This is a genomic window from Streptomyces sp. NPDC008086 (assembly GCF_042957325.1).
GTDB lineage: Bacteria > Actinomycetota > Actinomycetes > Streptomycetales > Streptomycetaceae > Streptomyces.
The window spans coordinates 56,502-114,172 of record NZ_JBIBIA010000003.1 but is presented as its reverse complement, the minus strand read 5'-3'; the positions used below and the strand labels follow the sequence as shown (position 1 = coordinate 114,172).

The following is a 57,671-nucleotide window of genomic DNA, read 5'->3' as shown; positions in this document are numbered from 1 at the left end:
CGGCCAACTGTGACGCTCAAAGGGCCAACTCAGACGCTCAGTCACGGAGCTTGGGATGGACAGCGGATCGGTTGGGTCGAGCAGGTTGGATGACGGCGGGTGAGATGTCGTGCGACGTGGCAAGATCTGCGCTTTGCTCAATGGCCTCACCGCGGTGAACTGCGGTGGAACGACTGCGGTGAGCTGCGGCTTGCGCAAAGAAGGGGACGATCCGTCCGGCGGGGGTGGCCTCGCCACCGCCCTGCGACGAAGGAGTGGAAGGCCGTGACCAGGTCCAAGAATTCCCTGCTTCGCTCGATGTGCCTCACGGCCGGCGCGACGGGGCACGTGCGGTCGAAGTCCTCGCGGGCTTGCCGGTGTGGCGTTCGTTCTATGCATGGTTGACCTGGAAACGGGCGGTGTCCTCGCTCATCGCCTTGAACGCGGCGACCAGCCGCCGCAGCAGACTCGTCGCGGCCGCCGCCGCGACCGACTCGTCTCGCGTGAACTCCTCCACCGCCCGGACCTTGTTCTCCGTGGAGACTTTGGCCGCGACCGGCGGACGCCTGAGGAAGTCGGTGGTGAGCGTCGCCGCGACCTCCTCGTCCTGGGCCAGGTGGTGGATCGCGGTGATCTTCTCCTGCGGGGTCTCCGGGCTGTCGACCGTGCATCCCACCCGCCGCTTGGCGTCGTCCCTCATCCACCGCGTCTTCCGCTCGGGCGGGGTCGGGACCGCCTCGAACCTCTCGTTGTCGTCCTCGATCCGCGCGAGGATGCGGTGGATCGTGAACGACACGCCCGCCTGGGCGTGCTACTTCGGTCAGCGGGAGTGGTCCACCTGGCGTTCTTCACCGTGCTGACGCGGCTCTCCAGTTGGCCGCCTCGTTGCCACAAAGGACCAGGCGGCTCGACGCTCGTTCTCGGTCCAGGTGGTGACGGTGTGTGAGGTGCGTGGGGCAGCCGTGTCTGTCGGTCGTTGTGTTGTCTCGGTGATGGGCTTGAGCGTTCCGAGAGAGCCGGAGGCCGGTTTCGACCGTGTTGTGACTGATGTTGACCGTTGTACACGTGCGGAAGTGTCGGATACCGCAGCGATGTCATTTACGTACGGTAGCGGTAGGCGTTCGTTTCGGTGAGCATGTAGCTTCCCCTCAACGCACGAGTGAGCCCCGGCACGGCGGGATACCAGACCGGGGCCCAACTCAACTCTTCTTCTCGACCAAGGAGTTGGAATGCCCCCTGACCGAACTTCTGGCTTCGGCCGTTCACTGGATCTGGACCGGCCCAAGCGGTTCGACCGTAGCATCCCGCAGCAGACCGCAGTTGAAACCCGCGATCTGCATGACAGGGAAGTCAACATGCAGGTAGGGGCGTTCCTTGCCGCCCCCGTCCTTGGCATCGTGCTGGTCCTGCGGCCGGAGGCGCTGGAACTCGCCGCGACCGCGGTCTGCGTACTGCTGGCTGCAACACGGCGCTCGCATCTGCGCTACCGGCGGCTTCGCACCGCCTGACGAATACGTGTCCGCCGCTCGGTGTGGCCTCGGCTGCCGGGCGGCGGACACCGGGAGCGCGGCAGACGCAGCAGCCGGGTGCGCAGATGCGTGGAGAACGCAGAGACGAGTTCTGCGTATCTGCTCATTTCCGCACCCGCCCGCTCCCGGTAGGCACGTCCGCGGAAGGGATGTCCCTGTCATGACTCCGAAAGACTTTGGCCCGGCCTACTGCCTCAACCCCCACTGCGGCAAACCGATCGGCCGCAACGCCGGTTCGGGTCGGCCACGCACCTACTGCAGCGACGCCTGCGGACGCGCCTACCGCAGGGCCCGAGAGAAGTCGCCCACCCCCGACACGGTCGCCCACAACGACTTCACCGACCAGGTCGCGGCCGACCTCGGCCGGGTCGTCAACCATCTGCTGTATCGGGCCCTCGCACAACAGCCCCTGGCCGCCCTGAGTCTCATACGCACCGTCGAGGGCGACCTCGAGGACCTCAAGGCCGCCCTCGTCCAGCAGGCACGCGACCAGCGCCAGAAGAACCCCGACATCGCAGAGTGCCTGGGCCTGCCCCCCGAGCAACTCACCCGCAAACTCTCCGCGGACGCCGTACGCCGCCGTATGGAGAGCCGCCCCCTGCGCACCCGGACACGCGTCCGCCTCCCGCGCCAGGCCGCCCTGCCGACAGCCCCGTCGCCCCGGACCGCGCTGCCGCCCCGGACCGCGCCGGCTCCCCGCATCCCCGGCCAGCGAGGGCCGGCGGCCGGCGGAGGAGAGATGACACCGTCCCGGGCCCGGGACCCCGACCGCAACCCGGCCGGTCCGGCCGCCGTCCTCACCCGCGCCCTCTCCCACCTGCAGCGCCTCAGCGGCAGGAGCCTGCGCGAACTCGCGGATGACACCGACGTGTCAGCCTCCTACGTCTCCCGTGTCCTGAGCGGCGAACGCTGCCCGTCATGGAAGGTCACCCGGCTCTTCACCCTCGCCTGCGGGGGAGACCCGGCGGAGGTCCAGCCGCTGTGGGTGGCAGCCCGCGGACAGGCCCCCAGCCAGCGCCAGAGTCTGCCGGCCGCCTTGCGCGGACTGCACCTGGCCGCCGCCCGGCCCCACACGGAACAGATCGGCGCACACACCCGCCTGACCGCACACACCATCACCGGAATGCTCAACGGCACCGCCCTGCCCTCCTGGGAAGACGTGGAGGAACTCGCACACGCCCTCAACGCCGAGGCCCAGCCGCTTCGGCCCCTCTGGAACGCCGCATGTGCCGCTCTGGCCGCCCCGCTGCCACCCGCAGCCGGCCCCGTCGCCAAGGTGATCGGATAACCATGCACACCACACGCCTCCCGGTCCGTACTCCCACCGACCCGGCGCACCTGTCACACCCGCGGAGCAGTCATGCCCTGCCGCGTCGACCAACTCGACTGGACCTGACGCTGCCGCCTGCCTTCGAGGCATTCTGCGTCCTCAACCGCGACAGCTACCTCGACTACAGCCACGTCCACCTGCCGCCCCAACAAGCCCACCGGCTGGTCCGCCGCGTGCTCGGTGAACTTGCCGTCGGCTGGAGTGAGATCGTCAGTAACCCCAACCCGTCGGCCAAAGCGTGGACGGTGCTGCGCACCCGCGTGGAGGCCGCCGCTCCTGCGCCGCGCGGCCTCGACGCCTGTCCCGCGCAGCAGTACGACGCGCTGGTTCTGCACTGCAGGCTCGGCTACAGCAGTATGGCCGCCGCCTGTGTCATGGGTCTGGACGCCAGCAAGGTCCGTTACCTGGTCCTGTCGGCAACCGCAGCCCACCGCCACGTCGTACGACAACTCCGCCCTCGGGCCGCAGCCGCTCACGCAGCCTGACCGAACAAACCTCCTGCCCCGCAGGCGACTGTTCCGGGGCAGGACCGGGCCACGGCGGCCGCCGCCCCCCGGCCTCCGCCACGCTGCTCCGGAGGCTGAGCTGTTGCTGACTGGCAGCGGCGCCAAAGGGGGAGCGGCTGGGCAGCCGGGTGGTGATCGCGGAGTATCACCCTTCGCAGTCCAGGCGACCTACCTGGTGGTGATCAAAGGGAGGCTGACGGAATGCGAGCGCACCCTGCGCATCGTGGAACCGCTCTCGGACTCCAGGGACCCGGCCGCGGCCAAGCGGGTGGGCACTGATGGACGGCGGCGCGGCAGAGGTGCCTGACGCGCCGCAGGACCGGATCCGCCAGGCGACTGAGCCTGCGGCCTTGACGTAGGGCGCGCACGGCATACATGCGCCCGGGCGCGGCGGCGACTTCGCGTATCTCATCGAGTAGCACGTGTACCGCGGTCCGGATGGCCTGCCATCCCTTACGTCTCCTCCGCCGATGAGCTGACGATGACGGACGGGACGCGCCGACCAGCGGCGAGGCGTGATCGCGGGCGACCCGGCGATGCCCTCGTTTCCCGGGAGTTCCGGAGCGGGACACGCGCGAACCTCACCCCGGAAGGACCCTCACACCGTCGACGGCGACCGCTGGTCCGGCCCCCGAGAAGATGACGCCGGGGTCGGACGGGGTCTGGTTGAGGACCCACAGGCCGATCAATGTGGCCAAGGTGAACACGACGGCGATCAGGACGGTGAGGACGAGTCGGCGACGGCGTTCGCGGCGCAGCCATTCGCCGCGGGCGGTGCGGTAGGCGTCGGGCGCGGCCTGTACGCCCTGGGCCAGTGCCTCCAGGGCCTCGCGCAGTTCCCGCTCCGTCCGTGCCTCCGCCGCGGTGCCGTCGCCGTCGGCCACACCGTCAGGTGGCCCGCCGCGGTCGGCTTCGACGCGTTCCGTCTCAGGGCGTTCGTTCTCGGTGCGGCCGCGACCGGTGTTGTTCATCGCCGGGCCTCCATTGCCTGGCTCAGGGCGGCGATGCCGCGCGCGGTGTGTGTCTTGACCGAACCGCAGGAGATGCCCATGGCGGCGGCGATCTCGCTCTCCTTCAGCCCGAGCCAGTGCCGCAGCACGAGCGCCTCGCGCTGCCGGGCGGGCAGCTGCTGCAGCGCGTCGATCAGTACACGCTGGTCGTCGTGGAGAAGGGCGGTGTTCTCGGCGGAGGTGACCAGTTCCTCGGGTGGGGTCTCCGCATGTCTGCGGGCCACTTGGAGGTGACGTATGCGCATCCGGGTCAGATTGCAGACGGTGGAGCGCAGATACGCCTCCGCCGCCTCGGTCTCCCGCAGCCGTCGCCACTTGCGGTAGATCTGGTAGTACGCCTCGGCCACCACGTTCTCGGGATCGTCCGCGCCGAGCAGCGCGGCCAGGCGCAGCATGGAGGCGTAGTGCTGCTCGAACAGGCGGGCCAGGGCGGCTTCGCGTTCCCGTTCGGCGGGGTCGCTCACCGCGGGGGTGAGGGGATCGGCCGGGGAGGCGGGCGGCGGCACGGGCGGCAGCGTGAGGGGGATGTCCGGTCTGCGTCTCACGGGTTGTTCGCTCCCGTCTCGCGGTGCCGCCTGACGGCCAGGCGGGTCGGTAGGTCGGTGAGGTCGGCGCCGCGGGGGATGCCGAGGCGTTCCAGGGCCAGGGTCCCGAACAGGGCGACGGCCAGATTGAGCAGGAGGGCGACGAGACCGGCGTAGATCTCCAGCGGCGGGCCGCCGAGGCCGACCGGCACGATGGACGAGAAGCCCTCCCGCACCACCAGGACGGTTCCCGCCGTCATGCCGACCGCCCATCCGGCCAGCAGCGCCCGCGGGTGCAGCCGTCCGGTGTACAGCCCGACGGCCACGGCGGGGAAGATCTGCAGGATCCAGACGCCGCCGAGCAGTTGGAGGTTGATCGCGTCCTGGTCGCGCAGTCCGAACACGAACGCGACCGCCCCCACCTTCGCGGTCAGCGACACCGCCTTGGCGATGCGCACCTGCCGTTTGGGTGTGGCGGTGGGGTGGACGTACTCGACGTACACGTTCCGTACGAAACTGGTGGCGGCGGCGATGGACATCACGGCGGCCGGGACCAGCGCCCCCACGGTGATCGCGGCGAACACCAACCCGGCCAGCGGGGCCGGCATCAGCCGGTCGACCAGCATCGGTACGGCGGCCTCGGCGCCGCCCTCGGGTGCCTTCACGCCCACCGCGAGCGCGGCGACACCGAGGAAGCCGAAGAGCGCGAGCAGCCCCGTCCAGGCGGGCAGTGCCACGGAGACCTTGCGCAGGGTGCGCGGCCCGTCGGCGGCGAACCCGGCGGTGAGGACATGGGGGTACATCAGCAGGGCCAGCGCGGAGCCGAGGGCGAGTGTGGCGTAGGCGGGCTGCTGGGCGGGGGACAGCTGCGCCGAGTGCGCCGCGTCCGCCCCGCCGAGCCGCCGGGCGGCGCCGTCGAAGACCGGCCCCGGCCCGCCGAGCCGGTCGAGGACCAGCCAGCACACGGCCGTGAGCGAGACGAACACGGCCACCGCCTTGAGTACGGCGATGACGGTGGGCGCCCGCAGACCGTGCCGGTACGTCGCCATCGCGAGCCCCGCGAAGAGCCCCACCATCATCAGGTCACCGCCCGCGCCGCGCGGATACATGCCCCCCGCCGTCAGCACGGCGCGGATGCCGAGCAGCTGCAGCGCCAGGTACGGCATCGTCGCGAGGATCCCGGTCAGCGCGACCACCAGAGCCAGCGGCGGCGAGCCGTAGCGCCCGCGCACGAAGTCGGCGGCGGTGATGTAGCCGTGCCGACGGGCCACCGTCCACAGCCGGCTCAGCAGCACGAACGCCAGCGGGCAGACGATCACCGTGTAGGGCACCGCGAAGAAGGCGGGCGCGCCGTTGCCGTAGGCCAGTCCCGGGACCGCGGTGAAGGTGTACGCGGTGAAGATCGTGCCGCCGAGCAGGAACCAGGTCCACACGGGGCCCAGGCTCCGGTCGGCCAGCGCCCAGCCCTCCAGGGAGGGCAGCCGGTCGCTGGGGCGCAGACGGCGTGCGGTGACGGCGAGCAGCGACGCTCCGCCGATCACGGCGAGGAACGTCGCGGTCATGGCGCTGTCGGCCATGCGTCACCGTCCTTGGTGTTCCTGGATCTCACCGGTTGGTTGCGCGGACGGCCGGTTCGGTTGACGCGACTCCGGCGGAAATCTTCTGGAAATCGGCTGTCAACCACTTCCGGCGGGCGGGCAACTCTTGCACAGACCCAGCGAGCGGGAGAGGAGCACAGGTCATGGCACGGACCGGTCATCACCGGCTACGGCGCGTCGCCGCGGCCGTACTGCTCCTCGCGCCCGCGGCGGGCCTGCTGTGGGTCCCCTGGTACGCCGGGGCGAGCCCACGACTCGCCGGTACGCCGTTCTTCTACTGGTACCAGCTCGCCTGGGTGCCGGGCTCCGGCCTGTGCCTGCTCGCCGCGTACGCGCTGACCAGGCACGAACACCGTGATCCCTGATCCCTGATCCCTGATCCGGTCGACCGGGAGCCCCACGCCCGTCGCGGTCGCTGATCCTTCCTGCACGTCCCGTCACCATCACCCCAGAGGTGAGGAGCCGCCATGCCTTCGTCAGCCATGCCCGAATCCGGTCTCCCCGCGCCACAGGAACCGCCCTCCACGCGATCCTCCACACCCCGGCGCTCCCCGCGTTCGATCCTGCTGTGGACCTGCGTGGCACTGCTGGGCGCCGTCGCCTGGGGCGTCGTCGCACTGGCCCGTGGGGAGAAGATCTCCGCGGTCTGGCTGGTGATGGCCGCGCTCGGCTCGTACGCCATCGCCTACCGCTTCTACTCCCGCTTCATAGCCCGCCGCGTGCTCCAGCCGGACGACCGCAGGGCCACCCCCGCCGAACGTCTCGAGGACGGCGTCGACTTCCAGCCGACCGACCGACGGGTACTGCTCGGCCACCACTTCGCCGCGATCGCCGGCGCCGGGCCCCTGGTCGGACCGGTGCTGGCGGCCCAGATGGGATACCTGCCCGGCACCCTGTGGATCGTCGCCGGGGTGATCTTCGCCGGAGCGGTACAGGACATGGTCGTGCTGTTCCTGTCGATGCGGCGCGACGGCAAGTCGCTGGGACAGATGGCCCGCGACGAGATCGGCCGGGCCGGCGGGGCCGCGGCCCTGATCGCCGTCTTCGCCATCATGATCATCCTGCTGGGCGTGCTGGCACTGGTCGTCGTCAACGCGCTCGCCCACTCCCCGTGGGGCACCTTCTCGGTCGCGATGACCATCCCCATCGCCCTGTTCATGGGTCTGTGGATGCACCGCGTCCGGCCGGGCCGGGTCGTCGAGACCAGCCTGATCGGAGTGGCGCTGCTGCTGCTCGCGATCGCCGGCGGCAGCTGGGTCCAGAACTCCTCACTGGCCGACACCTTCACCCTCAGCCCGGCGACCCTGGTCTTCTGCCTGATCGGATACGGCTTCGTAGCCTCCGTCCTGCCGGTGTGGATGCTGCTCGCACCGCGCGACTACCTGTCCACCTTCATGAAGATCGGCACCATCGCGCTGCTCGCCGTCGGCGTCGTGTTCGCCGCCCCCACGCTGCAGGCGGACGCGGTCAGCAAGTTCGCGGCTTCGGGCGCCGGCCCCGTCTTCGCCGGCTCCCTCTTCCCGTTCCTGTTCATCACCATCGCCTGCGGCGCGCTGTCCGGGTTCCACGCCCTGGTCGCCTCCGGAACCACCCCGAAGCTGATCCAGAAGGAGTCCCAGGTCCGGATGATCGGCTACGGCGCCATGCTCATGGAGTCGTTCGTCGCGATCATGGCGCTGATCGCGGCGGCCACCCTCGAGCCCGGCCTGTACTACGCCATGAACGCCCCGGCGGGACTTCTCGGTACGACGGCCGAGTCGGCGTCCCACGCGGTGGCGGGCCTCGGCTTCACCATCACGCCCGACCAGCTCACGCAGGCTGCGAAGGCCGTGGAGGAGCAGACCCTGATCGCCCGCTCCGGCGGTGCGCCCACCCTGGCGGTCGGCATGTCGGAGATCTTCTCCGGGATCTTCGGCGGCGCCGCGATGAAGGCCTTCTGGTACCACTTCGCGATCATGTTCGAGGCGCTGTTTATCCTGACGACGGTCGACGCGGGGACGCGGGTCGGACGGTTCATGCTGCAGGACATGCTCGGCAACGTCTGGAAGCCCCTCGGCCGGGTCAACTGGAAGCCCGGCATCTGGCTGTGCAGCGGCCTCGTCGTCGCCGCCTGGGGCTACTTCCTCCACACCGGCGCCACCGACCCGCTCGGCGGGATCAACCAGCTCTTCCCGCTCTTCGGCATCGCCAACCAACTGCTCGCCGCCATCGCCCTCACCGTCTGCACCACCGTCCTCATCAAGTCCGGGCGGCTGCGCTGGGCCTGGGTCACCGGCGTCCCCCTGGCCTGGGTCACCGCGATCACCTTCACCGCCGGCTGGCAGAAGATCTTCTCCACCGACCCGAAGATCGGCTTCTTCGCCCAACGGGCCCACTACGCCGACGCCCTGGACGCCGGCCAGATCCTCGCCCCCGCCAAGACCACCGCCGACATGCACACCGTGATCACCAACTCCACCGTCGACGGCGTCCTCATCGCCCTCTTCCTGCTGCTGGTCGCCGTCGTCATCGGCAACGCGGCCGTGGTCTGCGTACGGGCCGTACGGTCCCCCACCCCACTGCCCCACACGGAGTCCCCGTACGTCGAGTCCCGTATCGACGTACCCGGCCGACCCGCCGAACCTCTGGTCGGGGCCCGCCCATGAGCCCCTGGCGCTGGATGCGCGCCGTGCGCTGGTACCTGCGCGAGCTGACCGGCGAGGCCGAATACGACCGCTACTGCGAGCGGCACCGACGCCACCACCCGCTCGCCCCGGTACCGACCCGCCGCGAATACCAGGTACTGCGCACCCTGCACCAGGAGACCCGCTCGCACAGCCGCTGCTGTTGAGCACAGCCGGGCACCCGGGGATCGCGTGACTCCCCGGGTGTCGAGAGAATTTCCGGCTGGACATCCCGGAGAACCGTCGTCACCGCGACGGCCGCCGCGGAGCTGACGGTCACGGCGGCTGAGGCCGCACGGGCCGCCACCACGGATGCCGGTACGGTCCGGTCGTCGTGTCCCCGTGCCGCCGCACAGCAGGCCGACGGCGCCATGCCGGCCCAGCGACGAGGCGGTCGCGGCCGGTGGTGCCGAAAGGCGTTCGTCCGCGCGAGCCCTGCGCGCTGCCGCACCCACGCATCAACTGTCGGTCGAATGGCCCGACTCGAGCCTCGCTGGCTGCCACTCCCGCCTGATCAGCCCGTAGACCCACGAGTCGGAGACCTCCCCGTTGACGACGCAGTTCTCTCGCAAGGTCCCTTCCCTCAGGAAGCCGAGCTTCTCCAGCACGCGGGCGGATGCCACGTTGCGCGTATCGGCCTCAGCCTGGACGCGATTGAGGTCCAGCGTGTCGAATGCCCACCGCAGCAATGCGCGCGCGGCCTCGGTCGCGTAGCCGTGGCCCCACGCGGCATCGTCGAAGCAGTAGCCCAGCGAGGCGCTGCGGAAGTCCGGGTTCCACGAGTCCAGGGTGCACCAGCCGATGAACGCCCCGTCGGAGACACGATCCACGGCCAGCCGAGTCCCGGTGCCGTGCTTCTCCATCTCTCGGCAACGGGCGATGAACCTCTCGGCACGCTCGCGTTCGGTCCACGGTGGACTGTCCCAGTAGCGCAGCACGTGGGCGCTGCTGTGCAGTGCGAAGAGGTCGTTGGTGTCCGCGTCTTCGAAGGCGCGCAGTCGAAGGCGGGAGGTGTGCAACGAGGGGGCGGGCAGCGGCGTCCTCATGTTCCTTCCCCTGATCGGTGGCCGAAATATCAGACCTCCGATGGGGGGCACTCGCAACGGGTTTTCCCGGCGGTCTGGCAGAACGGCGTGTCCGCTGGGCTGAGCAGGCTGGTTGTTGCGGCCCGCCGGAGGTGCTGCGGCCGTAACAGGGGGAACAGCCCCCGCTCTCGTTGTACCGGTCGCCAAGTCGCCACCCGACGTGCGTCCCGGTGCTCGCCACTCGGCCGTGGTCCTCAACCCGCTGTTGTACGCGGGGGCGAGCGACGAAGGTCGTTGCGTTCATGCCACGGTCCCCTGCTACATTGCGCCCTCAAGATCATGAAAACGGGGGCCGGAAATGACCGTGCAAGGGCACGCCGGGGGCTATCGCCTCCAGACGAGCGCGATGGACAGCGAGGCGCAGACACTCGACACGGCGGGGGACGACGTCGGTGTCATAGCCAGGGCGGTCAAGGACACCGCCTGCTACACCTCGGACGTCCTCGGCGGCTCCGACGCTGGCCCCGCCTACAACAACTTCGCCGGTGACTGGCAGGCCGAGGCCAAGGTCCTGGAGAGCGCCCTGCACGAACTGGCCGACAAGGTGCGGGTGTCCAAGGCGAACTACCAAGGCGCCGAGCACGCCACCATCCGGGGCATGAGCGCGGCCGGCGGCGACGGCGTGACGACGATGCCCGCGCCCGCGGAAGCTGGTCCCACGCCGGGCCACCGCACCATGCCCGCGCCCGGCACACCGCCGCGCGGCCTGTCCGACTTCGACTGAGCGCCCCTCGCACCGCGTACGAGTCCGCACATACCGCGTGCGGGTCGTTACGTACCGCGTCCGAGTCCACACTCCTGCCCTCACCACGACAGAAGGCCGCACCGTCATGCCCGACGCAGGCGAATCCACCACCGACCGCCGCCAGAAACTCGCCGAGTACCACGACTCCATCTCCTCGGCCGACAGCAAGAACGACCTCATCGGGGCCATCAACAACGCCCTGGGCGTCTCGGTGCCGGTCGGTGAACCCGGGATCCTCGAGGGTCTCGCCAAGACCTACCGCAAACAGATCGACGACGTCGCCGACGTGCACCGGCGGGTGCGGAAGGTCGCGAGCGAGGGCCTGCCCGACGCCTGGGTGGGCAGCACCGGGGCGCGGGCGTCCGAGGTGGTGATGGCGGCGGCGCGCTCCGCCGAGCAGATGGAGCAGGCGTTCAGCGGCGCGGCCAACGCCCTGTTCCGCCTGGCCGACGCGCTGACCAACGCCAAGGCCCAGGACAAGGGCGGCCGCGAACAGCTGCGCGAGGCACTCGGCATGCTCGGCGGTGAGGACGGCTTCTTCGACGACATGGTGGAGAAGGACGCCGAGGAGGCGGAGCGGCTGCGGGCCCGCAGCATCGCGGCCGCGGGCGCCAAGACGATGCACACCGCCGCGGAGGTGGCTGACGACGCGGCGCGGGCCGCGGCGCGCGACCTCAACAAGCTGGCGTCCGAGGCCCGGGCGGGCCAGATGCAGACCGACAACATCTCCGCGGCCGACCGCCTCGTGCTCGCCGACATCGCGAGCCCCGGCGGCCCGGCGGAGATGAACGAGCTGCTGACCGCGAACGACCTGGAGCGCTCGGGCCGCGCGATGGAACGCCTCAACGCCCGCGAGGAGGCCGAGTTCGAGCGGATGCTCGCCGAGGCGAAGACCCCGCAGGAACGGGCGTACCTCGTGAAGGCACTGGCCGCCGGGTACGACGTCAAGGAGGTCGGCGAGTTCCGCGACAAGATCCACGGCAAGGACCCGGCCTGGCTGCAGCGGCACCTGACGCCGGTCACCACGGCCGAGGACAGCATGAAGGACGAGGGAATCAACACCAGCGGTCCCAACGAGGGTTCCAACCACAACACGGACCAGCAGACGTTCAACGGCGAGAGGTGGTCGCAGGAAGGCAACACCTGCGTACCGTCGACCGTCGTCACCGGGCGCGCCATGGTCGATCCGGTGTACGCCCTCGAACTCACCGGCGGCCCGTCCGGGCAGGAGGACGACCCCGGCGCCTTCCGGGAGCGGCTGCGCGACGAGCAGCTGCGGATGCACGACGAGGGCGACGGCAACGACGCGTACGACTTCCCCTTCGGTTCGACACCCGACGGCATGGACAACGACGGCAAGACCGAGATCTCCAACAAGGAGATCAGCCCGCACACGGGCGGCGAGTACGAGTTCCAGGAGGTCAGGAGCGCGGACGACCGCCGGGACGCGCTGCCCGACATCGAGCGGGCCGTCGCCGAGGGCAGACCGGTGCCGATCGGCGTCGAGGGCGAGGACGAGAACGGCGACCGGGTCGGCCACTCCATGATGATCATCGGTCAGGAGGGCGACATGCTGCAGGTCTACAACCCCTGGGGAACGACGACATGGGTCAGCGAGGACGACTTCGTCAACGGCAACATGGGCAAGGCCTCCGACAAGGACCTGCCCGACGCCTACGGCGTCCACCTGCCCGCCCAGTGACCGGAAGGCCGATCCCCGTGAAGCCCAGCCACCGCCTCTCCACCGCCCTGGCCCTGCCGCTGACGGCCGTGATGCTGTCCGGGTGCGGCCTCTTCGGCCCCGAGACGTTCGAGGCCGACGAGCACTCCATCGAAGTGGACGCGGGCGACACCTTCGAGCTGACGCTCCCGGCCAACCCCTCGATGGGCCAGGACTGGAGCATCGTGGACCCCGGTCCCGACCGTGCCACGGTGCGTCAGGAGGGCCGCCGGGAGGATGACTTCGGCGGCGACAGCGGCGCGGACGGGGGTGGTGACGGTACGCAGACCTTCACCTTCGAGGCCGTTGCCGCGGGCACCGCGAAGATCAAAATGAGCTACTGCGTCCTGGGCGTCTGCCCCGACGGCGACGCCCGCACCGCGACGGGCAGCCCCGGCAACGACCCGGCGTACTTCATCTACACGGTCACCGTGCGATGACCGGACCGGAGGCAGCGATGAACCCCAGCAGGACCGACGAGGAGTCAGCGCAGACCGATGTCGCCATGCTCCTGCGCTACGGCATCGGCGCCCAGGGCCCCCGCCGCACCGCTCTCTTCGGCGACGGAGCCGTGGGCGCCGCGGTCACACTCGACCGTCTCGGAGTCCAGCCCCGCTCGGTGGCGTTCCTCGGCAGAACCGTCCGCAGCGGCGGCACCGCCTACACCGCCCGGCTGCCGGAGCTACTGCCCGAGCCGACCGCCTCGGACCTGGTGCGCGGCTGGCTGGACGCGGTCGCGCCCGTGGCCGGGCCCGTGGAGGGCGACGAGATCGTGGCCCGCTGGCTGGAGGCGGTCGCCGAACTCATCGGGCTGCGCCGCACGACCCGAGAGCGTGCCGCCCGCTGAGCTCAGTTCCCGAGAACAGCTGGCCAAAAGAGGGCTTGGGAGTGAAGGGGACAGTGACCCCGGGCCTCACCTATTGCCTGCGAGGATGATCGTCCGGCTGAAGCCCCGCAGAGCCTTCCGCAGCGTAGGCGACCGTCCTCCGCCGGTGACTGTCGGCATCCGGGCCTCAGGCACCGGACACCTGCGATCTCGTCCCGATCTGAGTTCTAGTCCCCCAGATTTTCTGGCGGCACGGTCGCTGTCACCGCTGCGGGCAGCCGGCCGTTCAGGATGTCCTGCCGTGGCAGTGACAGACCGAAGTGCTGCTGCAGGGCGGTCAGGGTCGCATGCAACGAGTCGAACTCCTCGCTCACGTCATCACTGAGGAGTCCGGCTTGTTCGAACGCCGGGAGCAGGAAGGCCAAGCGCTCGTCTGGGCTGTCGCCGATGTCGAAGCGGCCGACGGTTTGGCCGTCGTGGTAGTACCAGCACTCCCTGGGCGGGTCGTCCGGCTTCGGGGTGAGGTGCAGGACCGTCAAGGACCAATGGCGGAAGGGGAGGTGAGGTCTCTCGGGGCAGCCCTGGCCGAGGCACTCCAAGCTGTCCACGCCTGCGGGCTCGTACACCGGGATCTGAAACCGGGCAACATCATCATGGCCGACGACGGCCCACGCGTCCTCGACTTCGGCATCGCGCGGGCCGTGGAGTCCACCCGGCTGACCGCCACCGGGGCGGCCTTCGGTACTCCCGGATACCTCGCGCCCGAGCAGGCGCAGGGCGCCGAAGTCGGCGGTGCCGCCGATGTGTTCGCGCTCGGGGCCGTGCTCGTCGCGGCGGCCGGAGGCAGCGCGTTCGGTACGGGCACGCCCTTTGGGCTGATGTACCGGTCGGTGCACGAGCCCGCGGATGTCTCGGCGGTGCCGGGGAAGTTGCGGGCGCTGGTCGCCGCCTGCTTGGCCATGGATCCGGCCGACCGCCCCACGCCCGAGGCGCTCCTGGGCTCGTTCGTGCCGGCACCGGCACCGGCACCGGCACCGGCACCGGCACCGGCCCCGAACCCCGCCCCGGACTCGGCTCCGAACCCTGCCCCGGACTCGGCCCCGAACCCCGCCCCGGACTCGGCCCCGAACCCCGCCCCGCACACACTCGTGCTCACCACCCCAGACCGGCCGCGCGTCGCGCCCCCGGGCGCTGTCGTGCCTCCTGCCGATCCCGGCCGCGTCGACGAGCTTCTCCGACCCGCCCCGGCCGGACCCGCGCGCACGCCCCGCGTGATCACCCTGCTGATCGTCGCGGCGGCCGTGACGAGCGCGCTCGTGGGCGGCGTCCTCGCCCTCACGCGACAAGGGGACGACAACAATAGAAGCGGGCCCTCCGCCACCGCCTCGGATTCCCGGCGGCCCACTTCGCAAGCTTCCGCTCCGCCGTCCACGCCCGCGTCGTCCCGGGTGGGCGCAGTCCCCAAGGACCGGGTCACCGTCGCGGTGACCGCCAAGAGCGGGCAGAGCTGGATCTCGGCGACGGACCACGACGGCCAACTGCTGTACGACGGACTGCTGGGCAACGGCGAGACCAAGAACTTCACGGACGAGATCCAGATCACCCTCGTCCTCGGTGATGCCTCCTCCGTCCAACTCGTCGTCAACGGCAAAAGGGTCCTCAACGACTTCCGGCCCGGCCAGGTCGAACGGCTCACCTACAGCAGAAGCGACTAGATGTATTGACCCGCAGCGTCGTTGACGCGGCTGATGGCGGGTGGCTGCCGAGCGCGGTGTGGCAGTGGTGGTGGTTGCAGGTGTGGAGGAGGTCCGCCAGGGACTCGGGCCGCTCGGTGTTCGAGGAGCGGGTCCGCTGGTAGGCGCCCTTCGCGTCAGGCACCCGGCTGCCGCAGGCCTGCAGGGGCATGACAGGCCGGAGGAGGAGTCATCCGCGGGCCCGGTTGACCGCGGAGGCCACTGCCCTCAACCGGGCCAGTTCCGCGTCGTCGGCGATGCCGGTGCCGTGGTGGACCGTTCCGCGGCACGCTGGACACGGCGGCCGAACTCCACCCGCATCGTGCGCGGCAGGTCCGGTCCGTACGCGGTGTTGAGCACATGCGCCACCCCGCCCTTCCCGGACCGGCTGTTGACCCGCACGACGGACTCGTACGTCCGGCCCACGTCCTTCGGATCGATGGGCAGGTAAGGGACGTCCCAGGGCACCGCGCTGGCAGGCGTACCCGCTTCGGTGGCACGGCGCCCGATCGCGGCCAGGCCCTTGGCTATGGCGTCCTGGTGCGTGCCGGAAAAGGCCGTGTGGACGAGGTCGCCGACGTACGGGTGACGGGGCGGCACCGGAAGCTGGTCGGCGAACTCAACCGTGCGGCGGATCCCAGCGATGTCCGAGAGAGGGGCGACGGCGTTGAGGTCATGTCATGTCTCCCTGGAATCCAGGTCTCGGCCGGCCGGCCTCGTCGAGTGCGGTCCGGCCGCGAAAGCGGTGCGGTCCACCTTGCCGTTGGCATTGAGCGGCAGTTTCTGCAGATGCGTGAACCGCCGCGGAATCATGTAGACGGGCAGCCGGGCGCGCAGGAACGCGGTGAGATCGCTCTGCGAGATCGCCTCCCCCGTGTAATACGCCACCAACTCGGCGTCGCTCTCGTGCTCCTGCACCACCGCGACCGCGTCACGCACCGCGGGGTGCCGGGCCAGGGCCGCGTCGACCTCGCCCAGCTCGATGCGGTGGCCGCGCAGTTTGACCTGGTGGTCGAGACGGCCCAGGTGGACCAGGGCGCCGTTCTCCCGCCGCACCCGGTCGCCGGTTCGGTACCAGAGGTCCCGGGTCAGCGGCGCCGTGCCGTCGTGGACCACCGCCGCCCGCCCCGGGCTCCACTCCACGAAACGGCCCACGTCGTCGGCCGGGTCGAGGTAGCCGTCGAAGCGCTGGACGCCCCGGACGCACAACTCGCCCGTCTCGGCGGGCTCACCCTCGTCGTCGAGGATCACATGGTCCAGGTGCGGCGGCACCTCGCCGATCGGCAGGGTCCCGTTGGTGCCCGCCGCGAGCAGCGCCCCCTTCCCGCCGAGGTCCTGCCCGGAGCAGACGATCGCCACTTCGGTCGGCCCGTACAGGTTCCACAACCGTGCCCCCGGCGCCGCCGCGGCCCACTGTTCGGCCTGTTCGGCGAGCAGCCGCTCGCCACCGAACAGGACGGCCTCCAGCGACGGCATCGAGTCCGGCGCCAGCCCTCCGGTGCGGGCGGCGATGCCGCCCACCGACGGAACGCAGAACCAGTGCGTGACCCGCTTGGCGTTCACGTACGGCGCCGGCCGTACGACGTCGTTGGGCCGGGGCACCACCAGGGCGCCGCCCCCGGCCCAGGCGGCGAAGAGTTCGAAGACCGCGACGTCGAAGGAGATCTCCACGTTCTGCGAGACCCGGGACTCGGGTGTGAAGGCGTTGTACTCGACCAGCCAACGCAGCGTCGGCACCACGCGCCCATGCCGGATCGGCACCCCTCGGGGACGCCCCGTGGAACCGGAGGTGAAGAGGATGTACGCGACGTCCTCCGGCGACACCCGCACGACGGGGGCCGGCTGCACGTCGTCCGCCACTGCGCCGGCGGCCTCGGCGTCGGCGAAGGCGACCAGGGGAGGCAGCTTCCGGCCGTCCGTCCCGTCCGCGCCCTCCGCAGCGGATAGTTCACCGGCCCTTGCCGTGGCGTACTCGTCGACCACGATCAGGTCCAGATCCGTCATGTCCGCGATGGCGCGGAGCCGGGCGGCCGGGAAGGATGGGTTGAGCGGAACGACGGCCGCGCCGAGGCGGAGCGCGGCCAGATAGCCGGTGTAGGTGGTGAGGCTGCGGGCCGCGAGCAGTCCGATCCTGGCCGGGCGGTGCGGCAACTGCCGGACCATGACGGCGGCCATCCGGGCTGCCGCGGTGTCCAGTTGCCGGTAGGTGAGCGCGGTGTCCCGCACATCCAGCGCGATGCGCTCGGGATGGCGTTCGGCGCTGGCGGCGAAAAGGTCGACGAGAGTGGCGGGTTCCATCGGACACGTCCTGTTCTTCGCGGCTTCCGGGCCGGTACGGCGAGGGACGGAGGGCAGTGGCAGCAGGATTCGGGGCGAGCTCGCACCTCGAGCACGGGGCGTCGGCTGAGTCACGGGGAGTGGGCGCGCCTCGGGCGACGGGTGTGCGCACAGGTCGCTCTCGGGGAGCTCACACCAGGTGCTCCAGCGTCTTCCACACCTCCGGCCACCGGTCCGTCACGTACATGTGGCCCCCGGCGAACTCGACGGCGTCGAAGCCCGCGGAGGTGAAGGCCTCCCAGTCCAGCCACTCCTCCTCGGGCACCAGGTGGTCCTGGTCGCCGCGGATCGCGGTGATCGGGACGGGCAGCGGATCGCGGGCGGGCGGCGTGTAATCGGCCAGCAGGTTCACGTCCGCCCTCATGACCGGCAGCAGGAAGTCCCGCAGCCGGGGGTCGGCGTACTCCGGTATGTCCCGGCACGCGATGGCCCTGGCCCGCGCCACAACCTCTTCGTCGTCACCGTCGAGCCGTTCGGCCTGCCGGTGGGAGGGGCTGACGGACCCGCTGACCACCAGGTGCCGCGGCAGCGGGCCGCCGTTGTCCACCAGGTGCCGGACGGCCTCGTAGGCGAGCAGCGCGCCGAAGCTGTGCCCGAAGACGATGAACGGCCGTCCGTCCGCGGCGGCTTCCCGGATGCGCCGCGCGGTTCCGGCGGCGGCCTCGGAGAAGTCACGGTAGAACGGCCGGCCGAACTCCCGCTCCCGGCCGGGGACCTGGATGGGCACGGCGCACAGCGTGGCGGACTCCTGAAGCTGCCAGGGGCGGTAGACGCCCGCACCCGCGCCCGCATAGGGCAGGCACATCACCGAGGTGGTCATACCGTGTTCTCCTGGCCGAGGGATTGGGCGACTGCGTCGGCGCACAGGAGGCCGAGCTGGTCGTCGAAGGCGCGCAGCAGGGCGGCCGACCGGCCCTGCCAAGGGCTGCTGAGCGGGGTCTGGGCGACACAGTGCAGGGTGCCGGCCGGCAGCTCGGTCACCTGCAGCTGGATCTCCGCGTGCCCGCCGACGGGTGGGACGGGGAGGGCGCGGATCCGCACCGGGCCAGCGGCGTGTTCCGCCCGCTCCCAGTTCTCGAAGGCGAACAGTGCCTGATAGACGGGCATCCGCCGGCCAGGCGTCGTCCGGGCGGCACGGATGATCTCGTCGCACGACAGCGTGGAACCGATGATGCTCTCGCGCAGGGACCCCCAGACCCGTTCGACGACTCCGGGCCCGGACAGTTCGGGCATGCGCACGGGCAGTGTGTTCGTCAGATAGCCGATCTCGTCGCTCTGCCCGGGCGTACGTGCGGCCACCGGCGTTCCGACGCAGAAGTCGGCGCCGCCGGTGAGTTCGGCCAGTGCCCGGCCGAGGGCCGCCAGCAGCACCGCGTACGGCGAGCAGCCGCTGTGCCGGGCGCGGGTACGCACCGCCCGCCAAGTGCCGGCCGGTAACTCGAGGCTGTCCTCCGCCAGTTCGGCCTGGGCCAGCTGCCGCTGGCTGGGGCCGGAGCCGACGGCGGAACCCGGGAGGGGCAGGTCGGCCACCCCGTCGAGCGTCGTCCGCCAGTGGGAGGCCAGTTCGGCGCGCCGGGCGGGAGCCAGGGCCGCGGGCTCCGCCCGTTCGTGGACGGGTAGCACGGGTTCCCCGCCCGTGACGGTCAGGGCGTAGGCGCGGGCCAGGTCGGCGGCGAAGATCTCCTGGGACATTCCGTCGAAGGCGATGTGATGCACCAACAGATAGACCGTGGCCCCCATGCCGTCCGGTGCCACGGCGGCCCGGAACAGCCGTCCCGCGGCAAGGTCCAGGGAGTCGTCGGCCAGCAGGGCGGCGGTCGCGTCGTGGCTGCCGGTTCCCGCGGGGAGGTACAGCGGGGGCGGGAGGTCCCGGGGAGGGAGCACCTTGCGCACCAACTCGCCCCGCTCGACGACGAAGGCGGTGCGCAACGCCTCGTGGCGGGCGGCGACCGCGCTCAGCGCCGCCCCGAGCGCACCGTGCTCGACCGGACCGTCGGCGCGGATCCGGGACAGGGCCCGGTTGGCCCGGGTCGACGGCGCGATCTGCTCGCCGACCCAGAACTGCCGTTCCAGCGCGGAGGCCCGCTGCACCCGGACCGGTGCGTCGTCACTCACGAACCATCTCCTTGTCGGTGTCCGAGGACTCCCCGGCCGGTGCCGACGGGACGTCCATGTCGCGCAGCGCGCGGCTGCGCAGCGAGACGAGCACCAGGACGATGTACGTGGCGCCGAAGCACAGGAGGGTTCCGCGCAGCCCGATGCCGTCGATCGACCAGCCGGCCACGAGGATGCCGATCGGGGCGGCGCTCATCCCGACGGCGGAGGTGAGGGCGAAGACCCGGCCGAAGACCGCTGCTGGGACCTTCTCCATCATCACCGTGGACAGCGCCGGGTTGAGCGGCCCGGCCGCGAGGCCGAGCAGGAAGGAGATCACGATGCTCAGCACCGCGCCCGGCATGCCCGTGAGGCTCAGGCGCAGGGCGCCGATGACCAGGAAGCAGCCGAGCAGGGTCCAGCGGTGGCTGGTGAGCCACCGGGCACTGGCGGGGCTGTAGCCGAACGTACCGACGACGGCGCCGCAACCGGAGGCGGCCACCAGCCAGCCCAGGTACTGGCCGCTGCCGAGCACCTGATCCGAGTAGACCGGCAGAATGACCGGGGTGAAGGCGTCGTCGAGGAAGTTGGTGACGAAGACGAACGCCGTCATGGCGCCGACCACGGGTATTCCGCGGACCACTTTGGCGCCCTCGGTGAGCTGCCGCAGGAATCCCTCCCGGCGCTGCGCTGCGGAGGCGGGAGAAGGACTGTTGGGCACCCCGACCGCGACCAGCAGGGCGGAGAGCAGGAAGGACGCGGAGTCGATGTACATGCCGGTCACGGGTCCGGACACGGCGATCAGCAGGCCGGCCAGCGGTGCGCCGACCAGCAGGCCGAGCCTGGGAGCGCCCTGCATCCAGGAGTTGGCGCTCGCCAGCCGGATCCCGCCCCGCTCCGCGAGCGGCTTGATGAGGCTCTGCCGTGCGGCACCGGTCGGCGTGGAGCCCAGGCTGCGGCCGAAGAGCAGTCCCATCAGGACGGGCAGCGGCAGGCCCACCGTGTTGTCGAGGAGCGGGACCAGTCCGATGGAGACGCCTGCGACGACATCGCTCAGCACGCTCATTCGTCTGCCGCCGATGCGGTCGATCCAGACCCCGCCGACGGCTCCCGCGAAGATCAGCGGAAGGGTGTTGGCGAAGCCGGCCAGTCCGGTGGACACGGAGCTGCCGGTGGTGTGGAGGACGTACAGCGGGACGGTGATCACCGTGATGGCGTTGCCGAACGACGACAGGTAGTGCGCCAGGAGCAGTACGAACAGCGGCCGACGCTGTGGCGCCACTTGCTCGGGTTCCGCGGCTGTGGTCATGGGGTGTCTTCCTGACTGGTGGGGGGCAGGACGTCGCGGACCGGGGCGCCGCTCACGTCGGCGAAGAGGCGCTCCAGGTGATCCTCCGAGACCCCGACCGCACCGGGGACCGCGGTGTCCGGCGGAGTGCCCGGGCGCAGCGGGTTCCCGCGAGCCAGGAGCCGTGCGGTCAGTTCGGCGAGCGTGGTGCCGGGCGCGATGTCCCGGGGGCCCGCGTCGAAACCCGCGCCGCGCAGCAGCCGGGCCAGCCGCGCGGACAGCAGCGGCGTGCCTCCGCTCGCGGCGAAGCCGTCGTCAGGTCCGGCAAGGTCCCGGTCGAGCGCCTCGCGCCAGGCGGCGGCGACGGTGTCACGGGCCCGGGCGGCGGGGCTCACGAGCGGGGTGTCCGGAGAGGTGGCGAAGAGCTCGACCAGTTGCAGCAGCCGCCGGGCGAGGCGGTCGACGGTCTCCGGCTCGAACAGAGCGGTGCGGTACTCGAACCGGCCGTAGACCAGGTCGCCGAGGTGCCACCACGCGACGGTCACGTCCATCGAGGAGATGCCCTCGGGCACGGCGTTGGCGTAGACGGTGGCGCCGGGCACCTCGTAGGAGACCGTCTCGGCCAGGTCCAGGTGGACCAGCATGGTCCGCAGCAGCGGATAGCCGTGAGCGGTCCGCTCGGGAGCGGCGGCCCGGACGATCTCACCGAACGGCGTCTCGTGATGGGCCGCGACGGCCGCGCCCGCCGCCTGGGCCGCGGCCAGGAAGTCGTTCGGGGTGGGGTTCTCGGGCAACCGGATCCGCAGCGGCACATTGGTGAGCAGGAAGCCGACCAGATCCTGCACCGCGGCCTGGCCGCGGGTCACGCTGGGCACCCCGATCAGGATGTCGCGCTCGCCGCTCTCCTCGTACAGCAGGGCCGCGTACGCCGCCGCCATGGCGTTGGCGACCGTGCTGCGGGCGGCCTTGGCGCGGCTGATGAACGCGGCGGCGGTGCCCTTGTCCAGCACGAAGTTGTGCTGACGCCCGAGCCGGTCCTCGGTCTCGACCGGGTGGTCGTACGGCAGCAGGGGAACGTCCGGTACGTCCGCGAGGTACTCGCGCCAGAACGCGCGGTGGCGTTCGCCGTGCTCGGTCTCGAAGTACGCGCGCTGCCACTGCGCGTAGTCGCCGAACTGCACGGGGAGATCCGGCAGTTGGGGCTCCCGTCCCTCCAGGCGGGCCTGGTAAATCTCCAGCAGTTCGCGGTTGAGCCGCACGTACGACCACTGGTCGGTGAAGGAGTGCGGCATGGTCTGGACGATCTGGTGGTCGCCGCCGCCGAGGTCGGCCACGCCGATGCGCAACACCGGATCCCGGGACAGGTCGAACGGGCGCCGCACCTGTTGCCGTACGAACTCCCTGCGGCGCAGCTCCTTCTCCTCGGCCGGACCTCCCGACAGGTCGGCGTAGGTGAGGTCCGCGCCGCGGTCCGGGTGCAGGCGCAGCCGTGGCTGCGCGCCGTCCACCTCGACGGTGCTGCGCAGCAGTTCGTGCCGGCGCACCACGGTGGACACGGCCTCGTCGAACGCGGCGCGGTGGAACTCCCCGACGAAGCGCAGTCCGAAGCCGAGGGTGTAGGTGACGGTGCCGGGGTAGAGCTGGTCGAGGATCCACAGGCGTTCCTGGTCCATGCCCAGCGGCGCCGTGTCGCGCTGCCCGGTCCGCGGCACGAGTGGCGGCGGCCCCTGGCGCTTGCGGGACAACCGTGCCGCCAGCGCGGCCCGTTGCTGCGGGGTGAGTCCCGCGAGCCGGGCCGTGAGGGCGGCCTTGTCGGCGGCTGCGGTCATCGGTCACGCTCCGCGGGGACACAGGAGAACAGGGCGGGCAGGGCGGCCAGCACCTCGGCGGTGGGCAGGCCGAAGTCGACCAGGAAGCCGACCTCGTCGGCGCCGGCCTCCCGCAGCTGTCCGAGGACGGCGGCCGCCTTGGCGGCCGGTCCCAGCAGGGAGGGACCGGCGAGGTAGTTGAGGTAGGCGCTCTCCAGCAGCAGCGTCTCGTCCTCGCCGGGCGCGGTGGTCTGGCTCCGGTAGGCCCTCAGATAGCCGTGCATCGCGGGGCGCAGGAAGTCCTCCAGATCGGCGCGTTGGCTGACGTAGGCGTGCACCATGACCACCACGTCGCCGTCCCCCGGGTGGCCGGCGCGGCGCCACTCCTCGCGGTAGTGGGCGATGTTCTCCCGCAGTTGCGGCATCGTCTGGCCGAGCAGCGCGGTCATCACGCCGAGCCCGGCACGGGCGGCCGAGACGAAGGTGGCGGAGTTGCCCGCCGAGGTGAGCCAGACGGGCATGTCGCGCCGTACGGGCGCGGGGCCGGTGCGGACGGCCGCGGCGCCGCCCGCGGTCGTGGGGTGGCTCACCTTCTCGCCCCGCCAGTGGGCCCGGACCTGGTCGATGATCCCCAGGGTGGTCTCGCGCCGCCGCGCGTAGTCGGTGCGGGCGAGGACGAAGTCGTCGGGATGCCAGCCGCTGGCGAAGGAGATACCGGCCCGGCCGCCGCTGAGGTTGTCGACGACGGACCAGTCCTCGGCGATGCGTGCGGGGTGGTGCAGGGGGGCGGCGACGCTGCCGGCCCGGATCTGTACCTGTTCGGTCTGCACCGCGACGGCCGCGGCGAGGACGGCCGGGTTGGGCGAGTGCCCGCCGAAGTCCACGAAGTGGCGCTCCGGCAGCCAGACGGCGTGCAGTCCCGCGGTGTCGGCCTGGCGTGCCGCGTCGAGGACGAAGCGGTAGTACTCCGGTGCGGAGACGGCGTCGGCGCTCGCGAAGAAGTACAGGCTCTGCCGCTCGGGAGCGCCGGCGGCCGCGGCCTCGGCGGGTTCGCGGGCCGTGCGGTGCTGGAGCCGGCGCCCGAGGAGCCTGCGCTGTTCGGGGGTGAGGGCGGCCAGGCGGCGGGACAGGTCGGTCACGGCACTTCCTCGATCTCGTTCAACAGCCGTATGAGTTCCTCGTCGTCGCGTTCGCCGGCCAGTTCCTCGGCCCGGCGGATGAACGCGGCCAGGTCGGAGTGCTCGTACAGGTCCCCGAGCACCAGGGCGAGGAGCAGCGCGTCGTTGATGACGTTGATGAGCTGAGCGGCCTGGAGCGAGGTGCCGCCGAGGGTGAAGAAGTTGTCCTCGGGGACGAGGGGCGCACCGCCGAAGGTGTCCTGCCAGATCTCGGTGATCACGGTGGCGATCTCGCTCGCCTCGGGGGCGGGTTGTGCGGCAGTGGCGGCCGGCCCGTCGTCTCCGGTGGGAGGGTCGGTCTCCTGGACGCCGTGCGGGGCGTCGCCCATGTCGGCGGCCGGTGTGTCGGGCGCGTCGATCCAGTGCCGGGTGTCCGCGAACGGGTAGCGCGGCAGCGGCGCGGGCCGGTCCGGGCGGGGCGGCGCGAGGTCGACGGCGCAGCCGGCCGTCCACAGCCGGGCCAGGGCGGTGTGGCGGGCGAGCGTCACGTCCTGGCCGGAGCCGCCGAGCAGTTCGACGATCCGGGGTGGTCGTGCCGTGCCCAGGGCACGGGCCGCGTGACGCACCGGGTTGGTCAGCGACCGGCTGCCGCCCACACCGACGACCACGTCGCAGGGTCCGGCGAGCAGCGTACGGACTCCGTCGGCCAGCCGTACCGTTCCGCGGAGCTGGGCCGCCCAGTAGCCGGGGTCGGTGGCTTGTTCGGGCGTCAGCTCCGTACCGGAGACGTTGGAGATCACCCTGGTGCGCGGCGCGGACAGCCGCAGCGTGCGCAGGAACTCCTCGAAACGGGCGGCGGCCTGATCCATCGAGCGGGTGTGGAAGGCGTGGGAGGTGGCCAGCCGGGTGGTGGCGAGCCCACGCTCGGCGCACCGCCGTTCGATCTCGGCGACAGTGGCGGGGTCGCCGCCGAGGACGACGGCGTCGGGGCCGTTGACACCGCACAGGTCGGCGGGGAGCCCGTCGACGATCCCGTGTGCGGCCGCCTCGTCGAGCGGCACGGCGAGCATCGCGCCGGGCGGGGCCTCACCCATCAGGGCCCCGCGCCGGACCACGGCCGCCGCTGCCTCCTCGACGTCGAACACCCCGGCGTACGCGGCGGCGGTCAGCTCGCCGATGCTGTGTCCGAGGAGAACGCCGGGTCGTACGCCCCGGCGCTCCAGCCACCACAGGTGGGCCAGGCCGACGGTGAACAGCAGCGGCTGTACGACCGCGGTGTCCAGCAGCCGGGGGTCGTCGCCGTCCCAGGTCCTGAAGTCCCGCAGGTCGGGTCCGCCCGCGCGCAGCACGGCGTCCTGCAACCGGGCGAGGTCGGCCGCGAACGCCGGGTCCAGGTCTGCCGGTGCGTCGGCCGCCGACAGCCGTACGCCCTGCCCGGGGAGCAGGACGGCCACGGTGGGCTCGGGCCGGGCGGGTGGCACGTCCGCGCCCTCCGCCACCTCCTCCAGGCTCTTTCTCACTGCCGCGTGGGCCTGCTCGGGGTCCGGGGGCAGGGCGATCGCGGCCCGGTGCGCCAGGTGGCGCCGCCCGTGCCAGAGGGTGCCGACAACGTCGCCGAGGCCGATGTCCGCTCCGGGCCCGTCCAGCCAGGTGGCGAGGTCCCGGGCGCGGTCGCGCAGGGCTTGGGGCGTCGCGGCCGTCAACACGGCCACCCGCGGCTCGTCGGAGGCTTCCGGCCCATCGGCCGCCAAGGGGCCGTCGGCGGCGGGTCCGGCGCCACCGGGGGCGAGGATCACATGCGCGTTGGTGCCGCCGAGCCCGAAGGAGCTGACGGCGGCGCGGGACGGCACCGTCCCGTTCCACGGCCGGGCCTGGCGGGGGATGAAGAACCTGGCCGCGCCCAGTTCGGCGTCCGGGCCGTCGCCGGGCTGGGCGGGGACCGGCGGCACGGTGTCGTGCTGGAGGGCCAGCACCGTCTTGATCAGCCCCACCACTCCGGCGGCGGTGTCCGTGTGGCCGACGTTCGGCTTGACCGCGCCGATCGCACAGCCTGGCGTCGCGGCGCCGTACACCTCGGCGAGCGCGGCGAGTTCGACCTGGTCGCCCAGGACCGTGCCGGTGCCGTGCGCCTCCACGTAACCGATGTCCTCGGCGGCGAGTCCGGCGACCTCCAGGGCCTCGCGGATCACCTCGGCCTGCCCGCGCGGGCTCGGCGCGGACATGGCCATCCGGTCGGCGCCGTCGTTGTTGACGGCGCTGCCCACGATGTGCGCCCGCGCGGCACGGCCGGGCTCCGGCAGATCGGCGGAGCGCCGCAGCACCACCACGCCGGCCCCGCCGGACGGAACGGTTCCGCTGCTGCCCCGGGTGAAGGCGCGACAGCGGCCGTCCGGTGCGTAGATGCCGCCCTCGGACCACCGGTACGCGGGCCGCCCGACGGGAAAGACGGTCACGCCACCCGCGATGGCGATGTCGCACTCGTAGGTCAGCAGGCTGCGCACGGCCTGGTGGACGGCGACCAGGGAGGTGGAGCACGCCGTCTGCACCGTCATGCTGGGGCCGGTGAGGCCGAGCCGGTACGACAGCGCCGTGGCCAGGTAGTCGCGGGAATTGCCGAACAGGATCTGCTCGGTGCCCTGGGCGCGCACCACGCGGTCGTCGCGCAGCACGTGCTGGTGCAGATAGTCGTCGGGTCCGCAGCCGACGAAGACACCGACCCGGCCGTCGTCCCGCTCGGTGTCGATCCCGGCGTCCTCCAGGGCCTCCCAGGTCAGTTCGGTGAGCACGCGGTGCTGGGGGTCGGTGGTCGCCGCCTGGGCGTGCGTCATGCCGAACAGTTCGGCGTCGAACCGCTCGTAGCGGTCGATCTGGCCCGCGACGAGCGGTCCGTCGGCCGCGTACGCGCGGTCCTCCCGGGCGGCGGGCAGGCAGACCCGGCCCGCGACGATGTTCGCCCAGAAGGTGCCCGGGTCCGACGCCCCGGGGACCCGCAGCGCCAGTCCGACGACGGCCACGGCGTTGTCCGGACGGTCCGACTCAGTCATGCCGGTGCTCCTTCGGGTGCGTGCGACCAGGCCGCGAACCAATGACCTGTCGAGGACGGTCCGTTCCCCCGGACCGGACTCGTGGGGTCATGACCGCGCCGGGCGCTCGTCGAGCGCGGCGGCCAGCCGCCTGGGGGTGGAGTTGCGGAAGACGTCCCGCAGACGGACGTCGGGGAAGTTCGCCTCGCGCAGCGCGCTGATGAGCAGGACCGCCTGCACCGATGTGCCGCCGAGGTCGAAGAAGTTGTCGTCCGCGCCGACGGGCACACCGAGGACCTCCTGCCAGGTCGCGGCCATGGCCGCCCAGGGGCCGTCGGCTTCAGCCGGCCGCGTGTCCCGGTCGACGGTGGGCACGGTCGGCGCGGGATCGGGCAGCCGGGCGGCGTCCAGCTTGCCGTTCGGGGTCAGCGGCAGTTCGGGCACCGAGGTGAGGGTGGCGGGCAGGGCATGGCCGGGAAGCCGGTCGGCAAGCCGGTGCCGGATGTCGTCGAGCGCCTCCGGACTGTCGGTGACGACATACGCGTCCACGCGTGCGGTGTCCGGTCCGCCGGGGGTGCGCACCACACAGGCGGCGGCCCGCACGCGCGCATCCTCCAGCAGGGAGTGCCGGATCTCGCCGGGCTCGATGCGGTGTCCGCGGATCTTGACCTGTTCGTCGAGCCGGCCCAGGTACTCCAGCCGTCCGTCGGGCAGGAAGCGGCCCAGGTCGCCGCTGCGGTAGAGGCGCCGGCCGGGCAGGACCGGCAGTCCGTCCAGGAACCGCTCGGCGTTCAGCTCCGGCCGGTCCAGGTACCCCTGGGCGACACCGGCACCGCCGACGTAGATCTCCCCGGGCACACCCGGGGGGACCGGGCGTCCGCGACCGTCCAGGACGTGGATGTCCCAGCCGGGGACGGGCCGTCCGATGGAGCGGCTGCCGCGCAGTGCCTCGGCGCGGTCGACGGTGTGCCAGGTGCAGAAGACGGTGGTCTCCGTGATCCCGTACATGTTCACGGCGCGACAGACGTCCTCGGGATAGCGGTCCATCCAGGGCAGCAGGATGCCGCGGTCCAGGGCCTCGCCGCCGAAGATGAGCAGCCGTACCGCGAGGTCGCCGTCCTGGAAGGCGCGGGTGTTCACCAGTTGGGCGAACGCGGACGGCGTCTGGTTGAGGACGGTCACGCCCTCGGCGCACAGCAGGGCGTGGAAGGCCTCGGCGTCACGGGAGACGTCGTAGGGGACGACGACGAGCCGGCCGCCGCTCAGCAGGCAGCCCCAGATCTCCCAGACGGAGAAGTCGAAGGCCAGGGAATGGAAGTACGACCAGACGTCGTCCGGCCCGGGTGCGTACTCCTGCCGCGTGGCGGCGAGCAGCGCGACCACGTTGCGGTGGCTGACCAGGACGCCCTTGGGCCGGCCGGTGGACCCGGAGGTGTGGATCACGTAGGCCGTGGCGTCGGGGGGTACGGACGGCAGTGTCCGGTTCGGATTCTCGGGCTCGGCGTCCACCGGGACCACGCGCGGCCCCTGCGTCCCGGACAGCAGTCCCTCCTGGGTGACCACGGTGCGCAGGCCGGTGTCCTCGACGACGAAGGCGAGACGCTGCGGCGGATAGTCCGGGTCGAGGGGCACGTAGGCCGCTCCGGCGCGCAGCACGGCGAGGACGGCTGTCACCTGGCCGCTGCCGCGGTCCAGGCAGACGCCGACCCGGTCGCCGGGCCGTACCCCGGCCTCGCCGAGCGCGAGGGCCAGGGCCCTGGAGCGCGCATCGAGTTCGCGGTAGGTGAGGCGGTCCGTGCCGCAGACGACGGCGATGCGGTCGGCGACGGCGGCGGCCTGCTGTTCGAACAGCTCGGTGAGGGTACGGGCGGGTACGTCGAGCTGCGCGCCGCGCCCGGTGTCGAGCCCTGCGAGCACCTCCGGACCGGGCAGCGTGTCCACGCCACCGAGCAGCCGCTCCGGCGTCTGCGTGAACTCGCCGAGCACGTGGAGCAGTTGCCGGAAGAAGAGGGCGGCGGCCGAGTCGTCGACCAGGGCGCGCTGGTGCCGCAGCAGCATCCGGATCCCGCCCTGCCGGTCGGGCTGCTGGTAGAGACCGACCGTGAGCGGGAAGTGGGCCGTGCCGAGTCCCTGGTCCTGCTGCGGTACGGCGGTCAGCTCGCCGTCGGACAGGTGCGGCAGGGCGTCGATGGCTGCCAGCACCACCTGTGGCGTGGTGCCGGCGGACGAGGGCCAGACGGCGGACAGGGGCACGTCCGCCTCGCGGTACGCCCGTATACCGCGCCGGTGCACGGCGCGCAGGAAGTCCGGCACGGTGGTCGCGTCGTCGAGGCGGACGGGCACCGGGGTGGTGGTGTTGAAGTACCCGACCGTGGTGGCGTGGGCGGCGGGGCGGCGGGAGACGGTGGTACCGACGACCGGCCGGGAGCAGCCGGAGTTGCGGCCGATGACGAACCCCGCGGCGGCCAGCACCACCGAGTGGGCCGTGATGCCGAGGCCGGCGCTCAGCCGCCGGATGCCCTCGTGCAGAGCGGCGGGAATGACGGCCTCGGCGACTCCGCCGGCCGGCTCGTCCTGGGGCGGGGGGCCGTCCGGGGCGGCCCAGTCCAGGGAGGGCGCGCTGTCCGCGGCGGCGAGTTCGGCGCGGATCGCGGCCGCGTCGGCGGTGCGGGCGCTCTGCCGGTCGCGGGCGGTCGCGGCCCAGTCGGAGAAGGCGGGACCGGACGCGCCGGGCTCGTCGGTCAGCAGCCCGCGGGCGATCAGCGCCAAGGAGTGCCCGTCGACGACCAAGTGGTGCGCCACGAGCAGGAGGTCGGCGGTGTCCGGCCGGTACTGGAGCAGGACGACGCGCAGCAGCGGGCCATCGGTCAGGTCCAGCGGGACCCGCAGTTCGTCGCGCACCCGTTGCCGGGCCGCCGTACCGTCCGGGTCGGTGTCGAGCGTGACGCACAGCAGCTGCGGGCGGTCCGGCACCTCCTCGAGTAACCAGGAGGCTCCGTCCTGGACCACCCTGACGGCGAGCACGGGGTGGGCGGCGGAGAGTCGCTCCAGTCTCCGGGCGATGCGTTCGCCGTCGACGGGACCGGCGATCCGGTAGACCGCGTTCACGAGATACGTGGCGGGATCGTCGGTGGCGTGGTCGGCGGTGTAGAGGTCGATCTGGTTGGGTGCCAGTTCCCAGCCCATGGGTCAGCTCCCCGGGGTGTCGGTGGTGAGCAGACGGGCTATCGCCGCGGCCCCGTTCGCCTCGAGCACGTCGAGGTACTCGACCTCACGCCCCGTCAGTTCGTACAGACGGGTGGTCAGCAGGACCGCGCGGAACGAGTCGCCACCGTTCTCCAGAAATCCGGTGCCGGTATCGGCATCGGGGCCCAGGATCTCGCTCCAAAGCCTCTCCGCCAGGTCCGCGGCCTCACCGGCGGAGGCTCCAGGCGGGTGTAAATTCGATTCCACTGAAGAAGTCCCCCGAATTCCATTGGTCCGAATTCTTCGCCACGCGCGTACGGTGACGGATAATTTCCCGGGCCGGCCAGGCGCCTGTCGCTGGGTCGCCGCCTCAACTGCCCATAATCTCAAGGACCTACAGATTGAATGCCCGGGCCACGCTACAGTGCCACCCATCAGTGATCAATGTGACGCGCGTCACATAGTCAATGTCCCATTGCATGCAGAAATCAGCCCATGTGCCCCAGGGGAAGTCAATCGATCTTCTTCCTTGACACCGGAAAACGGACCTTCCTAGGGTGGCTCCGTTAATTCGGCACACGGATTTGAGGCGGGGGCTATCCGAATGTCTGGCGACGTGGATTTAGAGAATGCGATCGGTCCGGCCAGTGCTGAACAGACGCGATTCTTCCTGCTCGACCAACAGGGCGGCCGGGCGACCCTTCTCCATCACATCCGCGTCGACGGACCGGTCGACCCCGACCGTCTGACGGCGGCCGTCCGGTCGGTCGTCGTCGCGCAGCCCGCGCTGCGGACGTCCCTGCACCCCACCGCCGACGGACTGTTGCGGCGCCTGCACACCGCCGCAGAGGTCGACATCGCGACCGACCGGACCGCGGACGACACGGCGCTGGCGGCGCGCCTCGCCGAGACCGGTGCCCCGTTCGTCCACGGACAGGGTCCGCTGTGCCGGATCCGTGTCGTCGTCACCGGGGACGGCGCCCACTGCCTGGTGGGGATCCATCACGCGGTCTTCGACGAGGAGTCGGCCGCCGTCCTGCTGCGGCTGCTCGCCGACGCCTACGCCGGCACACCGCCACGCAAGGCCGACGACCGCAGACCGGCACCGGCCGCCCACCGCGTCGCGGCGCTGGAGGCCTTCTGGTCCAGGGAACTCGACAACTGCCCCGCGCACACCGCACTGCCCCGGATCGCGTCCGCCGAACCGCCCGGCCATGCCACGGTGACCCTGCCCATCCCGGCGACGCTCAGCGCGGCGCTGCACCGGCGCGCCCGGGCGACGGGAGCGACCGTGTTCGCCCAACTCCTCGCCGCCGTAGGAGTGGTGGCCGGGTGGTACGGCGGCAGCGACGACATCGTGCTCGCCACCGTCGCCACCACCCGCACCAAGGCCGACCAGGACGTCATCGGCTGTCTCCAGAACACCCTGCCGGTCCGCCTCCGGCTGGCCGGGGCCGACACCTCGTCCGTGTGCGACCTCGCCGCCGACGCCCTCTTCGACGCGCTGGACCACGCAGAGCTGCCCGTGGAGGACATCCTGCGGGTGAGCCGCGCCGAGCGCACCCCGGGACACAAACCCCTGACCGGCATCATCTGCACCCAGGCGTCCGCGCCCGCCGAGGTCACCGCGAGCGGCCTGGTCTGGCAGCTCACCCCACCTTCCATGGCGGCGGGGGAGTACCCGCTCGCGGTGACCCTGCACCGGGCCCCCGACGGCGGCGACCGTCTGAGCGTCGAGTACGACCGCTCCCAACTCCCCACGAGCGCCGCCGCGTCATTCGCCGAGCACCTGTTACGCGCCCTGCGCGCCCTCACCACCGAACCGGCCGTCCCACTCACCCGGCTGCGGCTGACCGGCGAGGACCACCCCAGGATCGGCACAGGCGCCGACGAGGGCCACCCGGGGACCGGCACCGGCGCGGGGGCGAGCGACCCCGCAGCCGTCACGAAGGTCCGCGCGGAACCGCATCCGAAGACCCCCCGGGCCGTGGTCGACCACGTCGCCGAGCACGCCCGGCACACCCCCGAGGCAACCGCGCTCCTGGCCGGCGCCACGCAGTTCGGCTACGCCGAACTGGACCACCGGGTCGGGCAGCTGGCCGCCGCCCTGATCGAGGCGGGGGTACGGCCCGGTGACCGGGTGGCCGTGCGGCTGGCGCGCACCCCCGATCTGCTGGTGGCACTGCTCGCGGTCTGGCGGGCGGGCGCCGCCTATGTGCCGCTCGACCCCGACTACCCCACCGGCCGGCTCCGGCTGATGATCGAGGACGCCCAGCCGTCCGCGCTCATCGGTACACCGATACCCGGCACCGAGCCCGGGGCCGCGGCACCGGTCGTCCTCGCACCGGACGCGGCGGCCCCGATACCCGAGCGATGGCCGCGGATCCGCCCCGAGGACCCCGCCTACGTCATCTACACGTCAGGGTCGACCGGCAGGCCCAAGGGCGTGATCGTCCGCCACGAGAACCTGTCCGCGCTCTTCGCCGCCTTCGACCGGGAGTTGAACGGCCCGCCCGCGGTCACCGTCGCGGCCACCAGCGTCTCCTTCGACATCAGCGCACTGGAGCTGTACTGGCCGCTCACCGCAGGCCGCGCCGTCCTTCTCACCGGGCACCGCGAGGTCGCCGGGCAGGACATACCCACCGGTGCCCTCTACCAGTGCACGCCCACCGTGGCGCGGATCCTGGCCGACGACCCGAACGGGCGCCGTCTGCTGGGCCGGCTCGGCACCCTGCTGGTGGGCGGTGAACAACTCCCGCGCGACCTGGCCGACCGGCTGGACGCACTGGTCCCCGGCGAGGTGCTCAACTGCTACGGCCCGACCGAGACCACGGTGTGGTCGACCGTCTGGCGCGTACGGCCGGGCGTACCCGTGCACATCGGCCGCCCCCTGACGGGTGAGGAGTGCCTGGTGGTCGATCCCCACGATCGGCCGCTGCCACCCGGCGTGCCGGGCCGACTGCTGGTCCTCGGAGCGGGCGTCGGCTCCGGCTACTGGCGGCGGCCCGACCTGACCGCCGACCGGTTCCGGGAGTACGACGGCCGCGCCGGGTACGACACCGGCGATCTCGCGGTTCTCGACCCCGAGCACGGCCTGCGATTCCTCGGCCGTGCCGACGGCCAGGTGAAGATCCTCGGGCAACGGATCGAACTCGCTGAGATCGAGAGCGTGCTGCGCACCCATCCGGCCGTCCGCGACGCCCTCGTCATCGTCGCCTCCGACGGCGCCACGGTCACCGCGTGTCTCGTCCCCGCGAGCGGCGCCCCCGACCCGGGCGCCCCCGTGCCGGTGCCACCGGAGCAGGCGGAGGAGATACGGCGGTACGCGGCCGCCTCCCTCGTGCCGGCGATGGTGCCCGCCGGGTGGCTCCTCGTCGGGGAACTGCCCCAGCTGCCCAACGGCAAGCTGGACCGGGCCACCGCGGGCCGCTGGGTCGCGCACGCGATGTCCTCCCGGCCCGGCCCGCCGGACGCGGAGCCCGCCGGGCGGGCCCTCGACGCCGTGCGCCGGGCCTGGGAACGCGTCCTCGGTGCTCCCGTCGCCGACCTGGACACCACCTTCTTCGATCTCGGCGGCACCTCCGCCGGACTCCTGCGGGTGCTCGTCCTGCTGGCAGACCGGTATCCGGACCTGACCGCCGCCGAACTCTTCCGTCACACCACCGTCCGCGGCCTGGCCCGGCGGCTCGACGCCCCACCGGGCGGCACGAACACCCCGGACGCCCGCCCGGCCCGGCCACCCGCCCGGGGCGCCTCCCGGGCCAGGGCCCTGGGCGAATGGCGCCGACGGACCGAACGATCCCAGCAGCGGCATCCGTGACGACGAAGGGGCGATGATTCAGTGAGCACCCATCAGGCGGGCCATGCGCAGGCACCGATGGCCGACCTGCCGCCGACCGCCGTCGCGGCCACACCGCACCAGCAGCGGCTCTACGTCGCCCATGAGCTGACACCGGATCACACAGCCCACGAGCTGCGGTTGACCGTCATCTTCGAGGGCACCACCGACACCGCGCGGCTGCGGTCCGCCGTGGCCGAGTGCGTCCGGCGCCACGACGCGCTGCGCACCCGCTTCACCTTCGAGGGCACCACTCTGGTGCAGTCGGCGCCCAGCGAACCGCCGTCGTCGTGGGCGCGGCCGGACGCCGCCTTCGACCCGGAGCGGGGACCGCTGCTGCGGGCCGCCGTGGAACCCGCCGGCCGCACCGGCCTCCGGCTGACGCTGACCCTGCATCGCCTGGTCGCCGACGAACGCTCCTTGGACCTTCTCCTCGACGACCTCCTGGCCGCCTGGCAGGCCCAGCACGGTCCGCGCGCGACACACCTGCCCGCCTCGCCCGCACCGCAGTTCACCGAGTACGCCGCGGCCGCGGTGGACGGCCCCGCCGCCGCGGCCACCGACGCCGATAACCTCTCATCGCCGCGGCTTCCGAGCGTCCTTCACGGCCGGGCCGCCACCCACCGGTTGCGCTTTCCGGAGGCGGCCCTCACGGGCCTGCGTGACCTTTGTGCCGCGGCCGGCGCCCGCCTCGACGACGGGCTGACCGCCCTGTTGGCCCTGCTGGTCGCCCGGTACGCGGACACCGACGACGTCCTTCTCGCCACGGTCCGCGACGAGCGCGGGACCGCGTTCGCCTCCGCCGTCGGCCCGTTCACCACTCCCTCGACCGTCCACGCGGACCTGACCGGGAACCCGGACTTCCCCACCGTACTCGGACGGCTCAGGCACCTTGCCCCTCGCGGTGCCGGGGCCGACTGGTGGGACGAACAGCCCCCGCTCCCTGTCGCGTTCGAGTCGCGCGCGAGGCACACCGGCGTGCGGGAGCTGCCGGACGGGGTCGTCGTCACCCGCCAGGAAACTCCCGCCCCGCACCCCCACGCGCTGCGGCTGACCGTCACGCCGGACGGAGAGGCACGCTTCGACGCCGCCTGGCCCCACTGGCTGACCGAGCAGTTCGCCCGGCACTACGCCCAGCTCCTCACCGAGGTCGTTCGGAGCCCGGGCGACCCGGTGCACACCCTCGCGGTGCCCGCCGCCGGGCAGGCGGCCCACGCGGCACCGGAGGCGAGCGAGGAGACCGTCCTCGACCGGTTCGCCCGTCACGCCGCCGACCGGCCCGACGCCGTCGCGGTCCGCCACGGCAGGGAACAGCTCACCTACGCCGAGCTCGACCGGCGCTCCAACCGGCTCGCCCGGCACCTGCGGCAGCTCGGCGTGGGCCCCGAGGTCCTGGTCGGCCTGAGCGCCGAACGCTCGCCGGACCTGGTCGTGGCGATCCTCGGCATCCACAAGGCCGGCGGTGCCTACGTCCCGCTGGACCCGACGTACCCGGACGCCCGGCTGTCCTTCATCGTGCGGGACACTGCGCTGACCCATGTACTGGTCGACGGGCGGCCGGGCGCCTGGCTCGACGACTTCACCGGCACCGTGGTCTCGCTCCGGGACGACGCGGCCGTCATCGCCGCGCACCCGGCCGAGACCCCGGACCACCGGGTCCACCCGGACGACCTGGCGTACGTCATCCACACCTCCGGTTCCACGGGAGAACCCAAGGGCACTCTCGTCCCGCACCGCAATGTCGCCCGGCTGTTCACCTCGACCGGGCACTGGTTCGGGTTCGGCCCCGACGACGTCTGGACGCTGTTCCACTCCTACGCCTTCGACTTCTCGGTGTGGGAGCTGTGGGGTGCCCTGGCTCACGGCGGCCGGCTCGTCGTCGTCCCGTACGAGACCAGCCGGGACCCAGGTGCGTTTCTGCGGCTGCTGGCCGCCGAAGGTGTCACCGTCCTCAACCAGACCCCGTCGGCGTTCGCCCTGCTGATGCGCGAGGAGGACCGCGCGGACGTCGCCGTACCGGACCTCAGATACGTGGTGTTCGGCGGCGAGGCGCTGGAGCCGAGAACGCTGCGCCCGTGGTTCGCACGGCATCCCGACGGACCGCGCCTGGTGAACATGTACGGCATCACCGAGACGACCGTCCATGTCACCTACCGGCCGATCTCGCCGCAGGACGCCGAGGAGGGCACCGGCAGCGTCATCGGCGTCGCCATCCCGGACCTCGCGCTGGACGTCCTCGACCACCGGGGCCGCCCCGTGCCCGACGGGGTCACCGGCGAGCTGTACGTGCGCGGTGCCGGACTCGCCCGTGGCTACCTCGGGCGCCCGGAGCTGACCGCGGCCCGCTTCGTCACACTGCCCGGCGGCCGCGCCTATCGCACCGGCGACCTGGTACGGCGGGCGCCCGGCGGGGAGTTGGAGTACTGCGGCCGGGCCGACGACCAGATGAAGATCCGGGGCTTCCGGATCGAGCCCGGGGAGGTGGAGGCGGCACTCGTCGGGCATCCGGACGTACGGGAGGCCCTGGTGTCCGCCGTCGACGACGGCCGGGACGGCGGCCCGCGGCTCGTCGCCCACGTCGTCTCCGAGCGGGCCGGCCTGGCCGCGGCAGAGCTGCGGGACCACCTCCTCGACGCGCTGCCTCCCCACATGGTCCCGGCCGCCTTCGTGGTGCTCGACCGCTTCCCGCTGACCGTCAACGGCAAGGTCGACAGGCGCCGACTGCCCGCTCCGTCCCGCGCGGCGGACACGCCGGTCACCGCGTCGGCCAACCGGCCGGAAGAAATCCTCGTCCAGGTCTGGAGCGAGGTCCTCGGCCATGAGCGGGTGGGCACCGACGAGAACTACTTCCTGCTGGGCGGCGACTCGATCCGCACCATCGCCCTGCTCAGCCGGGCCCGGGAGAGAGGGCTGGACTTCCGGCTCCAGGACCTCCTGAAGTACCAGACCATCCGGGACCTGGCCCCGCACACCTCCCTCGTCGCCCCCGGCAGCGGGGGCACCCGGTACCGCCCGCTGTCACTGCTGACCGCCGAGGACCGGGCCGCGCTGCCCGCCGACGTCGAGGACGCCTTCCCGCTCTCCCAGCTGCAGGCCGGCATGCTCTACCACAGCGGGCTTGACGCGGCCGAGCGGATCTACCACAACGTCTGCGGGTACCACATCCGGGCCGCCTGGTCCGAGGACGCCTGGCGCACCGCCGTGGACTCGATGGTGGCCGACCACCAGATCCTGCGGGCCTCCTTCCACCTGGAGGATTTCGGCGAACCGCTCCAGCTGGTGCACCACCGCGTCACGGCCCCGGTCTCCTTCGAGGATCTGCGCCATCTGGACGAGGCCGGCCGACGTGCCGTCCTGGACGAGCGGTTCGCAGCCGAGAAGCGGACCCCGTTCTCCTGGGAGCAGGCCCCGCTGATCCGGTTCCACGTGCAGCGGCTGACCGACCACACCTTCCAGCTGTGGGTCACCGAACACCACGCGATCCTCGACGGCTGGAGCGAACGCTCGCTGATCACCGAGCTGTTCGACCGCTATCTGCGGTGCGTCGACGGCTCCCGGACATCCGAGGTGGTCTTCCCCGAACCGCCCGCGGCCCGGTTCGGCGCGTTCGTCGCGGAGGAACGCGCCGCCGTGGCCGACGAGGAGCACCGCGCCTTCTGGGTGGAGCACCTGGCCGACTGCGCGTTCACGGCGCTGCCCCGGCTGCGGCCCGCGACGGGGCGGCCCGACATGCGCATCGTCCCCGTGGAGTTGCCGCACGACGAGGCGTCGGCACTGACCGAGTGCGCCGAACGGCTCGGGGTGCCCGTGCGTACCCTTCTGCTCGCCGCCCACCTGCGCGTGGTCTCCCTGCTCACCGGAAACCCGGACGTCGTCACCGGCGTCGTCTACAACGGCCGTACCGAGGACCGCGACGGCGACCGGGTGCTGGGCATGTTCCTCAACACCCTGCCGTTGCGGACCCGGCTGACCGGAGGCACCTGGGACGACCTGGTGACCGCCGTCAACTGCACCGACATCGCCGTACAGCCGCACCGCCGCTTCCCCATGCCGGAGATCAAGCGGGCCGTCGGCGGCCGGGAGCTGTTCGAGAGCTTCTTCAACTTCACCCGCTTCCACGTCTACCGCTCGGTCCTGGACAGGGCGGCCGAACTGGAGGTGCTCGACGAGCGGCGCGTCACCAACACCAGCATCCCGTTCGGCGCCGAGTTCTCCCAGGACCTCACCTCGGCCGCGGTGCGACTGCATCTGCGCTACGACGCCGACCGGTTCACCGACGAGCAGGTGGCCGAGATCGGCGGCTACTACCGGCGGACGCTCACCGCGCTGGCCACCGCTCCCGGGGACCGGTACGAACACACCGTGCTGCTCTCGGAGGCGGAACTGCGCCGACTCGACCGGTGGCACGGCGAAACCGTCCCCCGGGACGGCAACCGCCTCTTCCCGGCGCTGTTCGAGGACCGGGTGCGGGAACGGCCCCACGCACCGGCCGTCGTCGACGGACGCGCCACGATCGGCTACGCGGAGCTGAACTCCCGGGCCAACCGGCTGGCCCGGGAACTGCTCGCCCGCGGATCCGGCCCCGGCCGCATCGTCGCGCTCGCCCTGCCCCGCTCCGCCGAGCTGCTCGTGGCCCTGGTGGCGGTGCTGAAGACCGGCGCCGCCTATCTGCCTGTCGACCCGCACTACCCGCGGGAGCGGATCGCTCTGCTGTTGACGGACGCCCGGCCGACGCTCCTGGTGACCACCGCCGGGACGGACCGTGCGCTGCCCGCGGCCGGCGTCCCGCGGCTTCTCCTGGACGACCCCGGGGTCGACCAGGCACGCCGGCCCGACGGCGATGTCACCGACGCCGAGCGCCCGCGCCCGCTGAGCCCGGCGGACCCGGCGTACGTCATCTACACGTCCGGGTCCACCGGGCGGCCCAAGGGCGTGGTCGTCTCCCACGCCAACATGACCGATCTGCTGGCCTGGTTGGGCGGCTTCATCGGCACGGAGGCGCTCGCGCAGGTGCAGGCCACCACCTCGGTCAGCTTCGACGTCTCCGTCTTCGAGGTCTTCGGCCCGCTCGCCACGGGCGGCACCGTCCGCATCCACCGGGATCTGCTCGCCCTGGCGGAGGAGGAGACCCTGGCGGCCGGCCCGGTCACCGCGCCGGCCCTGGTCAGCGGGGTCCCCTCGGTCTTCGCCGACCTGGTCCGACGCCTGGACCCGGCGGTCACGGCGGGAACGGTGGTGCTGGCCGGCGAACAGCTGGGCGCCGCGGTCGCGAACGAGATCGCGGCGGCGTTCCCCGGCGCACGCGTCGTCAACATCTACGGCCCCACCGAGGTTCCCGTCTACGCCGCCGGCTGGCTCGGCGGCGGCCCCTTCGACCAGTCACCCCCGGTGGGCCGCCCGTCCTGGAACACCCGCGGCTACGTTCTCGACCAGGGACTGTGCCCGGTCCCCGTGGGCGTGCCGGGCGAGCTGTATCTGGGCGGGCCGGGCCTGGCCACCGGATATCTCGGCCGGCCCTCGCTGACCGCGGAACGCTTCGTCGCCGACCCGCACGGCGAGCCGGGGGCCCGGATGTACCGCACGGGGGACCTCGTGCGCTGGCTGCCGGACGGCAACCTGGAGTTCCTCGGGCGGCTGGACGACCAGGTCAAGATCAACGGCTTCCGGATCGAGCTCGGCGAGGTGGAGGCGGCACTCGTCCGCCACCCCCATGTCGCCCAGGCGGCCGTCGTGGTCCGTGAGGACCGGCCCGGTGACCGCAGGCTGGTCGGCTACGTCGCCCTGGAACCCGGAGCCGCGGCCGACGGCCTGGAGCCCGGGCTGGCGCTGCGCCGCCACGTCGAGGGCACACTGCCCCGGCACATGGTGCCGATGGTCGTCATCCTGCCGGCCCTGCCCCGCACCCCCAACGGCAAGCTGGACCGGCGGGCGCTGCCCGCGCCGGACGCCGGCAGCACGGCGGGCCGCGAGGAGCGGCCGCCCGCCACCGCCCTGGAGAAGGAGCTGGCCGCCCTCTTCGGCGAGGTCCTGGGCACGGACGGGCCGGGCGGCCGGCCCGGTGCGCACGACAGCTTCTTCGACCTCGGCGGTCACTCGCTCCTCGCCTTCCGGCTGCTGGGGCTGCTGCGCTCCCGATTCGGGGCCCGGTTCGGCATCGACACGCTGTTCCGCGTCCCGACCGTGGCCGGTCTGGCCGCCCTCCTCGACGGTCCGGCGCCGACGGCCGACCCGGACGGGGCGCTGGACGTGCTGATCCCGCTGCGGCCACAGGGCCACCGGGAGCCGCTGTTCTGCTTCCACCCCGGTGTCGGGCTGGGCTGGGTGTACTCGGGGCTGCTGCGCCACCTGGATGCCGAGCGCCCGGTCTACGGCCTCCAGTCCCGCGGGCTGGACGACCCGGCCGCCCTGATCCCGGACCTGGCCGCGATGGCCCGGGACCATGTGGCACAGCTGCGCTCCGTCCAACCCCAGGGCCCCTACCACCTGTTGGGCTGGTCCATGGGCGGCATCCTCGCCCACGAGGCGGCCCGGTTGCTGCGTGCCGAGGGCGAGGAGGTCGCGCTGCTGGCGCTGCTCGACTCCTATCCCCGGCGTCCGGACGCCCGCCCGGTGGACTACGACCAGCCCGAGGCCCTCGCGGAGGTGCTGCACTCGCTCGGTATCCGGTACCCGGACGGCGCGCCGCCGCTCGACCCGGCGGCGGCCCTGCGCGTCCTGGCGGAGCACGGCAGCCCGCTCGGCACGCTGTCGAGCGATCAGCTGGCCTCGGTGGCCGAGGTGTTCACCAACAACCTCAACGCGCAGCGGCGGCACGACTCCCGGGCCGTCGACGTGGACGTGCTGTTCTTCGAGGCGATGGAGGACAAGGCGCCGGATCCCGAGCGGCCGGGCGACTGGGCGCCGTACACGAGCGGACGGATCGAGAGCCATCCGATCGCCTGCCGGCACGGTGACATGCTCGCCCCTGGCCCCCTCACCGAGATCGCCGCCGTGCTCGCCCGGCGCCTGGACGGCCCGGACCACATCGCGTGAGCGATCCCGCCGGCATCCTGCCCGACCTGTCAGGAGACACCTGTGAGAAGTCCCTTCGACGCCCCGGCCGACACGGCGGGCCGCTTCCTCGCTCTGGTCAACGCGCGGCACGAGTACTCTCTGTGGCCCGCGGCGGCGGAGGTGCCGGCAGGGTGGTCGGTCGTGTACGGGCCGGCCGCCCGCGTGGACTGCCTGGAGCTGATCGAACGATCCTGGACGGACGGCCTCATCGGGGCATTGCATGAGTGCTGACATCGCTGGCACCGTCGACGGCCCCACGATTCCCTTCCACATGATCGACCCGGCCGTGCATCCGGACCCGGACATGTGTGACACCTGGCGCCAACTGCGTGAGGAGCACCCGGTCGTCCGGTGCGAGACCGGCAGCGGCGGCCCGGGGTTCTGGGCGCTCACGCGTTACCGTGACATCGCCGCGGTCTACCGGGACACCGCGCGGCTCAGTTCGGAGCAGGGCAACATGCTCGGCACCCTGCTCACCGGCGGGGACTCCGCGGGCGGCCAGATGCTGGTGGTCACCGATCCGCCCCGGCACACCGCCGTCCGCCGCATGCTGATGGGCGCGTTCTCGGCCCGGGCCATGGCTCCGGTCGTGGACGGTGTGAGGAGCGCCACCCGCACCCTGGTGGCGGGCCTGGTGGAGGCGGGCGGGGGTGACTTCGTCGCCGATGTCGCGGCGCAGATCCCGCTCGTCGCGATCTGCGAGCTGCTCGCCGTGCCGCCCTCGGACCGTGCCGCGATGCTGGAGATGACCATGGCCGCGCTGGGCGCGGACTCCTCGCAGGAGTCACAGGAGGAGGCCGCGCAGGCCCAGCAGGAGATCCTGCTCTACTACGCCGGACTGCTCGCCGGTCGCCGCAAGGCGCCCGGGGAGGACATCGTGAGCCTGCTGGCCACCGAGGAGGCCGACGGTGCCCGGCTCAGCGACGCTGAGGTGCTGCTGAACTGCTACAACATCATCATCGGCGGCGACGAGACGACACGGCTGTCGTCCGCGGGCGCGGCGTTGGCACTGATGGAGCACCCGGAGCAGTGGGAGCGACTGCGCAAGGACGAGGGGCTGCTCGACCCTGCCGTGGAGGAGGTGCTGCGCTGGACGACTCCGGTGACGCACATCGGTCGTACCGCCACGGTGGACATCGAGCTGAGGGACCGGGGGATCACCGCCGGCAGCATCGTCACGCTGTGGAACATCTCGGCGAACCGGGACGCGGAGATCTTCGAGGATCCCTACCGCTTCGACATCTCCCGCACGCCGAACCGGCACCTGACCCTCGGCCACGGCCCGCACTTCTGCCTGGGGGGACCGCTGGCCCGGGTGGAACTGCGAGTCATGCTGGAGGAGTTGCGCAGTCAGGTCGGCGAACTGGTGCCCGCCGGGCCCGTCGAGCGGATGGTCTCCAGTTTCCTGACGGGCGTCAGCCGGCTCCCGGTGCGATGTTCGGCGGGTTCGTGACGGGCCGGGGCGAGCGGCACGCCGCGGTGCCGCCCGCCGGTGCGGCCGGCCGGTCAGGCGCAGTCGCCGGGCGGTTCGGCGTCCGGGTCGCGCGCGGTGTTCTCCAGATGTCCGGCCAGCTCCCGCAGGGTCGGATACCGGTACAGGTCCGCCAGGGTGAAGCCCGGTATCAGCGCCATGGTGCGCATGGCCTTCATCGAGTCGCCGCCGAGCTTGAAGAAGTCGTCGTCCCGGCGCACCGAAGCGACGCCCAGGACCTCCTGCCAGACCGTGCCGAGCCGTGCTTCCCAGGGGGCCAGTGGTCGGTCCTCGGCGGGCACCGTGCGCTCCGGTTCGGGCCCGAACGCGGCGGGAAGGGCCTTGCGGTCGATCTTGCCGTTGGGGCTGAGGGGCATCGCCGGCAGCGTGAGCAGGGCACCGGGGACCATGTGCGGCGGGAGCCGGGACGCCAGGTGCTCGCGTACGTCGTCGGCCCGGAATCCTGCGCTCTCGTGCGGCACGGCGTAGCCGACCAGCGCCGGGGCGCCGGTGGCATCGGCCTGTGCCGTCACCACGGCCTCCTTGACCGCGGGGTGGTCGCGCAGCGCCGCCTCGATCTCGGTGAGTTCGACCCGCAGGCCGTGGATCTTCACCTGCAGGTCGACCCGGCCGATCAGCTCGATCAGTCCGTCGGCGTCGAACCGGGCCAGGTCTCCGGTGCGGTAGAGGCGCTCGCGGACAGGTCCGTACGACCAGGACAGGAAGCGCTCCGCTGTCCGCTCGGGCTGGTCCAGGTAACCGCGGGCGAGCCCGGTGCCGGCCAGGTACAACTCGCCCGTGACACCGGGCGGTACGGGCCGCAGGGCGTCGTCCAGGATGTACACCCGCTGGTTGGCCATCGGGCGCCCGTACGGGATGCTCGTCCAGGCCGGGTCGGTGGCCTCGACCTCGAAGACGGTCGAGTAGATGGACGCCTCCGTGGCGCCGCCGAGGGAGATGAAACGGCACTCGGGTGCGCGGGACCGGATCCGGTCCGGCATCCGCAGGGGGATCCAGTCACCGGCGAGCATCACCAGCCGCAGGTCGCGCAGGGGCAGCGCCCGGCCGGCCGGCCGCGGGTCGGCCCACTGCTCGTCGGGAGTGGACCGCTCGGCGTGGTCGAGGTGTTCCAGGACCAGTTCCAGCAGCGCCGGCGCGGTGTTCCAGAGGGTGACCCGGTGGCGGGCCGACAGCTCGGCCCAGTGCCCGGGGTCCCGGGTACGGCCGGGCGAGGGCAGCACCAGGGTGCCTCCGCCGACGGGCACGCCGAGGAATTCGTACACCGACATGTCGAAGCTCGGCGAGGACAGGCCCAGGACGCTGTCGCCCGGTCCCACGGCGAAGCGGGTGTTGAGGTCCGCGATGTTGTTCATCACGCCGCGATGGCACAGGGCGATGGGCTTGGGCGTGCCGGTGGAGCCGGAGGTGTGCATGACGTAGCAGAGGTTGTCCGGACCGGCCAGGGGATGTGGATCGTGGTCGGGCTCGGCTGCCAGCTCGTCGGCCGTGCGGTCGAGGACGATCAGATGGGCTCCGGTTCCCTCGGCCTGCGGGAGGCCGTCGGCGAGGTCGCTTCGGCTGATGACGGCCACGCAGGAGACGCCCGTGATCATGGTGGCCACGCGCGCGCTCGGGTAGCCGGGATCGAGCGGTACGTAGGCGCCGCCCGCCTTGAGCACGCCGAGGATGGCGACCAGGAGATCGGGCGACTGGTCGAGGTACAGGCCGACACGTCGGTCCGGGCCGACGCCGAGTCTGCGCAGCTGGTGGGCCAGCTGGTTGGCGGCCGTGTTGACCTGGCGGAATGTCAGCCGCTGGTCGTCCTGGGCCACGACGACGGCGTCCGGGGTGCGCGTCGCCTGAGCCTCGAACGCCTCGTGCAGACAAGACCGCGGGTGCGGCAGTTGTGCCGCGGTGGCGTTCCACTCGACGAGGATCCGGTGCAGCTCGCTCTCACCGAGGAACTCCAGCTCCGCCAGGGGCAGGTCCGGGCGGGCGAGCCCTGCGGCCAGCAGGGTGTGGAAATGGGCGAGCAGTCGCTCGGCGGTGGCGGCGTCGAAGACCGCCTGGTCGTAGCGCAGTTCGGCCTGCGGCGGATCCTCGCCGACGGCGGGCAGTACGAGCTGTGCCTCGTACGGGGGGTCGGCCGGCACCGTCGCTCCGATGCCGACGGCCGTGCGGACGCGGCCCGCCGCCGGGTGTTCCTGTGCTGCCCCGGCGTCCTTCACCAGCGCGCGGAAGGTGGCCTCCCCGGTGACCGTCAGACGGACGGCGGTGTCGTAGGAGCGGTCCCGGCTCAGCCCGAGTTCGACGTGGTTCCGGCCGGTGTACCGGTACAGCAGAGCGGCGAACGCGGCGACGGCCACCCGTTCCCGGGTGGTGCCACAGGTCTTCGCCAGCGCCTCGAGGTCGGCGTCGTACATCGCGGGGGCATTCCGGCGCGCCGTTGCCGTGCAGCGCGGCTGGGAACCGCCGCTCGTCCGGTCGCCTGGAAGCTGAACGGCATAGAAAGTCAATTCCCCGCCTTCCGTGTGGAAGTTCCCGGCGGCGCCTGCGCGTATTCGGCACGTAACCGGTCCCTGACTGACACATTGCCAAGTACATTGCGACAACGACTGGTTGGCGAGATTATCGATCACCTCCGCCCATTACAAGGTGACGAGCGTCACAGGATTTATTCGAGAAGTGGGAGCACAACCTGATGCAATGCCTTTCGGGGTATCGGCTCCGCAGCGGGACAATCGCGAACGGCCGGGAGGGCGCACCATGAACTCCACCGCTTTGGCCGCGCAGTCGGCACTGGATTCTCTCGACATTGGCGAGTTGTCACGCCGGGACGGGGAGAAATGGGCGCACGCCGGAGCGGACGTGCTGGCTTCCTGGGTCGCGGACATGGACTTTCCCACGGCACCCGCGATCCGTGAGGCGGTGGCACGCCGGGCCGCGGGGGACCTCGGCTATCCGACGTGGTTCGACGAGTCGGAGGGGGGTCCGCTCGGTGAGGTGTTCGCCGAGCGCACCCGGCGCCGTTACGGACACCTGCCGGATCCCACCCACGTGCGGCTGTTCACCGACATCAACCAGGCGATGCTGGCCGTCCTGCAACTGGCCACCGCCCCCGGCGAGGGGGTGCTGGTGCACACCCCGGCCTGCCCCCCGTTCGTCGAGGTCATCGAGCGGATCGGGCGCCGGCCGCTGACGGTGCCGATCGAGGACGACGGCACGGGCTGGGGTTTCGACCCGGACCGGATGGAACGCGCCGTGGCGGGTGGGGGACCCGGGCGGTGCCGTGCCCTGTTCCTGGTGAACCCGCACAACCCCACGGGCAGGGTGTTCAGGCGTGCCGAACTCGAGGCGCTCGCGGAACTGGCGCTCCGACACGACCTGCTGGTCGTCTCGGACGAGGTGCACGCGGATCTGACCCATGCTCCGCACCGGCACATCCCGTTCGCCTCGCTGGGCCCCGAGGTGGCGGCCCGCACCGTCACCCTGACCTCGGGCAGCAAGGCGTTCAACCTGGCAGGGATCCGCTGCGCGGTCGCCCATGTGGGCCCGAAGGCCGTGCGCGAGGCCGTCGACTCCCGGCGGGGCCTGCTCTTCGGTCAGGTGGGCGTGCTCGCGGTCGAGGCGCTCAAGGCCGCCTGGACCTCGGGTGATTCCTGGCTGGAGGAGGTGATGGCACTGCTCGACCGCAACCGCCACAGGGTGGCCGAGCGGCTCCCCGCGGGACTGTCCTACCGGATTCCGGAGGCCGGATTCCTCGCCTGGCTGGACTGCCGCCGCCTGGACCTGGGCGACGATCCCATGGCCTACTTCCGCGACGAGGCCAAGGTGCTGCTGTTCTCCGGACCGTCCTTCGGCGCGGCGGGAAACGGATTCGTGCGCCTCAATTTCGGCACTTCCCTCGAGGTGCTGGACGAAACGTTGGACCGTATGCACACCGCTGTCCGGCGTCTGTCGAAGTGACTGTCTTCTTTGTCCTGTTGACTCGCACCGGGCGCCGCCCAGTAAGGTGACAACAAAGATCACGGGGGTTTTCTTGATTACGTGCACGGTCGACAAACCACGCCAGTCGAACCGATTATCAGGTGCTCCGTGTCGGACCCGCGAAACCGGGATCAGACGGCCAACTCAATCAGTGCCGTCTAACGAGCCGGAGGGCTGATGACCAATCAAACTGTCGAAATCGAGCAATTCACCGGCGGGAATATACGCGTACGCCAGCCGGGAGATGCCGCAGACGTCGATTCCTTCCGGCGACTGCGCCGCGCACGCCGGGAGAGACTGCTCGACGACCTGGCACGGGGACGCACGGCACGCCGCTACTTCCCGGTGCTGTCGGTCCTGGCACCCGTCATGACCCAGGCCGAGGGGGAGATCACCTACCCCGGTGATCCGATGTGCCTCTACACGGCGCTCTCCGTGGCCGTGCACCGCGCCGTCGACGACGCGGGCCCACTGACAGAGGCCACGCACTACACCGACTTCGCCCCCGAGTGGACCCGGTTACCGTCCAAGGAGTACCGGCTGGCCGCCGGGGCGGACGGTCACCGGCCGTACGGCAGCGACCCCAACACCGACCAGACGGTGTTCGACCCGCGGGTCTGGGACGACGCGGCCAGGGTGCGCTGGATCCGGCTGCTTCGCGAGGTGCGGCCTCGGGTGGTTCTGATCAGCGCGGTCTCGCCCGCACACCGCTACGCGCTGGAGATCGCCTCCCTCGTCAAGAGCGAACTCCCGGAGGCCTTCGTCATCCTCGGCGGCCGGCACGCGGACGAGACGATCACCTGTACGCCGGACGGCCTGAGGCTCGTCCTGAAGCCCAGCAGCCCCCTGTCCGTCATCCAGGAGGGCAGGGCACCCCGGGTCGTCGACGCCGTCGTGACCGGCGAAGCACATCATGCGGTGGACCTGCTGATGCGGGCCGTGGCCCTCGCCGTCGACCTCGACCGGCAGTGGGTGGACCGCGATCGCGTTCTCGGACTCCTCCAGGGCCTGCTCGCCGAGGAGGGCGCCGGCCCGGGCCAGGCCTTGGCCGTCCTCGCCTCGGACGACGGCTTCGACGCCGTACCGCTGCGCGGTCGCACGCTCGACCTCGCCGAACTCCCCTCGCCCTACGAGGCGTTCGCGATCCGCTCGCGCTTCCCGATCTTCACCGCACCCGACACCGGCGCGGTCCTGCGCACAGCCCACTTCATGGTGTCCAACGCCTGCCCGTACCGCTGCAACTTCTGCTCGGAGTCGGTGCAGGTGGCGGGCACCCTGAAGCGGTTCAAACACGACCCGGTCAGCACGGCGGTCGAGCGGGTCTGCGAGTACGTCCACTACGGCGCCGAGTCGCTCTTCTTCGACGACTCGGTGTTCTGGAGCGGACGGTACCGGGACATCACGGAGTTCTGCGACGCACTGGCCGAGCTGCGGGCGGTGGACGGCGAGCGGATCCCTGCCCGCTTCCGGGCGCGCCTCGGCGATCCCGACGACCTCGAACGGCTGCGCGGGCTCCAGTGGGGGGCCCAGCTCACCGTGGACACGCTCGTGGCCCTGCACTCGTCCGAGCAGTCCGCCGAGATCCTGCGGAAGATGAAGGCCGCGGGGTGCACCTATGTCTACATGGGCATCGAGAGCATGTCGACGCAGGTCATGGACCACATCCACAAGAACCTCCGCCGGGACGAGACCCGCCCCTGGAAGGCGAAGGTCAGGGAGGCGGCCCGGCTGGTGAAGGAACAGGGGCTGGAACTGGGCACCTCGGTGCTCTTCGGCCTGGACGGAGAGACGCGCGCCAGCATCGACGAGACCATCCACGAGGTGGGGCGGCTGATCGACGACGGTTTGATCGACCTCGCCAGCCCCAACATCCTCACCTACCATCCCGCGACCCCGGTCACCGCCCAGCACGGCATGCAGGACCGGCTCGACTACCACTCGCCCCGCATCGACAACCGGAAGCCCTACATCTACTTCGAGGAGGCCTTCCCGGGGGTGGTATCGGTCCTCCTCTCGGAGGACGACATCTGGCACATCCACAACGAGACACGCATCCACTGGGGCACCGTCCGCAACGGATCGTCGCCGACCGCGGAGATCCCGTGATCCTCGGGTTGCACGGTGACGGACAGCAGCTGGGCGACGGTCAGACCGGCCGGGGGGCTTCCAGCAGGGCGCTGAGGATCGCTTCGGCGCGGACGTGAGCGGGGGCGCCCCGCCCCATCGCTACTCGCCCAAGCCCTGCAGCAGCAGCTCCTGATGCTGCTGCAGCTGCTCGTCCAGGTCGACCTCGCCGCAGGTGACGGCGTTTCCGAACCAGTCCGCCGCGGCGCGCACACGGGCAATGCCGCGGCCGATGGTGTGTCGTCGGTGGCCAGGTCATGAATGGCCTCCACCTTCTCCTGGACGGTCTCCGGGGAGTCGACCTTCCAGCTTCCCACCGCCGCGCGCTGTCGTAGGTCCACCGCGCAGAGTTTCCGCGCGGGCTGGTGGGGGAGACCGCTTCGAACCGCTCCTGCTCGTCGGCCATCCTGGCCAGGATCTTGATGGAGGCACCTTCCCGCCGGCGGCTGGCCACTTCGACACCCGGTGACGGGGACCGGCGACCCACAGAGGATGCTGCGACTCGGATACGGCCCGAAGGGTCCGGAACCCCGCGTCGCCCGGGTGTCAGAGGTGCTCGACGTCCAACCTTGACGCACACGGCACTGAGGTCGTACCCGGGCCCTGACTCAGACCTCCGTACCGCCCTCCGCTGCCTTTTGACTCGGGCCCGTCGCGTACGCCAATGGAGGCGCGATGGCCTGCACGTCCGCTCCCTGTCCGACCCACAGGGAGATGAACAGCGCGGCCGTAGCCTCCAGCAGCCCCGCCCGTTCGAGACCACCACCGGCAACGGGTGTGCAGCCCAAGTCCGTCACCAATTCACGGACGCGCGCGAGGGCGGTGTCGTCGTCCCCGCACACCGGCACGGCAAGGGGCCGGCCGCCGAAGACGGGCGGCCGCATCCGCCACACGTCCTCATGACACAGATTGAACGCCTTCACCACGTGAGCCCCCGGTGCCGTCGCGGCCAGTTGCTGAGCGGCTGAAACACCCTGCTGCGTCAGCAGCCGAAAGCCCGGACCGACGGGGTTGGAGCAGTCGAGCAGCACCTTGCCCTCCAGCACGGCGTGCAGCTCCCGAGCCACCTCGGCCCCGACCCCGAAAGGCAGCGCGGCCAGCACCACGTCCTGACCGGACTCGGCCGCATCATGCAGACTGCCGGACCTCGTGCCGCCGCCGATGCGCGCGGCGAGCAACCCCGCCTTGCGTTGGTCACGCCCCCCGATGGTCACTTGATGCCCGGCGCGCACCCAGTGGGTCGCCAGCGCATCGGCCATGTTGCCCGTCCCCAGTACACCGATCCTCATCGCACGTTCCCTCTCCGCGTCCGTACCGACCGTTCACAGAAACGCTAGAGAGACGTCCGGGCACCATTTGGTACATGACCAACGACGCCTTCCTCGCCGACTGCCGCGCCCGCCTCGCCTTCGACCTGCTGTCCAACACCTGGAACGCCGTGGTGCTCTGGGCACTGCGCGACGGTCCCAAGCGGCCGGTCGAGCTACGGGAACGGATCGGCGGAATCAGCTCCAAGGTCCTCACCGAAACGCTGCGCCGCCTGCAGTTCAACGGCCTGATCGACCGGCACGCCCACCCCGACACGCCCGCACGGGTCGAATACGAACTCACGCCTCTGGGCCGGACCTTGCTCATACCCATAGACGCCGTCGGCGCCTGGGCCCTCGAACACGGCGACGAGGTGATGGCCGCCCAGGAGATGGCGTGCGCGCGGCCAACCGCGGCGTCGGGAGAGGTCGGGGGGCAGCACTCTTGAGGATGTCCGTGGGCAGCCGGATGGTTTCGGTGCCGGGCACGGCTGACGCCCGGCACCGAAACTCCAAGAGGCTCCTACGCCGTCCAGAGCCAGACCGAGTTGATCGGTGTGAGGTCCGCGTAGACGCCCGCCCCTTCGTGGATCGATCGGGAGATGCAGCGCGTGGCGTTGTATCCGTGGCACAGGTCCGCGAACGCGCCGCCGTACTGGTTGTTGAGGACCCAGTGGTTGCCGTACTGGTTGCTCAGGTTGTGCGCACCGTAGGCCGTGAAGATGTGGGACGGGCTGACGGCCGGGTTCTGGTCCTGGGGGTAGATGCAGACGGATCCGTACGGGCAGCCGGCCCATGTCAGGTCGTCGGCCTGGGCACTGGTCGCGCCGACCGACATCATCATCGTCGTCACGGCCGCGACGGCGAAGGTTGTGGCACCACGGAATATTTTGCGCATGCGTGTCTCCCTTGGTCGCAACTGGCCCCGCCAGTCATCGCGACTCTAGGAACACGCGGTCGGGCCGCGCTCCTGACATGTGTCAGGGCACATCGACGGCCGAGCTCTGCCCAACCCGATCGGCGAGGTCGGCAGCGCTGCCCTGGTCGACGCCCCGACCAAGGGCTGAGCGGCGTGATCGCGGGCGGCTCGGGTGCCATGACCCGTGCTAACCTTTTCCGTTTGCGGCGTGGCTGTGTCGGAGGTCCATTCGATGTCCCCGGCTGGTGGCCGCGTCCCCGCCGCGCCTTCCTCGGTACGGTCCCTTCGGAGGAAGGCTTTCTGTGAGCGAATCAGTACGTTCCGATGCCCGGCAGCAGGACGACATGGCCGAGGTGGCGGACACCACTTCGGCGGCGTCCTTCGCGGAGCTGGGGCTGCCGGCCCAGATCCTGCGGGCGCTCGACGAGCGCGACGTGACCGTGCCCTTCCCCATCCAGGCGGCCACGCTGCCGAACGCGCTCGCGGGACGGGACGTCCTGGGCCGGGGCCGCACCGGCTCCGGCAAGACGCTCGCCTTCGGCCTGGGGATGCTCGCGCGGACCTCCGGGCGACGCGCACAGCCCAAGGAACCGCTGGCGCTCGTCCTGGTACCCACCAGGGAGCTGGCGCAGCAGGTCGGCGAGGCGCTCGCCCCGTACGCCGAGGCACTGCGCCTGAGGCTCGCGACCGTGGTGGGCGGGGTGTCCATCGGCCGGCAGGCCGCCGCGCTGCGGGACGGCGCCGAGATCGTCGTCGCCACGCCCGGTCGGCTGCACGACCTCATCGAGCGCAAGGGCTGCCGACTGGGACGGGTAGGCATCACGGTTCTGGACGAGGCCGACCAGATGTGCAACATGGGGTTCCTGCCGCAGGTCACCGAGATCCTCGACCAGGTGCGTCCCGACGGCCAGCGGATGCTGTTCTCCGCCACGCTCGATCGCGATGTCGATCAGCTGGTGCAGAACTACCTCCGGGACCCCGTCGTGCACTCCGTGGACCCCTCGTCCAGCGCGGTCTCCGCGATCGAGCACCACGTCTTCGTCGTGCACGGCCCGGACCGGTACGCCGTGACCACGGAGATCGCCGCCCGGGACGGCCGCGTCCTGCTGTTCCTGGACACCAAGCACGGCGTCGACCAGCTCACGCGGCATCTGCGGGCCAGTGGCGTGCCCGCCGCCGCCCTGCACAGCGGAAAGTCCCAGCCGCAGCGCACCAAGACCCTGGCCCAGTTCAAGAACGGGCAGGTCACCGCGCTGGTAGCGACGAACGTCGCCGCACGGGGCCTGCACGTCGACGACCTCGACCTCGTGGTCAACGTCGACCCGGCCACCGACCCGAAGGACTACCTGCACCGCGCGGGCCGCACGGCCCGGGCCGGCCGCTCGGGCATCGTCGTGACACTCGCCCTATCGGGACAGCGCCGCGACACGAGCCAGGTCATGACGGATGCCGGTGTCACCCCCAAGGTCACCAAAGCGCGTTCCGGCGAAGCCGAGTTGAGCCGGATCACCGGCGCCAGGGCACCCTCCGGACAGCCTCTCGACGGCGGACCGCGCCCCAAGAACCACAACGCCCCGTTCCGCGGCCTCGGCAGCACCAAGGACACGAAGCGCGGTTCCGGCGCCAGGTCGTCCCGCAAGAGCAGCGAGGCGAGCAAGCTCGCGGAGGCCCGCAAGGCGGCCCGGGTACGACGCGGCGCCTGACCCTCACTCTCCCGCACTGCCGCTGGCCCGACCGGCCTGGACGGACCGGACGGCCGACTCCAGGAGCTGCGACCTCAGGCGCACTGGGTGGTGCTGTTGTAGCGCAGCTCCACGGTGCGGCCGAAGACGGTCGTCGACGTGGCCGTCCAGGCGCCCGTGCAGTTCGGCTCCGTACCGTCGCCGCGGGACGTGGTGTTCTCCGCGCCGGCCAATGTGCCGCCCCGTCGAGCGGCTGCTCGGCTCGCCCTGTGAGGGCCACACCCCGCCCCAATCCAAGGGCACCTGACTGCGGCCGCGTCAGGCTTGCGCGCTGTGCAAATCACCCGAACCGGCGATCATGCATAGAACGCACACCCGCTGAGCCGTGTCGCTGTTAGGCAGGGGCTGGGCTGCCCGGGGGACTGCCCGTCCGCCGTCCCGGCGCTCGGGCGGGTCGCCTGGCACGGTCCTTGTCCTGCGCTCCCACTCCACCCCCCGGCTGCCAGTGGGACGGAAGCTCTCGGACCGCCCTGGCACGCCGTCCGCTGCGGTGGCCGCCGACTAGTCCCAGCCGCCTGCTACGCGCCGGTAGCGGCCGCTGCCCCCGGTGCGGCAACCGCATCGACCTCTACCCGCGTGCCGACGGGCGTCCCATCGCCCTGCATCCCGCCGAACTGGCCACCGTCCACGCTCCTGCCTCCTGCCACTGGCACCTGAGTTCCGGCGTCGCTCACCCGCACGGCGACGGCAGCGCATGGTGCCGTATTCCGCATGCCGTGCTCTGCCCGCAGTGCACGCCCATCTGCCGGATCAGCCCGGCCCTCACGTCGGTGCGCCGCCAACTTGCCGTACGAACCCGTCGCCTGATCGACACTGGTGTCTTCATCCCCACGGCTGCTCCCACGCGTGCAGCGACTGACGGCCCCGACCGTCCTCTTGTGCGGATGCTTCTGGGCCACTGCCTCGCCGGCGGCCCCGTGGAGGCCGTCCGCTGCGTAGCCCAGACGAGCCGCCGAACCCGCTGCCCCCGTCCCGACCTGGCCCCGGACGTCCCGCCCGGATCCTGGATACTGCTGCCGATCGGCCCTCGATACAGCCAACTTGGCCTGCCCGAGCAGACGCGGCCGTCTACGACCTCAGCCGGCTGCCCCCTGCCGAACAGCGGCGCCGACGCATCCAGCGCTGCCTCGCGCACGCCACCACCGACGGCGCCGCCGACCTGGCCCTGACCGGATGGCAGGTCTTCGTCCCCTCCTGCACGCCCAGCACCTGCGTACCGGTCTGCCGTACCCACCGGCACCCGGCAGCAAAGAGAGGTGACGATGCCGCACCACGCCCTGGAAGTCCTCCCGACCCGCCCCCTGGCCGGGGCTGCAAGACGTTCGGCGGGGATTCCCGGCACGCGGCGGCTACCACACCTACGAGTGCCAGATACCGATCGTGGCCACCTCGCTGGACCTGCTGCGCGAACACGGCCCGGCCGGGCGGATCTTCTGGCGCTTCGGCCGCGGGTCCTGGAGCCGGGAGTCGTTCCAGCCGCTCTGGGACGCGATCGGCAACCCCCGCCAGATCGCGGCCGAAGCCGATCAGGAAGCCCGCTGGAAAGCCGAACAGGAGGCGCACCAGGCCGAACAACGACGCCGGGCTGAGCAGGAGGCTGCCGAGCGGGAAGCCCGCCGCCCCGTCTGCGCCGACTGCGGGGTGAAGTTCACCGACGAACGGTGGAAGGCCGGCATCGCGGTCGACTGGGGCCGCGGGGACAGCCACCCGCACCTGTGCGACGACTGCAAGGCCCGGGCGCTCGAGGCGGAACGGCAGGCCGAACAGGCCGAACGCGAGCGCCAGGAGCTCCAGGAGGAGGCGGCGCAGGCCTCGAAGGCCGGCGGTTGGCTCGGACGCTGGCGCAGCTGACCCGTGCAGCCACCCAGCAGCGCGAGGGCTTGCCCAGCTGCCCCTGGGCAAGCCCTCGTTGTCGGTGGCGGCTGCGGATGTCGTCGACGGCATCCGCTGCGGCGAGGACGGCGGCGAAGTTCTTCTCCCACGTGCCGTCGACGGCCCACCTGATCAGCCGCTTACGGGCCGTCTGGAACGAGCCGAGCTCCTCGGGGAGGTCCCCCAGGGCGAGTTGGTGCGGTACTCCCAGGCGATGGCCTCGAGCGTGCTGCGGTGAGGGCCCAGCACCGTCCCCGGACCGGATCGGCTGGCATGAGCGGCTCGATCCGGGGTTTTCCCCATTTTTCAGGCACAGGCGGTGGTGTTCGGGGATCCTGTCGAGGTACTTCTGAAAACCACTGTAAGGAGACCCCAGTGCGCCGCCCGTCCCGGAAAGCCTTCGCCGCCCTCATCGCTGCAGTCGGCCTCGCCCTCCCTCTCCTCACCCCCACACCCGCCTCGGCTGCCACCACCACCAGCCGCTTCGCGAACTACCGCTACGGTGACTGCCTGCGCGAGACCGATGAAACCGAACTCAAGGGCGACCGCTGCACCAGCGGACGCGGCAGCCTCCTCTGGCAGTGGAACGGCAGCCTCAACACCAACACCACTCTTAAGAACAACTACTGGGGCCGCTGCCTAGACAGCAATGACCGGGGCGACGTCTACCCCCTGCGGTGTAACGGCGGCTCATACCAGAAGTGGCGCACCGTCCAGCCCGCCCCTCGCAGCGCCGTCATGCTCCAAAGCGTCGGCACGGGCCGCTGCCTCTACCAGCAGGACGACGGCTACTACCGCACTGCCCGCTGTGACCGAAACGCCCAGAACCAGCGCTTCACCATCGGCTGAACGGATCTCACGACCGCTTCAAGTGCCGCCGGGCGAGCAGCTCTTCTTCTACGCGAGGCCGGAAGGCGGTCCGTTGGCCGGCATGAGCCTCACCGACGTGCAGGACCAGCGTGCGGTGCAGGACGCCCTTCGATGAGCTGCTGGACCTGGTGGTGCTCGCGGGCCTCAGTCGCTGACCTGTTCGCGGCTGTTCCTCAGGCTGCGGCCGTCACCTCTCCCAAGGTTCCCCGGCCATAAGTGTGTTGGGGAATGGCGCAGTTGGTGCGGCGCCGAGAGGATGGGCAGGATCCGCAGGCGACATGAGGGGCGAGGGTGGAGAACTTCTTCGAGCGGGTGGGGCGCTTCTGGCCGGCCGGCCGCCGCGATCTGCACTGGCGCATCCTGCCGACTCCGGATGAGGCCAGCGCCCTTGCCGAGCCGTACGAGGTGTAGGTCCGCATTCGGAATGTCCTTTTTTCATTGTTGGTGGCCCTTGTCCGGCCCATGGGCCACCAATGTGAGACGAACGATCGTGGCCTGTCGCATTGAAGCTGTGGGATTCTCACGGGTTCTCGTGTGGGTCGGCGGATTCTCATCGTGCCGCGCACGTCGGAATGCTGGAGTGGGGAGACTGAGGGCTCGATCCGGGCGAAGCGCATCGGTACGGATGGCTCCTGGACCATGCAACGGCCGATTGCCTAGTCGGCCGCGCGGCCGGACAGGGGCACGATCCGGCCCGCCGCTCGGACCCGACCGGGCATACCGGCGAGGCCGATCCGGTTCGGGAAGCCGTGACGGTGTGCCAGCAGGCACTCACCGCCACGCCCCATGACCACTCCGACCGTGTCGAACGCCTCAACAACCGTGGAATCGCTCTTGCGGCTCTGTTCGAGCACGCCAGCGACGCCAGCACTTTGAGTGAAGCGGTGCAAGTACTTCGGGAAGCAGTAGTCGCCACGATTCCGGGCTGGCAGTACTCGGTCGTGGCCGCGCTGGAGACCGGCGGCACCTCCTGGACCGCGGTACTCGACGCGATCCGTCTTCAGCCGGGCGGTGACCTCGTCGCAGTCACCACCCTCCAGCTGCGCGAGGTCGTCGATCGGCTCATCGCTGATGGTCAGTGGCGTGAGGGGGAGATCCTGAGATCCTCATCGTGCTGGACTCCGGGTACGACGCCCCGCGCATCGCTCACCTGCTGGCCAGCTTGCCCGTGGAGATCCTTGGACGGCTGCGCTCGGACCGGGTGATGCGCCGGCCGACACCGCCGCGCGTCTACAACCGCCAAGGGCGGCCGGCCGCCCAAGCACGGCGGCGAGTTCGTCTTCGGCCAGCCCGAACCTCGCCAGGCGCATAACGGACGAGACCACCCCCACCTGGCGACGAACTTACTAGGGCATCAAGGGCAGTCTGCCTACCTCAAACGCCCTCTGAGAAGGGCATTGGCTTCACCCAGCAGGATGCCCTCCTCACGTTGAGTCACGCTGCCCAGCGGAGTGCGAACGGACGAGGCGCCTACGGGTCTGGCACGTGGGCGCCGTGGGTGTCGACAGGCAGCAGCGGGCTGGCCAGGTCGGCCGTCCTATGGTCAGCCGCGGCGCAGTCCATGCACGTCTGTGTTCGCTTCCGTGCCCGGGTGGCCCGCTGCACCCGGCCCGGCGGGCGGGGCGTCGCCGAGTTGGTGAGGGAGAAGATCACCAATAGTGGCGGCGGCCGGCGACAGCGTGTCCCATGGAGCCCATGATCCACAGGACCGCGCCGATGACCGCGAGGATGAGTCCGATCGTCCACAGGATCGAGATGCCGGTGATGAAGCCGATGACGAGCAGGATGATGCCGATGAGGAGCATGGCGGCCTCCAGTGTTGCGATGGCGCTTCTTCCTGAGTGCCCCGGCCAGGCAAGATCATCCCCGATCGAGGCGGTTGTCCGCCTTGCGTGCTGCTCTCTGCCTTCTCTGAGCGGGCGATCATGTCGGCCTCCTGGCTGGCGCAGCCCATTCGAGTCCTAACGCTCGGAGGGGGTTGTTGGTGTATCGCGGGGTTGCTGGCCTGGTGTGTTGTGGGTTCGTTGAGAGTGGCCGGGTGCGTGGTTCCAGCGGGTAGTTCGGGGTGTGAGCTGGGGTTGTGTTGTGCGTGGCGGAGTGGGACCGGGTTCGTTGTGGGTTTCGCTGGCGTGTAAAGGCTCGGTTGGTGCTGGTCGGCGCTGTTTTGTCTGTTCGGTGGGCGGGGGTTAGCGGTTGTGGGTGGGGCGGTTGTGTTGTTCGGCGAGGTGGTCGACTGCACCGCTTCGAGGGCGGCTTTGGTGATGCGTTCGGTGCCGTCGTGGATGGCGGTGATGGCTGATTGGCGGATAAGACCGTGTCCTTTTTGGTGAGGCGGACGAGTCGCTTGTAGCAGCACAGGGCGGCTGCCAGCCCGAGGAAGGCCAGG

At 71.4% G+C, this 57,671-nt stretch carries 46 protein-coding genes and 4 pseudogenes (1 of these 50 only partly in view); 23 read left to right on the top strand and 27 right to left on the bottom strand.

Annotated elements, in window-relative coordinates; translation table 11 throughout:
* Positions 1-146: 146 nt before the first annotated feature.
* Positions 147-308, bottom strand: coding sequence for a hypothetical protein (locus ACFZBP_RS10745; protein ID WP_391411835.1), 162 nt, complete (start codon positions 306-308; stop codon positions 147-149).
* A 62-nt stretch (positions 309-370) separates the two neighbouring features.
* On the bottom strand, positions 371-775 hold the full coding sequence (locus ACFZBP_RS10740; RefSeq protein WP_391411833.1) for a DUF6192 family protein: 405 nt from the start codon (positions 773-775) through the stop codon (positions 371-373).
* A gap of 433 nt (positions 776-1,208) precedes the next feature.
* Between ACFZBP_RS10740 and ACFZBP_RS10735 the strand changes: the two genes are divergently transcribed.
* The 3 genes from ACFZBP_RS10735 to ACFZBP_RS10725 all read left to right on the top strand — a co-directional run bounded on the left by ACFZBP_RS10735 (position 1,209) and on the right by ACFZBP_RS10725 (position 3,323).
* Entirely contained in the window at positions 1,209-1,487 is a 279-nt protein-coding gene (locus tag ACFZBP_RS10735) for a hypothetical protein (protein ID WP_383443949.1), read from the top strand.
* A gap of 181 nt (positions 1,488-1,668) precedes the next feature.
* The gene (locus ACFZBP_RS10730) at positions 1,669-2,796 is read left to right on the top strand and encodes a helix-turn-helix domain-containing protein (protein ID WP_391411830.1); all 1,128 of its coding nucleotides are present in this window, start codon (positions 1,669-1,671) and stop codon (positions 2,794-2,796) included.
* A gap of 2 nt (positions 2,797-2,798) precedes the next feature.
* Positions 2,799-3,323, top strand: coding sequence for a hypothetical protein (locus ACFZBP_RS10725; protein WP_391411828.1), 525 nt, complete (start codon positions 2,799-2,801; stop codon positions 3,321-3,323).
* Between the two features lie 602 nt (positions 3,324-3,925).
* On the opposite strand, the gene ACFZBP_RS10720 is transcribed toward ACFZBP_RS10725, so the two are convergent.
* From ACFZBP_RS10720 to ACFZBP_RS10710, 3 genes are all read right to left on the bottom strand, one after another.
* Complete coding sequence (locus tag ACFZBP_RS10720) at positions 3,926-4,228, bottom strand: hypothetical protein (RefSeq protein ID WP_391412985.1); 303 nt, start codon at positions 4,226-4,228, stop codon at positions 3,926-3,928.
* 83 nt (positions 4,229-4,311) lie between these two features.
* The gene (locus tag ACFZBP_RS10715) at positions 4,312-4,881 is read right to left on the bottom strand and encodes a sigma-70 family RNA polymerase sigma factor (RefSeq protein ID WP_391412983.1); all 570 of its coding nucleotides are present in this window, start codon (positions 4,879-4,881) and stop codon (positions 4,312-4,314) included.
* 14 nt (positions 4,882-4,895) lie between these two features.
* Positions 4,896-6,455 carry a sodium:solute symporter gene (locus ACFZBP_RS10710; RefSeq protein WP_391411825.1) on the bottom strand — a complete coding sequence of 520 codons (1,560 nt, stop codon included), beginning with the start codon at positions 6,453-6,455 and terminating at the stop codon, positions 4,896-4,898.
* Positions 6,456-6,619: 164 nt separating this feature from the next.
* On the opposite strand from ACFZBP_RS10710, the gene ACFZBP_RS10705 reads away from it, so the two are divergent.
* The 3 genes from ACFZBP_RS10705 (at position 6,620) to ACFZBP_RS10695 (ending at position 9,306) form a co-directional block, all read left to right on the top strand.
* Positions 6,620-6,841, top strand: a complete 222-nt coding sequence (locus ACFZBP_RS10705; protein WP_383443963.1) for a DUF3311 domain-containing protein — start codon at positions 6,620-6,622, stop codon at positions 6,839-6,841.
* 102 nt (positions 6,842-6,943) lie between these two features.
* The gene (locus ACFZBP_RS10700) at positions 6,944-9,121 is read left to right on the top strand and encodes a carbon starvation CstA family protein (protein ID WP_391411822.1); all 2,178 of its coding nucleotides are present in this window, start codon (positions 6,944-6,946) and stop codon (positions 9,119-9,121) included.
* Positions 9,118-9,306, top strand: a complete 189-nt coding sequence (locus tag ACFZBP_RS10695; protein ID WP_391411819.1) for a CstA-like transporter-associated (seleno)protein — start codon at positions 9,118-9,120, stop codon at positions 9,304-9,306. The genes ACFZBP_RS10700 and ACFZBP_RS10695 overlap by 4 nt, the downstream gene beginning before the upstream one ends.
* A gap of 291 nt (positions 9,307-9,597) precedes the next feature.
* Here ACFZBP_RS10695 and ACFZBP_RS10690 read toward each other — a convergent pair whose 3' ends face one another.
* A complete protein-coding gene (locus tag ACFZBP_RS10690) occupies positions 9,598-10,185 on the bottom strand; it encodes a GNAT family N-acetyltransferase (protein WP_391411817.1) in 588 nt (195 codons plus the stop codon).
* Between the two features lie 337 nt (positions 10,186-10,522).
* Here ACFZBP_RS10690 and ACFZBP_RS10685 point away from each other — a divergent pair, with 337 nt between their 5' ends.
* From ACFZBP_RS10685 to ACFZBP_RS10670, 4 genes are all read left to right on the top strand, one after another.
* Positions 10,523-10,948, top strand: coding sequence for a hypothetical protein (locus ACFZBP_RS10685; protein ID WP_391411815.1), 426 nt, complete (start codon positions 10,523-10,525; stop codon positions 10,946-10,948).
* Between the two features lie 106 nt (positions 10,949-11,054).
* A complete protein-coding gene (locus tag ACFZBP_RS10680) occupies positions 11,055-12,671 on the top strand; it encodes a WXG100 family type VII secretion target (RefSeq protein WP_391411813.1) in 1,617 nt (538 codons plus the stop codon).
* Positions 12,672-12,688: 17 nt separating this feature from the next.
* Positions 12,689-13,129, top strand: coding sequence for a protease inhibitor I42 family protein (locus ACFZBP_RS10675; protein ID WP_383443982.1), 441 nt, complete (start codon positions 12,689-12,691; stop codon positions 13,127-13,129).
* A gap of 17 nt (positions 13,130-13,146) precedes the next feature.
* Positions 13,147-13,536, top strand: coding sequence for a hypothetical protein (locus tag ACFZBP_RS10670; RefSeq protein ID WP_391411810.1), 390 nt, complete (start codon positions 13,147-13,149; stop codon positions 13,534-13,536).
* Positions 13,537-13,742: 206 nt separating this feature from the next.
* On the opposite strand, the gene ACFZBP_RS10665 is transcribed toward ACFZBP_RS10670, so the two are convergent.
* On the bottom strand, positions 13,743-14,054 hold the full coding sequence (locus ACFZBP_RS10665) for a hypothetical protein (protein WP_391411807.1): 312 nt from the start codon (positions 14,052-14,054) through the stop codon (positions 13,743-13,745).
* Between the two features lie 21 nt (positions 14,055-14,075).
* Between ACFZBP_RS10665 and ACFZBP_RS10660 the strand changes: the two genes are divergently transcribed.
* Positions 14,076-15,230 (top strand): RodZ domain-containing protein, encoded by a 1,155-nt coding sequence (locus ACFZBP_RS10660; RefSeq protein ID WP_391411805.1) that lies wholly within the window; start codon positions 14,076-14,078, stop codon positions 15,228-15,230.
* On the opposite strand, the pseudogene ACFZBP_RS10655 reads toward ACFZBP_RS10660, so the two are convergent.
* From ACFZBP_RS10655 to ACFZBP_RS10605, 11 genes and pseudogenes are all read right to left on the bottom strand, one after another.
* Positions 15,227-15,375 (bottom strand): annotated as a pseudogene (locus ACFZBP_RS10655) (IS481 family transposase); the annotation flags it as partial. The gene ACFZBP_RS10660 and the pseudogene ACFZBP_RS10655 sit on opposite strands and share 4 nt — an antisense overlap.
* A 101-nt stretch (positions 15,376-15,476) precedes the next feature.
* Positions 15,477-15,848: a hypothetical protein gene (locus ACFZBP_RS10650; RefSeq protein WP_391411803.1), complete on the bottom strand. Its 372-nt coding sequence runs from the start codon at positions 15,846-15,848 to the stop codon at positions 15,477-15,479.
* 78 nt (positions 15,849-15,926) lie between these two features.
* Positions 15,927-17,546 carry an amino acid adenylation domain-containing protein gene (locus ACFZBP_RS10645; protein ID WP_391411801.1) on the bottom strand — a complete coding sequence of 540 codons (1,620 nt, stop codon included), beginning with the start codon at positions 17,544-17,546 and terminating at the stop codon, positions 15,927-15,929.
* A 169-nt stretch (positions 17,547-17,715) separates the two neighbouring features.
* The gene (locus tag ACFZBP_RS10640; RefSeq protein ID WP_391411799.1) at positions 17,716-18,405 is read right to left on the bottom strand and encodes an alpha/beta fold hydrolase; all 690 of its coding nucleotides are present in this window, start codon (positions 18,403-18,405) and stop codon (positions 17,716-17,718) included.
* Positions 18,402-19,700: a condensation domain-containing protein gene (locus tag ACFZBP_RS10635; protein WP_391411797.1), complete on the bottom strand. Its 1,299-nt coding sequence runs from the start codon at positions 19,698-19,700 to the stop codon at positions 18,402-18,404. Before ACFZBP_RS10635 ends, ACFZBP_RS10640 begins: the two co-directional genes overlap by 4 nt.
* Positions 19,693-20,988, bottom strand: a complete 1,296-nt coding sequence (locus ACFZBP_RS10630; protein WP_383460922.1) for an MFS transporter — start codon at positions 20,986-20,988, stop codon at positions 19,693-19,695. Before ACFZBP_RS10630 ends, ACFZBP_RS10635 begins: the two co-directional genes overlap by 8 nt.
* On the bottom strand, positions 20,985-22,796 hold the full coding sequence (locus ACFZBP_RS10625; RefSeq protein ID WP_391411795.1) for a condensation domain-containing protein: 1,812 nt from the start codon (positions 22,794-22,796) through the stop codon (positions 20,985-20,987). The genes ACFZBP_RS10630 and ACFZBP_RS10625 overlap by 4 nt, the downstream gene beginning before the upstream one ends.
* Entirely contained in the window at positions 22,793-23,914 is a 1,122-nt protein-coding gene (locus ACFZBP_RS10620; protein ID WP_391411793.1) for a MupA/Atu3671 family FMN-dependent luciferase-like monooxygenase, read from the bottom strand. The genes ACFZBP_RS10625 and ACFZBP_RS10620 overlap by 4 nt, the downstream gene beginning before the upstream one ends.
* Entirely contained in the window at positions 23,911-26,937 is a 3,027-nt protein-coding gene (locus tag ACFZBP_RS10615) for a beta-ketoacyl synthase N-terminal-like domain-containing protein (RefSeq protein ID WP_391411791.1), read from the bottom strand. The genes ACFZBP_RS10620 and ACFZBP_RS10615 overlap by 4 nt, the downstream gene beginning before the upstream one ends.
* 87 nt (positions 26,938-27,024) lie before the next feature.
* Positions 27,025-30,102, bottom strand: a complete 3,078-nt coding sequence (locus tag ACFZBP_RS10610; protein WP_391411789.1) for an amino acid adenylation domain-containing protein — start codon at positions 30,100-30,102, stop codon at positions 27,025-27,027.
* Between the two features lie 3 nt (positions 30,103-30,105).
* Positions 30,106-30,369, bottom strand: coding sequence for a phosphopantetheine-binding protein (locus ACFZBP_RS10605; RefSeq protein WP_383460907.1), 264 nt, complete (start codon positions 30,367-30,369; stop codon positions 30,106-30,108).
* Between the two features lie 349 nt (positions 30,370-30,718).
* On the opposite strand from ACFZBP_RS10605, the gene ACFZBP_RS10600 reads away from it, so the two are divergent.
* Genes ACFZBP_RS10600 through ACFZBP_RS10585 form a run of 4 tightly spaced genes read left to right on the top strand, consistent with a single transcriptional unit; the run spans position 30,719 to position 42,446 of the window.
* Entirely contained in the window at positions 30,719-33,922 is a 3,204-nt protein-coding gene (locus ACFZBP_RS10600) for an amino acid adenylation domain-containing protein (RefSeq protein WP_391411787.1), read from the top strand.
* 21 nt (positions 33,923-33,943) lie between these two features.
* Complete coding sequence (locus tag ACFZBP_RS10595; protein ID WP_391411785.1) at positions 33,944-40,972, top strand: amino acid adenylation domain-containing protein; 7,029 nt, start codon at positions 33,944-33,946, stop codon at positions 40,970-40,972.
* A 42-nt stretch (positions 40,973-41,014) separates the two neighbouring features.
* Positions 41,015-41,224 (top strand): MbtH family NRPS accessory protein, encoded by a 210-nt coding sequence (locus ACFZBP_RS10590; RefSeq protein ID WP_391411783.1) that lies wholly within the window; start codon positions 41,015-41,017, stop codon positions 41,222-41,224.
* On the top strand, positions 41,214-42,446 hold the full coding sequence (locus tag ACFZBP_RS10585) for a cytochrome P450 (protein WP_391411781.1): 1,233 nt from the start codon (positions 41,214-41,216) through the stop codon (positions 42,444-42,446). Before ACFZBP_RS10590 ends, ACFZBP_RS10585 begins: the two co-directional genes overlap by 11 nt.
* 53 nt (positions 42,447-42,499) lie before the next feature.
* On the opposite strand, the gene ACFZBP_RS10580 is transcribed toward ACFZBP_RS10585, so the two are convergent.
* Positions 42,500-44,887, bottom strand: coding sequence for an amino acid adenylation domain-containing protein (locus tag ACFZBP_RS10580; protein ID WP_391411779.1), 2,388 nt, complete (start codon positions 44,885-44,887; stop codon positions 42,500-42,502).
* 343 nt (positions 44,888-45,230) lie between these two features.
* Here ACFZBP_RS10580 and ACFZBP_RS10575 point away from each other — a divergent pair, with 343 nt between their 5' ends.
* A complete protein-coding gene (locus ACFZBP_RS10575) occupies positions 45,231-46,430 on the top strand; it encodes an aminotransferase class I/II-fold pyridoxal phosphate-dependent enzyme (RefSeq protein WP_391411776.1) in 1,200 nt (399 codons plus the stop codon).
* Between the two features lie 198 nt (positions 46,431-46,628).
* Positions 46,629-48,557, top strand: a complete 1,929-nt coding sequence (locus tag ACFZBP_RS10570) for a radical SAM protein (protein WP_391411774.1) — start codon at positions 46,629-46,631, stop codon at positions 48,555-48,557.
* Positions 48,558-48,677: 120 nt separating this feature from the next.
* On the opposite strand, the gene ACFZBP_RS10565 is transcribed toward ACFZBP_RS10570, so the two are convergent.
* On the bottom strand, positions 48,678-48,788 hold the full coding sequence (locus ACFZBP_RS10565) for a hypothetical protein (protein ID WP_391411772.1): 111 nt from the start codon (positions 48,786-48,788) through the stop codon (positions 48,678-48,680).
* Between the two features lie 395 nt (positions 48,789-49,183).
* Positions 49,184-49,864 (bottom strand): NAD(P)-binding domain-containing protein, encoded by a 681-nt coding sequence (locus tag ACFZBP_RS10560; RefSeq protein ID WP_391411770.1) that lies wholly within the window; start codon positions 49,862-49,864, stop codon positions 49,184-49,186.
* A 74-nt stretch (positions 49,865-49,938) separates the two neighbouring features.
* Between ACFZBP_RS10560 and ACFZBP_RS10555 the strand changes: the two genes are divergently transcribed.
* A complete protein-coding gene (locus tag ACFZBP_RS10555; RefSeq protein WP_391411768.1) occupies positions 49,939-50,331 on the top strand; it encodes a winged helix-turn-helix transcriptional regulator in 393 nt (130 codons plus the stop codon).
* A gap of 74 nt (positions 50,332-50,405) precedes the next feature.
* Here ACFZBP_RS10555 and ACFZBP_RS10550 read toward each other — a convergent pair whose 3' ends face one another.
* Positions 50,406-50,780, bottom strand: a complete 375-nt coding sequence (locus ACFZBP_RS10550; protein ID WP_391411766.1) for a hypothetical protein — start codon at positions 50,778-50,780, stop codon at positions 50,406-50,408.
* Between the two features lie 365 nt (positions 50,781-51,145).
* On the opposite strand from ACFZBP_RS10550, the gene ACFZBP_RS10545 reads away from it, so the two are divergent.
* Positions 51,146-52,504 carry a DEAD/DEAH box helicase gene (locus ACFZBP_RS10545; protein WP_391412980.1) on the top strand — a complete coding sequence of 453 codons (1,359 nt, stop codon included), beginning with the start codon at positions 51,146-51,148 and terminating at the stop codon, positions 52,502-52,504.
* A 74-nt stretch (positions 52,505-52,578) separates the two neighbouring features.
* Here ACFZBP_RS10545 and ACFZBP_RS10540 read toward each other — a convergent pair whose 3' ends face one another.
* Positions 52,579-52,716, bottom strand: coding sequence for a hypothetical protein (locus ACFZBP_RS10540; protein ID WP_391411765.1), 138 nt, complete (start codon positions 52,714-52,716; stop codon positions 52,579-52,581).
* 237 nt (positions 52,717-52,953) lie between these two features.
* On the opposite strand from ACFZBP_RS10540, the gene ACFZBP_RS10535 reads away from it, so the two are divergent.
* Together ACFZBP_RS10535 and ACFZBP_RS10530 are read left to right on the top strand one after the other, a co-directional pair.
* Complete coding sequence (locus ACFZBP_RS10535; RefSeq protein ID WP_391411763.1) at positions 52,954-53,712, top strand: DUF6083 domain-containing protein; 759 nt, start codon at positions 52,954-52,956, stop codon at positions 53,710-53,712.
* A gap of 211 nt (positions 53,713-53,923) precedes the next feature.
* Complete coding sequence (locus tag ACFZBP_RS10530) at positions 53,924-54,394, top strand: hypothetical protein (protein ID WP_391413054.1); 471 nt, start codon at positions 53,924-53,926, stop codon at positions 54,392-54,394.
* A 76-nt stretch (positions 54,395-54,470) separates the two neighbouring features.
* On the opposite strand, the pseudogene ACFZBP_RS10525 reads toward ACFZBP_RS10530, so the two are convergent.
* Positions 54,471-54,690: pseudogene (locus ACFZBP_RS10525) on the bottom strand (transposase); the annotation flags it as partial.
* Between the two features lie 100 nt (positions 54,691-54,790).
* On the opposite strand from ACFZBP_RS10525, the gene ACFZBP_RS10520 reads away from it, so the two are divergent.
* A complete protein-coding gene (locus tag ACFZBP_RS10520) occupies positions 54,791-55,264 on the top strand; it encodes a hypothetical protein (protein ID WP_383460156.1) in 474 nt (157 codons plus the stop codon).
* Between the two features lie 677 nt (positions 55,265-55,941).
* Here the strand turns inward: ACFZBP_RS10520 and ACFZBP_RS10515 are convergent.
* Positions 55,942-56,139 carry a hypothetical protein gene (locus ACFZBP_RS10515; RefSeq protein WP_391413052.1) on the bottom strand — a complete coding sequence of 66 codons (198 nt, stop codon included), beginning with the start codon at positions 56,137-56,139 and terminating at the stop codon, positions 55,942-55,944.
* Between the two features lie 63 nt (positions 56,140-56,202).
* Between ACFZBP_RS10515 and ACFZBP_RS10510 the strand changes: the two are divergent.
* Positions 56,203-56,580, top strand: a pseudogene (locus tag ACFZBP_RS10510) (transposase); the annotation flags it as partial.
* Positions 56,581-56,934: 354 nt separating this feature from the next.
* On the opposite strand, the gene ACFZBP_RS10505 reads toward ACFZBP_RS10510, so the two are convergent.
* Together ACFZBP_RS10505 and ACFZBP_RS10500 are read right to left on the bottom strand one after the other, a co-directional pair.
* Complete coding sequence (locus tag ACFZBP_RS10505) at positions 56,935-57,090, bottom strand: DUF6131 family protein (protein ID WP_391411761.1); 156 nt, start codon at positions 57,088-57,090, stop codon at positions 56,935-56,937.
* 520 nt (positions 57,091-57,610) lie between these two features.
* A pseudogene (locus ACFZBP_RS10500) lies at positions 57,611-57,671 on the bottom strand (IS5 family transposase); its annotated part runs 403 nt beyond the window's last position; the annotation flags it as partial.

Excerpts from the sequence above, each read along its gene's own strand:
- ACFZBP_RS10680 (WP_391411813.1), top strand. The coding sequence starts at position 11,055 with ATGCCCGACGCAGGCGAATCCACCACCGACCGCCGCCAGAAACTCGCC.
- ACFZBP_RS10685 (WP_391411815.1), top strand. The coding sequence starts at position 10,523 with ATGACCGTGCAAGGGCACGCCGGGGGCTATCGCCTCCAGACGAGCGCG.
- ACFZBP_RS10575 (WP_391411776.1), top strand. The coding sequence starts at position 45,231 with ATGAACTCCACCGCTTTGGCCGCGCAGTCGGCACTGGATTCTCTCGAC.
- ACFZBP_RS10710 (WP_391411825.1), bottom strand. The coding sequence starts at position 6,455 with ATGGCCGACAGCGCCATGACCGCGACGTTCCTCGCCGTGATCGGCGGA.
- ACFZBP_RS10570 (WP_391411774.1), top strand. The coding sequence starts at position 46,629 with ATGACCAATCAAACTGTCGAAATCGAGCAATTCACCGGCGGGAATATA.
- ACFZBP_RS10505 (WP_391411761.1), bottom strand. The coding sequence starts at position 57,090 with ATGCTCCTCATCGGCATCATCCTGCTCGTCATCGGCTTCATCACCGGC.
- ACFZBP_RS10550 (WP_391411766.1), bottom strand. The coding sequence starts at position 50,780 with ATGCGCAAAATATTCCGTGGTGCCACAACCTTCGCCGTCGCGGCCGTG.
- ACFZBP_RS10640 (WP_391411799.1), bottom strand. The coding sequence starts at position 18,405 with ATGACCACCTCGGTGATGTGCCTGCCCTATGCGGGCGCGGGTGCGGGC.
- ACFZBP_RS10585 (WP_391411781.1), top strand. The coding sequence starts at position 41,214 with ATGAGTGCTGACATCGCTGGCACCGTCGACGGCCCCACGATTCCCTTC.
- ACFZBP_RS10625 (WP_391411795.1), bottom strand. The coding sequence starts at position 22,796 with ATGACCGCAGCCGCCGACAAGGCCGCCCTCACGGCCCGGCTCGCGGGA.
- ACFZBP_RS10695 (WP_391411819.1), top strand. The coding sequence starts at position 9,118 with ATGAGCCCCTGGCGCTGGATGCGCGCCGTGCGCTGGTACCTGCGCGAG.
- ACFZBP_RS10670 (WP_391411810.1), top strand. The coding sequence starts at position 13,147 with ATGAACCCCAGCAGGACCGACGAGGAGTCAGCGCAGACCGATGTCGCC.
- ACFZBP_RS10580 (WP_391411779.1), bottom strand. The coding sequence starts at position 44,887 with ATGTACGACGCCGACCTCGAGGCGCTGGCGAAGACCTGTGGCACCACC.
- ACFZBP_RS10555 (WP_391411768.1), top strand. The coding sequence starts at position 49,939 with ATGACCAACGACGCCTTCCTCGCCGACTGCCGCGCCCGCCTCGCCTTC.
- ACFZBP_RS10560 (WP_391411770.1), bottom strand. The coding sequence starts at position 49,864 with ATGAGGATCGGTGTACTGGGGACGGGCAACATGGCCGATGCGCTGGCG.
- ACFZBP_RS10610 (WP_391411789.1), bottom strand. The coding sequence starts at position 30,102 with ATGGGCTGGGAACTGGCACCCAACCAGATCGACCTCTACACCGCCGAC.
- ACFZBP_RS10705 (WP_383443963.1), top strand. The coding sequence starts at position 6,620 with ATGGCACGGACCGGTCATCACCGGCTACGGCGCGTCGCCGCGGCCGTA.
- ACFZBP_RS10645 (WP_391411801.1), bottom strand. The coding sequence starts at position 17,546 with ATGGAACCCGCCACTCTCGTCGACCTTTTCGCCGCCAGCGCCGAACGC.
- ACFZBP_RS10690 (WP_391411817.1), bottom strand. The coding sequence starts at position 10,185 with ATGAGGACGCCGCTGCCCGCCCCCTCGTTGCACACCTCCCGCCTTCGA.
- ACFZBP_RS10615 (WP_391411791.1), bottom strand. The coding sequence starts at position 26,937 with ATGACTGAGTCGGACCGTCCGGACAACGCCGTGGCCGTCGTCGGACTG.
- ACFZBP_RS10735 (WP_383443949.1), top strand. The coding sequence starts at position 1,209 with ATGCCCCCTGACCGAACTTCTGGCTTCGGCCGTTCACTGGATCTGGAC.
- ACFZBP_RS10725 (WP_391411828.1), top strand. The coding sequence starts at position 2,799 with ATGCACACCACACGCCTCCCGGTCCGTACTCCCACCGACCCGGCGCAC.
- ACFZBP_RS10700 (WP_391411822.1), top strand. The coding sequence starts at position 6,944 with ATGCCTTCGTCAGCCATGCCCGAATCCGGTCTCCCCGCGCCACAGGAA.
- ACFZBP_RS10545 (WP_391412980.1), top strand. The coding sequence starts at position 51,146 with ATGGCCGAGGTGGCGGACACCACTTCGGCGGCGTCCTTCGCGGAGCTG.
- ACFZBP_RS10630 (WP_383460922.1), bottom strand. The coding sequence starts at position 20,988 with ATGACCACAGCCGCGGAACCCGAGCAAGTGGCGCCACAGCGTCGGCCG.
- ACFZBP_RS10730 (WP_391411830.1), top strand. The coding sequence starts at position 1,669 with ATGACTCCGAAAGACTTTGGCCCGGCCTACTGCCTCAACCCCCACTGC.